We start from the raw sequence: 54,851 nt of genomic DNA, 5'->3' as shown, positions 1-54,851 counted from the left end.
CGTGTCCTTGTGGTCGTCGGGATCGACCGTGTGATGGATTTCCTTGGTCGCCTTCCAGACCAGGAACAGGCCACCGGCGATGAGGATCAGGTCGCGCCAGGAAAAGCCGTGGCCGAGGGCCGTGAAGACCGGCGTCGTCAACTGAACGATGATCGAAATGGTGGCCAGCAGCACCAGCCGCATGACCAGCGCCGCCGAGATGCCGAGGCGGCGTGCGCGGGCCCTTTGGGCTACCGGCAACTTGTTGGTCAGGATCGAGATGAAGATCAGATTGTCGATGCCGAGGACGATCTCGAGCACCACCAGCGTCAGCAGCGCGACCCAGGCCGTTGGATCCGATACGAATTGAAAATGCGGCGCCAGGAATTCGATGAGCTGCATGGAGGTCGTCCCCTCTACTAACGATCTAGAGCAGTGTCGCCGGCAGTTAGGTACTATGCGCGGCTATATCAATGTCACGACCAGAAGGATGGCGCGGTTTCCTCCAGCCGCGGGCCGCGGCGAAACGGCGCGATTTTCTCCGTCAGCCCGGTGCGGTCGGAAATGTCGACCCCGACGCCGCACAACGTCGCTGGTCCGGTGGCGGCCTCGAACCGCCCTTTCGGCACTTTCGACAGGAACCGGTTGAGCGGTTCCTCCTTGTCCATGCCGAGCGAGGAATCATAGTCGCCGCACATGCCGGCGTCGGACATGTAGCCGGTGCCGCCATTGAGGATCTGGTGATCGCCGGTCGGCTGATGCGTGTGGGTGCCGATGACGAGGCTGGCGCGGCCATCGACGAAATGCGCGAAACACATCTTTTCCGAGGTCGCCTCGGCGTGGAAGTCGATGACCGCCGCATCCGCCTGCTCGCCGAGCGGACAGGCGGCAAGCTCGCGTTCGCCGGCCTGGAACGGGTCGTCGAGTTCGGGATGCATGAACACCCGGCCCATGATGTTGGCGACCAGCACGCGCGCGCCGCTCCTGGCGATGTAGATGCCGGAGCCGCGTCCGGGCGTGCCCTTGGGAAAGTTGGAGGGGCGCAGGAAGCGCTCTTCGCGCGGCGCGAAGGCCAGCGCGTCACGCTGGTCCCAGACATGGTTGCCCGTGGTGACGACATCGGCGCCGGCTGCGATCGTCTCGCGAAAGATGTCTTCGGTGATGCCGAAGCCGCCGGCGGCATTCTCGCCGTTGACGATTACGAAATCGAGTTTGAAGTCGGAGATCAGCCCGGGCAGTTGTTCCCACACCGCGGTGCGTCCCGTTTTTCCAACCATGTCACCGAGGAAGAGAAGTCTCATATGATCCCGCACCGAAGGTCAGCGAAGCAAAAGCTGCATGACGCCAGTGAAAGATCATGCGTCCATTTATCTACAATTTTGGCACGAAGCGGCGCAACCCGCTCTCGGTGAGTATTTCCGCGATGATGACGTCATGGTCCTCATCCGGCACCTGCGCCACCTCCTGGCAATCGAAGGCGATGCCGATCAGTCGCGGCGGCTGTCCCTTGTCGATCAGCCTGGCGATGGCGCGGTCGTAATAGCCGGCGCCGTAGCCGATGCGATGGCCGCGCGCATCGAAGGCGGCGAGCGGCACCAGCATCACCGAGGGATCGAGCACCTCGGCCTCCTCATGCGGACCGACCGTGCCGAAACCCATCTCGACCATCGGCGCGCCGCGCACCAGCTCGCGAAAGACGATCGTGGTCTTGTCGAGAATGGCCGGCAGACAGAGCCGTGCGCCCTTCTCGCGCAACGCAAACATCAGCGGCCTGACGTCGACCTCCGAGCGCATCGGCCAGAAGCCGGAAACGATCTGGCCCGCTTCGATGTGGAGGTGATCGCGCGCCGTCTCGGCCATTTCCAGCGCGATCTCCACCCGCCAGAATTCATCGAGCGCGTCGCGGCGCCCGAGTGCCTCGCGGCGAAGCTGCTTTTTCAGGTCTCTAGACAATGTCATGCGCCAACGCTGGAGAAGGCCAGATTTGAATGGAGAAGAGCGGCGTTTCCACCGTATCATTCACCGAATGCGTGGAGACGCCTTGGAGAAGCGACGGTCCACACAACCGGTGGAGAGAGCGATCCCGGGAACCTACAAAGTAGGTGGGCGCCGTGTGAGAAAACCCACGGGTCTTCCCAGGGACAGCTCCCTAAGGATCGTTAAGGCCCCGGGGAAAATGTTCTCCTGCCGGGAAGCACAGACCGTCACCCGCAATATAGGCGGCTCATCGGGCAAGCGCCAGAGAGACAGCGTGGCCGGCGACTTTATTCTCTGCAAATCCGTTGCTCCTGTTCAGCTCCATGCCGCCATGCCTTGCACTGGCAAGTCCGTCTCCCTACGGTTGTCGTGGCAACCAAGGAGCTAGAATGCGTTTCGAAGGCACGGCGGCCTATGTCGCCGACAAGGATCTGATGGTGGCCGTCAACGCGGCGATCGCGCTGGAGCGGCCCTTGCTGGTCAAGGGCGAGCCTGGCACCGGCAAGACGGAGTTGGCGCGCCAGGTGGCGGCGGCACTCGGCCTCGACCTGATCGAATGGCACGTCAAGTCGACCACCAGAGCGCAGCAGGGCCTTTACGAGTACGACGCCGTCTCGCGGCTGCGCGATAGCCAGCTCGGCGATATCAGGTTCAACGACATCAAGAATTACATCAAACGCGGCAAACTTTGGGAGGCGTTCGCGGCCGGCAAAAAGGTCGTGCTTTTGATCGACGAGATCGACAAGGCCGACATCGAATTCCCCAACGACCTGCTGCAGGAACTCGATCGGATGGAGTTCTTCGTCTACGAGACCGGCGAAACGATCCGTGCCGCGGTCAGGCCGATCGTCATCATCACCTCCAACAATGAGAAGGAGCTACCGGACGCCTTCCTGCGTCGCTGCTTCTTTCACTATATCCGCTTTCCCGACGTCGACACGCTGCACAGAATTGTCGATGTCCACTATCCCGGCATCAAGCAGAACCTGGTGCGGGCGGCGCTGACCCAGTTCTACGAGATCCGCGAGGTGCCGGGACTGAAGAAGAAGCCGTCGACCTCCGAAGCGCTCGACTGGATAAGGCTGCTGGTCGCCGACGACATTGCGCCGGAAGATTTGCGCGCCGACCCGAAGAATGCCCTGCCCAAACTGCATGGCGCCCTCTTGAAGAACGAGCAGGACGTGCACCTATTCGAGCGGCTGGCCTTCATGGCCAGAAGGCAGCAGTAGCGCTTTCCCTTCTGTGGACCGTTGCTGCCGGCCGAACTGGAAGGCAGTTTCGGCCAGAACCTTCGGAGGAAATGCAATGTCTGAGATCATCGTCCGCCCGCTCGCGCAGTCCGACCACGCCGACTGGCGGCGGCTGTGGACCGACTACCTGACCTTCTACGAGACGAAGCTTCCCGAAGAGGTCTATGCCGTCACTTGGCAACGACTGTTCACGCCGGGTGAGTTCGAACCCAAGGGTTTCATTGCGACCCTCGACAGCAAGGTCGTCGGCCTCACCCACTATCTCTACCATCGCTCCGGCTGGTCGGAAAAAAACAATTGCTATCTGCAGGACCTGTTCGCCGACCCGGATGTGCGCGGCAAGGGCATTGGCGCGGCGCTGATCGAGGCGGTGAAACAGGAAGCTGCGAAAATCGGCGTCAAGAACGTCTACTGGATGACACACGAAACCAACACCACCGCGCGCAAGCTCTACGACCATGTGGCGCGCCGGACCGGCTTTATCGAGTACGATCTATTGTGAAGAAAGTGGGAGCTTGAAATGGCCGCCATTGCGCAATATATTGCGCAATAGGTGTGTAATGCCGTTGATCGAGACCAATACGCGCAAAATTATCATCAGGCTTTTGCGCGATGGCTGGGTAAGTGTCGGCGGCGGCAAGCACGACAATTATGAGCATCCGGAACGGCCAGAGGTGATGATCATCGTGCCTAGGCATCGTGAACAATCTCCTGGTGTCGCCCGGTCGATCGCCCGGCTGGCTGCATGGATTTGAGGACAGACCGCATGACGCATTATGTTGGAATTCTCGATGGGGCAGGGAACATCTGGGGGGTGCGCGTCCCTGATCTTCCCGGCTGCCATGGCGGCGGCGCAAGCCCCGAAGAAGCCATTGCCGATGCGACTTCCGCCGTGCGCGAATGGGTCGAAGCACGTGCGACGAAACATCTGCAGTTACCGGTCTCGCGTACGGTGGCGCAATTGCTCCTGCAAGACGAGCTCGATACTGCCGCCGGCGAATCCGCCGTGATGATCCCGGTGCTGATCGACTCGGGCCGGCCCGTCCGAGCCAATCTGTCGCTCGACGCCGGTCTTCTGGCGGCGATCGACGAAGAAGCAGGCCGGCGTGGCCTGACGCGTTCCGCATTCATTGCAAGCGCCGCACGAGAGAAGATCGAAGGCCACAGATAACCGACCATGTTCATCCCGTTCTTCCTCGAACTGAAGGCAGCCCGCGTTCCCGTTTCGCTGCGGGAATATCTGTCGCTGCTGGAGGGGCTGGAAGCCGGGCTGGTCGACTATGATGTCGAAGGTTTTTATTACCTCGCCCGCACCGCATTGGTGAAGGACGAGCGCCATATCGACCGCTTCGACCAGGTGTTTTCGCATGTCTTCAAGGGGATCGAAGCGCTGGGCGGACCGGATGCGGTCGATGTCGCGAACATTCCCGAGGACTGGTTGCGTCGCCTCGCCGAAAAGCACCTGACCGAGGAAGAGAAAAAGCTGGTCGAGGCACTCGGCGGCTTCGAAAAGCTGATGGAGACCTTGAAGCAGCGGCTGGAGGAGCAGAAAGGCCGCCACCAGGGTGGCTCGAAATGGATCGGCACCGGCGGCACCTCGCCCTTCGGCGCCTATGGCTACAACCCCGAAGGCGTGCGTATCGGTCAGCATGAAAGCCGCAACCGCCGCGCGGTGAAGGTGTGGGACAAGCGCGAGTTCAGGAATTTCGACGATGCCGTCGAGCTCGGCACCCGCAACATCAAGATCGCGCTGAAGCGTCTGCGCCGCTGGGTGCGCGAGGGTGCCGAGGAGGAGTTCGACCTGCCTGGAACAATCCACGCCACCGCCGAGCACGGCTATCTCGACGTGCGGACGCGGCCGGAACGCCGCAACGCCGTGAAGCTCCTGATGTTCTTCGATGTCGGCGGCTCGATGGACGATCACATCAAAAGCGTCGAGGAGCTGTTCTCGGCCGCCCGCGCCGAATTCCGCCAGCTCGAATATTTCTATTTCCACAACTGCCTCTACGAGGGCGTGTGGAGGGACAATCGCCGCAGGCATGCCGAGGTGATTCCGACCTTCGACCTCCTCCACAAATACGGGCCGGACTACAAGGTGATCGTCGTCGGCGACGCTTCGATGAGCCCCTACGAGATCGCGCATCCCGGCGGTTCGGTCGAACACTGGAATCCGGAGGCCGGAGCCGTCTGGCTGAGCCGCTTGCTGCAACAATGGCCGAACGCGGTGTGGCTCAATCCAGAGGCCGAAAAGAACTGGGGTTACACCCATTCGATCGCGATGATCCGCGACATTTTCGGCGGCCGCATGTTTCCGTTGACACTGGCCGGGCTCGAAGGCGCGACGAAGCAGCTTTCAAGAAAGCACTGAACCTTGCGCGCCTTCTCGGAACTGGGCAGACGCGTAACAAATGCCTATCTTGGTGCGAATACGAGGCTGCAACCAATAACGAGCCGGCAAGGCTGAGGAGATCGAATGGACACCCATACCTACCCCGTAACCCGCACCGACGCAGAATGGCGCGCCCGGCTGACGCCGGAGCAATATGCCGTCATGCGCGGCCACGGCACCGAGCGGCCAGGAAGCTGCGCCTTGCTTTACGAGAAGCGCGCCGGCACCTTTTCCTGCGTCGGCTGCGATCAGCCTTTGTTTGAATCCAAACTGAAGTTCGAGAGCGGAACCGGCTGGCCGAGCTTCAACGACCCGGTACCGGGCTCGGTCGAGAACACGGTCGACCGCAGCTACGGCATGGTCCGCACCGAATGCCACTGCGCCCGCTGCGGCAGCCATCTCGGCCATGTCTTCGAGGACGGCCCGCCGCCGACCGGCCTGCGTTATTGTATCAACGGCGTGGCGCTGAAATTCGAGCCGGCGGCTTGAGCCAAACGATCGATCGCAGGATAGATGGGAAGGGCGGCTGCGGCCGCCCTTTTCGTCTGCGATCCGTGAAATTGGCTGGTGCGGTCGATGCTCGCTCAGACCACGACCGTCAGGATCAGCCACAGTGTAGCCCCGAGCGTCATCAACGACACCTTGATGCCACTGGCCCTTTCCGTGGTTCGCCAGACGGCAAAGGTCAGGAAGATATTGTAGGGCACCAGCGCGAAATGCACCGCCAGGACCAGCACAAGCGGCAGCTTCAGAGCAAGCAGGATAATCGCTGCTACTGCGGACGCGACGTTGAGCGCCGTACCGACAAGGGCAAGGTCGCGCCAGAACAGCCGGTCGAGCGGCACCCAGCCTTGCCAGCGTGAGCGGAAGAAGTATCCGACGCCGTCTGGCAACACCTGATGTCTACCCCTGCCCCAGGACTTCTGTGACCGCACGTTCGATACGCGAACATTCGGTCACCAGCCAGTCGGTCATCGCCGGCCAATTGTCCTCGGCATAACAGTTCACCCGCCACATCGAATTGATGCCGAGGCCTTCGCAACTCTGTTCCGGCCTGAGTTTCAGCCTGCCTTCGATCGCCGCCTGGAACGGCTTGAGCCGCGACCAGGCTTGCGTGGCGCCGAACTTCTCGTTGCGGCCGAAGAAGACGCCGACATGGTTCTGTGCCGGCGCGACATACATGGAAAGGACCAATGCGAAGTCGGGCAGCCCGCGCTGCCAGAACCACGGTCCGCGCCTCGCCATCAGGGCTTTTTCTTCCGGGTGCCGTTCGGCAAACAGCGTCCAGAAGCCGCGCTGGCGAAATTCAGAGGCGCGTCGGGCACCGAAGTCGAATTCGCTCATGGCTCAAAACCGTATCTCCGGCGTCGGCGCCGGGGCTGGCTGGCCCTAGACCATTCCCAGTGCGGCCTTGTACAGGTCGAGGATGGTTTCCTCCTCCTGGCGTTCGGCCTGGTCCTTCTTGCGCAGCCGGATGATCGTGCGCATCGCCTTGGTGTCGAACCCGGTGCCCTTGGCCTCGGCAAACACTTCCTTGATGTCGTCGGAAATGGTCTTCTTCTCTTCTTCGAGCCGCTCTATGCGCTCGATGAAGGCACGCAGCTGGCCGGCGGCAACTGTCTGGCTGGTATCGGTGATATCGTCGGCCATTTTTTCTCCACATCGTTTTTCGCGCCGCCACTCGGTGACGACGGCGCCAAATTTGAGCCGGTTCGATGCCCGACCGGCGGCGGCGGGTCAAGCCGTTATCGATGCTGCATGAAAGGCTGCCGCCATGATGCGGACAGCCATCCCCAGGAAGGTAGCATTAGCCGAAGGCGATCAGCAGATCCTTGGCATCGATCTGGTCGCCGGCCTTAACCAGCACCTCGGCGACGGTGCCGTCGCGCTCGGCATGCAGCGCCGTTTCCATCTTCATCGCCTCGATGGAAAGCAGCACATCGCCCGCCTTCACAGCCTGGCCGGCGGCAACCGAAAGTGCGGAGACGACACCCGGCATCGGCGCACCGACATGGGCTTCGTTGCCGGGCTCGGCCTTGCGGCGGGCCTTGGCGGCGGACGCGCCATGCGCCCTGTCGGGCACCTTCACACGACGCGGCTGGCCATTGAGCTCGAAGAACACGGTGACCATGCCCTTTTCGTCGACATCGCCGATGGCAAGGCAGCGCACCACCAGCGTCTTGCCCTTCTCGATATCGACGAAGATCTCGTCTTCGGATTTCATGCCGTAGAAATAGGTCGGCGTCGGCAGCACGCTGACGGGACCGTAGGTCTCCTGCGCGCCGGCGAAATCCGTAAACACCTTCGGGTACATCAGCCACGAGGCGAATTCGAATTCTGAGAGTTTGCGCTCGAGCTTCGCTTCGATCTCCTTGCGGTTGGCCTTGAGGTCCGCCGGCTTGAGCAGCGAGCCGGGCCGCACCTTGATCGGCTTGTCGCCCTTCAGCACCTTCTTCTGCAGCTTCTCAGGCCAGCCGCCGGGCGACTGGCCGAGATCGCCGCGCAGCATCGACACCACGGAGTCCGGGAAGGCGATGTCCCTGCTGGGGTTCTCGACATCGGCGACGGTCAGATCCTGGCTGACCATCATCAGCGCCATGTCGCCGACGACCTTGGACGACGGCGTCACCTTGACGATGTCGCCGAACATCAGATTGACGTCGTGATAGGTCTGCGCCACTTCGTGCCAGCGTGTCTCCAGCCCGAGCGAACGCGCCTGCTCCTTGAGATTGGTGAACTGTCCGCCCGGCATTTCGTGCAGGTAGACTTCCGAGGCCGGCCCCTTGAGGTCGCTTTCGAAGGCCGCATACTGGTTGCGTACCGCTTCCCAGTAGAACGAGATCTTCCTGATCCATTGCGGATCGAGGCCCGGGTCGCGTTCGGTGCCCTTCAGCGCCTCGACGATGGAGCCGAGACATGGCTGCGACGTGTTGCCCGAGAGCGAATCCATCGCCGCGTCGATAGCATCGACGCCGCTGTCGACGGCCGCCAGCACAGTGGCTGCCGATAGGCCTGACGTGTCGTGGGTGTGGAAATGGATCGGCAGGTCGGTCGCTTCGCGCAGCGCCTTGAACAGCACCCGCGCGGCGGATGGCTTCAGCAGTCCGGCCATGTCCTTGACGGCGATGATGTGGGCGCCGGCCGCCTGCAATTCCCCGGTCAGGCCGACATAATATTTGAGGTCGTATTTTGCCCGCGCCGGATCGAGGATGTCGCCGGTATAGCAGATCGCCGCTTCGATCAGCTTGCCCTCTGTGCCGACCGCATCCATGGCGACGCGCATGTTCTCGACCCAGTTCAGGCAGTCGAAGACGCGGAACAGGTCGATGCCGCCGGCGGCCGCCTGTTTGACGAAATGCTGCACGACATTGTCGGGATAGTTGGTGTAGCCGACGCCGTTGGCGCCGCGCAGCAGCATCTGCAGCAACAGATTGGGCGCTGCCTCGCGCACCAGCGTCAGCCGCTCCCACGGATCCTCGGTGAGGAAGCGCATGGCGACGTCGAATGTGGCGCCGCCCCAGCATTCGAGCGACAGAAGCTGCGGCAAGGCACGCGCATAGGTGCCGGCGATGCCGGCGATGTCATGCGTGCGCATGCGCGTCGCGAGCAGCGACTGGTGGCCGTCACGCATCGTCGTGTCGGTGACCAGCACCTCCTTCTGGTTGCGCATCCAGGCAGCGAATTTCTGCGGTCCGAGCACGTCGAGCTTCTGCTTGCTGCCATCAGGCACATTGCCGTTGAGATAGGGCACCAATGGTGCGGCCGCATCGGCCTTCGGCTGCGGCCGGCCGCGTGTCTCGGGGTGACCGTTGACCGAAACGTCGGCAAGATAGTTGAGCAGCTTGGTGGCACGGTCCTGGCGCTTGACCTGCTGGAACAGCTCCGGCGTCGTATCGATGAATTTGGTGGTGTAGGAATTATCGGCGAAGCTCGGGTGGTTGATGATCGCTTCGAGGAAGGTCAAATTGGTGGCAACGCCGCGGATGCGGAACTCGCGCAGCGCCCGGTTCATGCGGGCGATGGTCTCGGCCGGCGTCGGCGCCCACGCCGTCACCTTCTCCAGCAGCGGATCATAGAAGCGGGTGATGACCGCGCCGGAATAGGCAGTGCCGCCATCGAGGCGGATGCCGAAACCTGTCGCGCCGCGATAGGCGGTGATGCGGCCGTAGTCCGGGATGAAATTCTGCTCGGGATCTTCGGTGGTGATGCGGCACTGCAAGGCATGGCCGTTTAGCCTTATGTCCTTCTGCACCGGCACGCCCGATTCCGGCGTGCCGATGGCAAACCCGTCGAGGATATGGATCTGCGCCTTGACGATGTCGATGCCGGTCACTTGTTCGGTGACGGTGTGCTCGACTTGGATGCGCGGGTTGACCTCGATGAAGTAGAACTTGCCGGTGTCGGCGTCCTGCAGGAACTCGACCGTGCCGGCGCCGATATAGCTGGTCTCGCGGGCGATCTTCAGCGCATGGCCGCAAAGCGCCTCGCGCTGCGACATTTCGAGATAGGGCGCCGGCGCCCGCTCCACGACCTTCTGGTTGCGGCGCTGGATCGAGCAGTCGCGCTCGAACAGATGCACGGCGTTGCCATGCGTGTCGCCCAGAACCTGCACCTCGACATGGCGGGCACGCTCGATCAGCTTTTCGAGATAGACCTCATCCTTGCCGAAGGCGGCTTTCGCCTCGCGCTTGCCTTCCGTGACTTCGCGGGCAAGGTCGGCTTCGGCGCGGATGGCACGCATGCCGCGGCCGCCGCCGCCCCATGATGCCTTCAGCATCACCGGATAGCCGATTTCCTTGGCCAGTTTCTTGACCGCATCCATGTCGTCCGGCAACGGATCGGTGGCGGGGATCACCGGCACGCCGACCTCGATGGCGAGATTGCGCGCCGCGACCTTGTTGCCGAGCCGGCGCATCGTGTCCGGCTTCGGCCCGATGAAAATGATTCCGGCCTGGGCACAGGCATCGGCAAATTCGGGGCTTTCCGACAACAGGCCGTAGCCGGGATGAATGGCATCGGCGCCCGAAAGCCTGGCGACGCGGATCACCTCCTCGATCGACAGATAGCTTTCGATCGGTCCCATGTCCCTGGCCAGATGCGGCCCGCGTCCGACCTGGTAGCTCTCGTCGGCCTTGAAGCGATGCAGGGAGTATTTGTCCTCCTCGGCCCAGATCGCCACGGTTTTGAGACCGAGTTCGTTGGCCGCGCGAAAGACGCGAATGGCGATTTCGGACCGGTTGGCGACGAGAATCTTCGTGATGGCCAAGGACTGAGGCTCCAGCAACGGAAGGGAACAGAAATCGGCGCAATGATTAGCGTGAAAATGCTGCAGTGCAAACGAAATTGACGAGCACTTAAACCGATTGAAATGGAATCTTTGCGCCGAACGCTGTCGCATTCATTCGAACATGCAGCGAAGCGCTGGGCATCGCCGGTCAACGCGCGATCGTTTCCGGGCTAAAGGCCCGGGCTGCCTTGGTCTGCCGGCCTCGATGGAGAGGCAACGGGCTCAAAAGAAAGATGCCCGGCGCGAAGCGCCGGGCATCTGTAAAGCTTGGAGACTGACGAGCTTACATCTTCTGGATGTAGGTGTACTTGCCGTCGTCGCCCTTCTTCCATTCGTACATGACGTAGCCGGGCAGCGTCGGGTCGCCCTTGGCGTCATAGGACAGGTCGCCGAGCACGGTCTTGAACGGGCCGTTTTCATGCATCGCCTTGGCAACTGCCTGCGGGTCGTTCGACTTGGCAGCGGTCGCTGCTTCGGCGAGCGCCTGTACGGCGGCGTAGGAGTAGAGCGTGTAGGCTTCCGGCTCGAAGCCCTGCGCGCGGAACTTCTCGACGAGTTCCTTGTTGGCGGGGATCAGGCGCGGATCCGGGCCGAACGTGTTGAGCGTACCCGCAACCGCGTCACCCGCGATCGAAGCCAGCTCGTTCGACACGATGCCGTCGCCGGAAACCAACGTCGCCTTGAGACCCTGATCGGCCGCCTGGCGGATGATCAGGCCGGCTTCGGTGTGGAGGCCACCCCAGTAGATGATGGTTACGCCGGCTTCCTTCATCTTGGCGATCAGTGCCGAGAAGTCCTTGTCGCCGACGTTGATGCCTTCATACATGACTTCCGTCAGGCCCTTGGCATTCATCGCCTTCTTGGTTTCGTCGGCAAGGCCCTGACCGTAGGTGGTCTTGTCGTGCACGACGGCGATCTTGGCGTCCTTGAAGTTCGCGGCGAGATAAGCGCCGGCGATGCTACCCTGCTGGTCGTCGCGTCCGCAGGTGCGGAACACGTTCCACAAGCCGCGCTCGGTGAACTTCGGGTTGGTGGCAGCCGGGGTAATCTCGACGATGCCGTTTTCCGCATAGACTTCCGATGCCGGGATCGAGACGCCCGAGTTGAAGTGCCCGACCACGAACTTGACGCCGTCGCCGACGAACTTGTTGGCAACCGAGATGCCCTGCTTCGGATCGGAGACGTCGTCGCCGACTTCGAGCTTGATCTGCTCGCCATTGATGCCGCCCTTGGCATTGATGTCGGCGACAGCGGCTTCCGCACCCTTCTGAAGCTGCGCGCCGAAGGCGGCATTCGGACCGGTGATCGGACCGGCTACGCCGATCAAGACGTCAGCCCACGCGCTGCCGCCGAACGCGACCAGCGCGGTCAGGGCGACGGCGGACAAAAGTGACTTTTTCATTTAAACGCTCCCATTTACGGAGTGGGCGTGGATGAAGCTTTCATGCGATGCCCACCCTTATCGCAGAAAGCATAGTTTGCCGATTTTCAGGCACTTGTCACGCCGATTCAATTTCGATGCGGCGCTAATGATGAACGTCAACCTTTTGGTTTCCAGCTCAAGATTGAAGCTCTCTCGTAGAGCCAATTATATTGCGTCACCATCTGGTTGGTGCGCGTGTATTGAAAGCCGACAAAACCGAGTATCATCAGCACGATTGTATCGACGACATAGTATTGAAGCGAGAACATTGTGCCGCCGAACAGCGCGTGATGGATGAAGCGGATGCCGATGCCGAGGCCCAGCATATAGGCGAACAACTGGACGAAGCTGCGCCATGTCTGGGCACTGGCCTTGCCCGTCATCCACGCCGCCCAGCCGCCGAGCAGACAGGTGACGAAGAAGAACTGCCAGATCGAGGGTTCCTCATAGAGAATGCCCTGCATGATGAAGTCTCCTTAGCATGATCCCGAAAGGTTGCAGACTTTTCGGACAAGGATCATGCGACAAACAAACAATTTGGAGCGGAACACCGAACGCACCGCTTCAAATTCAGTGATGTCCGCCTTCGAGATAGGCGGCGCGCACTTCCGGATTGGCGAGCAGTTCCTTGCCGGTGCCGCTCATCGTCACGTTCCCGTTGACCATGACATAGCCCCGCGTGGCGAGTTTCAGCGCGCCGAAGGCATTCTGCTCGACCAGGAACACGGTAAGCCCCTGGGTGCGGTTCAGTTCGCGGATCGCGTCGAAGATCTGCTTGACGATCAGTGGCGCCAGACCCAGCGATGGTTCGTCGAGCAAAAGTAGCTTCGGCCGTGCCATCAGCGCGCGTCCGATCGACAGCATCTGCTGCTCGCCGCCCGACAGCGTGCCGCCGCGCTGGGCTATGCGCTCCTTCAGCCGCGGGAACAGCTTGAACACCTTTTCGACGTCCTCGTCATAGTGTTTGAGGTTGTCGAGGCTGGCGCCCATCTGCAGGTTTTCCATCACCGTCATGCGCGGAAAGATGCGCCGGCCTTCGGGCGACTGCGCAATGCGCATGCGCGCGATCTCATGCGTCGGCATCTGGGTGATGTCGGTGCCGGCAAAGGTGATGGTGCCGCCGCGAGCCCGCGGGGCGCCGAAAATGGTCATCATCAGCGTCGACTTGCCGGCGCCGTTGGCACCGATCAGCGCAACGATCTCACCTTCCTTCACGGTGACATCGACGCCGTTAAGCGCCCGGATATTGCCATAGTAGGTCTGCACGCCCTTGATATCGAGCAGCGTTGTCCCGGCCATCACTTGCTCCCCCCGCGCTTGCCCGCCACAGGCTTGGCAGCAGTTTTTCCGGAAGCATGGCTGGTCGCCACCTTGCCCGCATCGACGCGGCGCGAGAATTCCGTGTCTTTGCCCTGGCTGAGCAGCCTGGCCTGCTTGACCCATTCCTCACGTGCAATGCGTCCGTCAAAGGCGAGATAGGCTTCAGCAGCCTCGACGTCGGCCTTTTTCCAGGCGCCGATCTGGTCGAAGTGGAAGATACCGTGATCGTTGAGCTTCTTCTCGTTGACCGAACCGATGCCCTTGATACGGGTCAAATTGTCGGCCTTGCCACCGCGAGGCGCTGGCAGCCGGTTGGAGATTCCTCCTGCCGCCGCCGCAGGCGCCTTCGCGGAAGGGACCTTGGCTGCCCGCTTGGTCGGCGCAGTCGACTTCACCGCCGTTCCGGCTGCCGCCTTTGGTGCAGCTTTCGGAGCAGGCTTTGCCTTCGCCGCCGGAGCGCGAGGCGCGGCCGGCACCGCCGCCAGCGAGGCCGCCTTGTCTGCCGCGGCGAGCGATTTTGCGTCGACCTGACCGGCCTTTGACGCGCCTTTCGCCACCGTGACCCGCTCGCCTGAACTGTGGCCGACCGTGTCGGTCACCGGCCCGGCGAGATACGATGATGATGTTCCCGGGCCGTGTGCGGCATCCGGTCCGGTATCGAGCTGTTCGATGACGTCTTCGTCGCCGACTTCAGTCAGCACCGACTCGACGTCCTCGTCGTCGACGCCGAGATAGGCTGCGATGACGCGCGGGTCGGTACGCACCGACTGCGGACTGCCGTCGGAGATCTTGCGGCCATATTCCAGAACAACGACATGGTCCGAGATCTGCATGACCACCGACATGTCGTGCTCGATCAACAGGATCGAGGCGCCTGATGTGTCCTTGATGTCGATCAACAGCTCGTTGAGCGCCGCCGATTCCTTCGGATTGAGTCCGGCCGCCGGCTCGTCGAGGCACAGAAGCTCCGGCCCCGTGCACATGGCGCGGGCGATCTCGAGGCGGCGCTGCGCACCGTAGGGCAGATCGCCGGCCGGATCGTCGGCGCGGTCGACAAGATCGGCCTTCTCCAGCCAATGCTTGGCCAGATCCACCGATTCGGCCGAGGCCCTGCGGTAGCCGCTGAAGCCGAACAGGCCCAGGATCGTATAACCCGAGGCCTTCATCAGCTTGTTGTGCTGCGCGACCAGCAGGTTCTCCAGCAGCGTCATGCCCGAGAACAAGCGGATGTTCTGGAAGGTGCGCGCCACCTTGGCGCGTGCCGGGATCTCATGGTTGGGCAGGCGTTCGAGCAAATAGCTCGAGCCGTCGTTCCGGTTGAGCGTGATCATGCCTTCGGACGGCTTGTAGAAGCCGGTGATGCAGTTGAACACGGTGGTCTTGCCGGCGCCGTTGGGTCCGATCAGCGCGGTGATTTCACCGCGCTTGGCGACGAAGGACAAGTCGCCGATGGCGACCAGGCCGCCGAACTTCATCGACAGATGCTCGACCTGCAGGATGGCCTCGTTCATGGACGGATTCGCGTTCATCAGCCGTGGCCCTCCTTGGTGAAGGAACCTGAAACCGACCTTCGCTCCTTGAGAAAGGCGGTCGGCTCTCGACTGCCGACGAAGCCGCGCGGCTTCCACAGCATGACGATGACCATGGCCATGCCGAACAGAAGCATGCGGTAGAGTTCGGGTGTGAAGTCCGGCCCGAATATCTGCTTGAGGAAGTCGAGTTCGCGCAGCGCCTCGGTCCCGCCGATCATCACCATCGCGGCAACCGCAATTCCGACCAGCGAGCCCATGCCGCCGAGAACGACGATCGCCAGGATGATGGCCGATTCCAGGAAGACGAAGGATTCCGGGCTGACGAAACCTTGCCGCGCGGCGAAGAAAGAGCCGGCGAAGCCGCCGAACATGGCGCCGGTGGCAAAAGCGGTCAGCTTGGTGGTGGTGGTGTTGATGCCCAGAGACCGGCAGGCGATCTCATCCTCACGCAGCGCTTCCCATGCGCGGCCGACCGGCAGACGGCGCAGCCTGATGGTGACGAAGGCGGTGAGCAGGCACAGGCCCAGGATCAGATAATAGAGGAAGATCTTGTAGTACGCACCCGACTGGGTGATGCTCAACACTTTGGCGATGTAGTTCGAGTCCGACACGTTGAACGACATCAGTCCGAAGAAGCTGACCTTGGGAATGCCGGAAATGCCGGCCGAACCGTTGGTCACTTCGCGCCAGTTGATCAGCACCAGGCGGATGATCTCGCCGAAAGCCAGCGTCACGATAGCCAGATAGTCGCCTCGCAGGCGCAGCACCGGGAAGCCGAGCAGGACGCCCCAGAGGGCGGCCATGGCGCCGGCGGCCGGCAACAGGATCCAGAATGACAGGCCGAAATGCGTGGCGAGAAGCGCATAGGAATAGGCGCCAAGTGCATAAAAGGCGACGTAGCCGAGGTCGAGCAGGCCGGCGAGGCCGACAACGATGTTCAGGCCCCAGGCCAGCATCACATAGATCAGGATCTGGATGCCGAAATTATCGACCCATTTCAGCGAACCCTGCAGGCCTCCGGCAATCGACCAGGCGTTCAGCGACAGCACCGCCACCACGAGGATCGGATAGAGCACCAGCGCCGTGACGCCCAATTTGGTGAAATTGGCATGAATGAAGGCGCGGAAGTAATAGATCACGCAAGCCAGCAGATAGATGACCGCGAGCGCGCGCAGGAATTGCAGATAGCCGGCCGGTTCTGCTCCGACCCATCCAGCGAGAGAATTGTTGAAAACGAACAGCAGCACCGCGGCGATGACGGCCGCGATGAAGGCCGGCAACTGGAAGAAGCGTGATGCGACGCTGCTCGGCAACAGGCCGGTGGCAACATCGGCGATCTTCTGGTTGGCCAGGAAGGGCTGGCCATAGGCGACATAAAGAAACCGCCCGACAGCCGTGGCGATGACCACTGCCGCAAGCAGGCCCCAGCGCGCGGTCAGGACCAGTTCATTGGAAATGTTCTGACCGGTCTTCAGCCCGATGAACAGCACGAACAGGCCAAGCGCAATGGCGCCGGCATAGAAGGCTTCCTTGAGGGCGCGTTGGACAGGGGTGGCGACGACGTCGCGCTCCGGAGATACGGTGACGGCCATGGTCTCAGACCTTTTCGACTTCTGGCCGGCCCAGTATGCCGGAAGGCAGGAAGATCAGCACGATCGCCAGGATCGAGAACGCCGCGACGTCCTTGTAGTCGATCGAGAAATAGGCCGACCACATGCTCTCGATGAAGCCGATCATCAGCCCGCCGAGCACCGCGCCCGGCAGCGAACCGATGCCGCCCAGCACCGCTGCGGTAAAGGCTTTCACGCCGGGCGTGAAGCCGTCCGAGAAGGCGATGACACCGTAATACATCAGGAACAAGGTCCCGGCGACGGCGGCAAGCGCCGCACCCATGATGAAGGTGATCGAGATAGTGCGGTCGACATCGATGCCGAGCAGCGCCGCCATCTTGCGGTCCTGCTCGCAGGCGCGTTGCGCTCGGCCAAGCGAAGTCCTGTTGACCAGGTACCAGAACAGCACCAGCAGCAGCGCCGTGACGATGACGATGATGATCTGCTTCAGCGACACGCTGATGCCGCCGATGTTGTAGACTTGACTGACCATCGGCGGGATCGGCTTGTTGCGCGGCCCCTGTGTCACTTGGACGAAGTTCGACAGCGCGATCGACATGCCGATCGCGGTGATCAGCGGCGCCAGCCGGAACGAGCCGCGCAATGGCCGGTAGGCAACCTTCTCGATCGTCCAATTGTAAAGGCTGGTGAGCAGCATCGCCACGATCATCATGAGCAGCAGCGCCAGCACCACGGGCACCGAATAGAACAGCGCGCCTAGAGCGAGGAAGACGATCAGGGCCGTGAAGGCACCCACCATGAAAATGTCGCCATGAGCGAAGTTGATCATGCCGATGATGCCGTAGACCATCGTGTAGCCGATCGCGATCAGCCCATAGATCGATCCCAGCGTCAGCCCGTTGATAAGCTGCTGGACAAAGTACTGCATGTGTACGTGGCTCCCCTGGAATGTCGCCCATGCAGACGCATTCCTTTTCGTATTTCCCCTAGTCGTAAAGTTTCGAGCCCGGATTGCAACGTCATTTTTCAATCGTCGTGCGTGTTTTGCCGACACGCCGTCTGATTGCCCGTTTTTCCGTATCCGACCCCTGGACTATCGCGGACCCTACCATTGGCATAACGCAATGTCTTTGACGATTCGACCGCATCATGCGCCTCGTTTCGAAGAAATCGCCGTCAAAATTAGGTGATGAGAAGAATCGTTGCGTTACTGACATAGTCCGTTTTTCGTTCCGCTCCTTTCCGTTGGGTCACGTTCCCCTTCACTTGACCACAAAACCATGCGCGAACGGATCGCGATCGTCGATGAAAATGGTGTTCAATCCGGTCATTCGCGCCCAGCCACCGATCGAGGGAACAATGGCCGGTTTGCCCGCGACGGTGACGTCCTTTTCGACCTTGCCCTTGAACAGCGAACCGATGATCGATTCATGAACGAAGCTGTCGCCGGCCTTGAGTTTGCCCTTTGCATGAAGCTGCGCCATGCGCGCCGAGGTGCCGGTGCCGCAGGGTGAGCGGTCGATCGCCTTGTCGCCGTAGAACACGGCGTTGCGGGCGTCGGCCTCGGGGTTGGTCGGCGCGCCGGTCCACAGCATATGCGACAGCCGGTTGATGCCAGGGTTCTCGGGATGCACGAAGGAATATTTCTCATTGAGCCGCTGCCGCACCACCGGGCTCCAGGCGATGAAGTCGCCGGCCGAATGGTCGGCCATGTCGCGATAGTTCTTCTGCGGCTCGACGATGGCGTAGAAGTTGCCGCCATAGGCGACATCGACGGTGATTTCGCCGAGCTGCGGGCATTCGACCGTCAGCCCTTCCGCATAGAGGAAAGACGGCACATTGGTGATGCGCACCTCCTCGACATAGTCGCCGACCTGTTTGTATTCGGCGATGACCAGGCCGGCCGGCGTGTCGAGTCGAAGCACCCCCGGCGTCTTCGGCTTGATCAGCCCGTGCTCGATCGCCATCGTCACCGTGCCGATGGTGCCGTGGCCGCACATCGGCAGGCAGCCGGAGGTCTCGATGAACAGGATTGCGATGTCGCAATCCTCGCGCGTCGGCGGATAGAGGATCGAGCCGGACATCACGTCATGGCCACGCGGCTCGAACATCAGCCCGGTGCGGATCCAGTCATACTCGGCCAGAAAATGCGCTCGCCGTTCCATCATCGTCGAGCCCTGCAGCAGCGGGCCGCCACCGGCGACCAGCCTCACCGGATTGCCGCAGGTGTGGCCGTCTATGCAGAAGAAGGATTTCTTGGCCATCACGCTCCTCGAAAAATCAAAACCCACGAAAATCAAAACCGATGTGGACTGAAGGGGGCCAGATCGATCGGCGGAGTCTGCCCCAGGACGAGTTCCCGGATCAACCGTCCGGTGGCTGCTGCCTGGGTCAAGCCGAGATGGCCGTGGCCGAAAGCATAAACCACCGACCGGTTTCCCGATGCATGACCGATGACGGGCACTGAATCCGGCAGCGAGGGGCGGAATCCCATCCATTCGCACCCGCCTGAGGGATCGAGCCCCGGCAGGAATTTCTGCGCCTTCTGCAGCAACGCCTTCGACCTGTTGTAATTGGGCGGTCGCTCGATGCCGCCGAGTTCGACGGCGCCGCCGACGCGCAGCCCCGTTTCGAGCGGCGTGATGACGAAGCCATGTCCGGAGAAGATCAGCATCCGCTTCACGTCGAAGGCGCTCGTCGGCAGCGTCGTGTTGTAGCCGCGCTCGGTTTCAAGCGGAATGCGATCGCCGAGTTGCCTCGCCAGCAGATGCGACCAGGCGCCGGCGGCGATGACAAGATGCCTGGCTTGCCTGGTCGTGCCGTCGGCCAATGTCAGCGCGGCACCTTCCGGATTGGTCGCAACGCGCTCGATCCGAGCGATCTCAAAGCGAGCGCCCTCGGTTTGTGCATGGGCCCACACCGCTTTTCCGAGCAGTTTCGGGTCGGCGACCGTCTTCCATCCCGGCACGAAAGTGCCCTTGACGAAGCGCGGTGAAAGCCCCGGTTGCAAGGCGGCGAGTTCCTCCCGCCCGACATGGCTAAAGCCGATGCCGAAGCGCTCGCGCGTCGCCCAGCCGGGCAACCCTGCCTGAAACTCGGCCTCGCTTTCGTAGAGTTCGAGCGAACCATCCTCGCGCAGCATCCCTCGCGTGCCGGAGCGATCGAGCAGGCCCATCCATTCCGCTTCGGCGAGCTTCATCATGCCTGCCTGAGCGGCAAGGCTCGCCTCGTATTTCCCCGGCGCACCGGCACGCCAGAAGCGGATCAGCCAAGGCAGAAGTTTCGGCAGATAGGCGGGCGGAATGCTGAGCGGGCCGAGCGGATCGGCCAGCCATTTCGGCAGCTGCCGCATCATGCCCTTATGCGCCAGCGGCAGTACGTCGGAGAAGGCGAAGGCAGCGGCGTTGCCGGAGCTCGTCTCCTCGCAAATGCCGGTCCGATCGAAGATCGTGACCTTGCGTCCCGCCTCGGCCAGAGCCGCGGCGGCGCAGACACCGATGATGCCGCCACCGACGATGGCGACGTCTTCCGCTTCTCCCTGTTCAAAGGGCGAAGGTGCCCGAAGGGCGGATGAGGGTAGGCGCCCCGTTTCCGGCGACTTGGAATTTCCTTGCACGTAGGTGCTGCCCTTCATCTGGCTGCCGCCATCTTTGCCCCGTGGACGGCAGGGCTGTTCGGGAGAAGAAAGCCTCAGAACTGCGGCAGTGTCGGCCGAACCGCCAGTGCGTCCTTGACGATCTTCTCGACTGCCTTGCGGCGCTCGCCCGACAGCGGCTGTCGCGGCATGCGCACGCGATCATTGCTGTTGATCGCGAACACTTCGGCAAGCTTGATGTTCTGCACCAGATAGGTCGATACGTCGAGATCGAGCAGCGGCCGGAACCAGCGGTAGATGGCGAGTGCCTCTTCGCGGCGGCCCTGCTTCATCAATTGGTAGATGGCGACTGTCTCGCGGGGGAACGCGGTGACCAGTCCGGCCACCCAGCCGATGGCGCCGACCGACAACGCCTCGAAGGCCAGATTGTCGACCCCGGTAAACAGGTCGTAGCGAGTGCCCAGGCGATTGATGATCTCGGTAGAGCGGCGGATATCGTCGGAGGACTCCTTGATGGCGACGAAGCGCTTGTCCGACGCCAGCTCCTCCATTTGGTCGACAGTGACATCGACCCGATAGGCAAGCCGGTTGGAGTAGATCATGACCGGCAGGTCGCCGGCCTCGGCTACGGCACGAAGTGCGGCGACGGTCTCTTCTGCATTCGTGTGGTAGATCGGGCTCGGCACCACCATAAGCCCGTTGGCGCCTTCTTTCGCGGCACGCCTGGCGATGCTGGCGGCCTCGCGGGTTCCGGCCTCGTTGACGGTCAGCAACACCGGCTTCTTGCCCGCAACTTTCTGGGCGGTCTTCAGCACCTCGATCTTCTCGTCAGGTGACAGCATCGGCCCCTCGCCGAGCGATCCGCAGACGATGATGCCGTCGCAGCCGGCCTCCATCTGCAGGTTGAAGCAGCGCTCCATCTCGGCATGATCGAGACGATCATCCGTGGTGAATTTGGTCGTGACGGCGGGGAAAACTCCGGTCCACATGATTATGCCTCCATTTGATATATCAGCCATATATCTGTCAGGAAACCGCCTGTCAATACGGATTTCGCTATGATATATTCTAGATATATCAGGAGGCGGCCTATCCATGGAAGCGAGCACCACAACCGAGCCGGCGGCTGCCAAGGCCTATCATACACTCGAGCATATGATCGTCACGCTCGAGTTGGCCCCTGCAAGCTTCGTCACCGAGGGCACCCTGATCGAAAGACTCGGGCTCGGCCGCACGCCGGTACGTGAGGCGATCCAGCGGCTGGCCTGGGAAGGGTTGCTCGACGTGCGCCCGCGCGCCGGCATCGCGATCGCTCCGCTACATCCCGGCGACTGGCTGCGCGTGCTCGATGCGCGCCGCGGCGTCGAGGTGGTCTTGGCCCGCTCGGCCGCCCGTTTTGTCCGTCGCGAAGCCGCCGATCTGTTTCACGAAGCAGCCCTTGCCATGCAAAAGGCAGTGATCGCGGGCAACGTGCTTGCCTTCATCCAGGCCGACAAGGCGCTCGACGAAGCGCTGGCGCTGGCCGCCGACAACCCGTTCGCTGCCCGCCTGGCCGCACCCTTGCAGACCCACAGCCGCCGTTTCTGGTTCCGCTACAAGGCCGACACCGGTCTTGCTGAATCCGCTGAACATCATGTCGCATTGATCCGCTCGATCCTCGACGGTGACGAAGAGGCCGCGGCCAAGGATGCCAAACGGCTGATGGCGCTGCTGCGCGGTCATGCCGAGGCCGCGGCGACACGGTAAAACAATCGAACCGCCCGGTTGGCTTAGGTGCCCGGCAAATTGGCGGTGATCGTTGGGCTGTCCCAGCCTTCGCCTATGGACAGGATGCAGCTCTGGCCCTTTGTATCGGACGCCAGAACTGTCCAGCTGCCTTGCTCGGAAACAAAAATCTCGAGAACCACACTAGGATTGATGAGGCCGCGTCCTGCTTCGACTTCGTGGAACTTCTCGCCGAGCGCCTTGATCAGATCAACTCGCGATGCGCATTGTCCAGCAGCACTAGCGTGCGGGGCAACGGCTGGTATCGCAAGCGACGCCAAGATCATCGTCGCCACAAGACTTCGTGTCATCTGACACCTCCTCGCGCCAGACGGGGACCCCGGCTGCCACCGGCGCTGTTGATTGGCCTGCAACCTACGCAGGAATATAAGCTAAGGCGGATGGCGCCCGCTTGGTTCCATCACATTAGCGATTTTGCGGACAAGGCCGCGGCCAGAATGCAGAAAGACCCGGCCGCCTCGGCCGGGCCTTCGATGCCGGCTATGCCGCGCCCCGGCGGCTTAGGCGAGGGCGCACAAGCGGAAGATCGTCCGGCTAGTTCATGGTCGGGATGACGAATTCGGCACCATCCTTGATGCCTGACGGCCAGCGCGAGGTCACTGTCTTGGTCTTGGTGTAGAAGCGGAACGCGTCCGGCCCGTGCTGGTTGAGGTCGCCGAAGGAAGATGCCTTCCAGCCGCCGAACGTGTAGTAGGCGATCGGCACCGGGATCGGCACGTTAATGCCGACCATGCCGACCTGGACCCGCGAGGCAAAATCGCGCGCCGCGTCACCGTCGCGGGTGAAGATGGCGACGCCATTGCCCATCTCGTGGTCATTGGCGAGCTTGATAGCGCTCTCATAGGTCGGCGCGCGCACCACCGACAGCACCGGCCCAAAGATCTCTTCCTTGTAGATGCGCATGTCCGATGTGACGTTGTCGAAAAGGCAGCCGCCCATATAGTAGCCGTCTTCATAGCCCTGCATGGAGAAGCCGCGGCCGTCGACGACCAGCTTGGCGCCTTCCTTGACGCCGGTGTCGACATAGCCCTTGACGCGTTCCAGTGCCTGCGCCGTTACCAGCGGGCCGAAATCTGCGGAAGAGTCGGTCGAAGGACCGACTTTCAGGCTCTCTACGCGCGGAATGAGCCTTTCCATCAGCCGGTTGGCGGTGTCGTTGCCGACCGGTACGGCCACCGATATCGCCATGCAGCGTTCGCCGGCCGAGCCATAGCCGGCGCCGATCAGCGCATCCACGGTCTGGTCCATGTCGGCATCGGGCATGATGATCATGTGGTTCTTGGCGCCGCCGAAGCACTGCACGCGCTTGCCGGCGGCGGTGCCGCGCGAATAGATGTAATGAGCGATCGGCGTCGAGCCGACAAAGCCGATGGCCTTGATATCGGGATCGTCGAGGATGGCGTCGACGACATCCTTGTCGCCATTGACGACGTTGAGAATGCCCGCCGGCAGGCCGGCTTCGAGGAACAGCTCGGCAATACGCATCGGCACGCCCGGGTCCCGCTCCGACGGCTTCAGGATGAAAGCGTTGCCGCAGGCGATGGCCGGCGCGATCTTCCACAACGGGATCATTGCCGGGAAGTTGAACGGCGTGATGCCGGCGACGACGCCGAGCGGCTGGCGCATCGAATAGACGTCGATGCCGGGACCGGCACCGTCAGTGAATTCGCCCTTCATCATGTGCGGCGCGCCGATGCAGACCTCGACCACTTCGAGGCCGCGTTGGATGTCGCCCTTGGCGTCGGCGATCGTCTTGCCGTGCTCGCGCGCCAGGATGTCGGCCAGTTCGTCATAGTCGCGGGCAACGAGTTCGAGGAACTTCATCAGCACGCGCACGCGGCGCTGCGGGTTGGTCGCTGCCCATTTCGGCTGTGCAGCCTTGGCATTCTCGACAGCCGCGCGCAATTCCGCCTGCGAAGCCAATGCCACTGTGCCGCGCACGGAGCCGTCCATCGGCTGCATCACATCCTGCTTGCGGCCGCTGGTCCCGGCGACATGCTTGCCGCCGATGAAATGACCGTAGTCGATCATGATCTCTCTCCCTTTGTTTGTGATGGCCCATTGTCCGCCTTTGCGGCGGCGATGGCAACGCGAGGGAGTACGCAACCGTTGTGCGGGAAATAGATAGCGATTGACGGGCGAGCATCAATTCCCGCAAATGGCGGGATGCAATTGCTGCTGTACGGATTAAGAGATTGAGTTCTTTCGCCACAGAGCGCAGCGTCGGCAACTGTCATCTGGACCATCGCCATGAACTGGGATGACGTCCGCATCTTCCTGGCCGTGGCGCGCGCCGGCCAGATCCTTGGCGCGGCCAAACGGCTGGAGCTCAATCACGCCACAGTCTCGCGCCGCATCGCCGCGCTCGAGGATGCATTGCGGACAAAGCTATTTCGCCGCTTGACCACCGGCAGCGAGTTGACGCCGGCCGGCGAGCGCTTTCTCGACATTGCCGAGCGTATGGAAGGCGACATGATCGCCGCGCGCTCAACGGTTGCCGGCGAAGGCGATGACGTTTCCGGTACGGTGCGCATCGGCGCGCCGGACGGGTTTGGCGTTGCCTTCCTGGCCAAGCGCCTCGGCGCGCTGACCGCCCTGCACCGCGAACTGACGATCCAGCTTGTGCCGGTGCCGCGTTCCTTCTCGCTGTCGCGCCGCGAAGCCGACATCGCGATCACCGTCGAGCGGCCGACCGAAGGAAGGCTGGTGGCGGGGAAGCTGGTCGACTATTCGCTCGGGCTGTTTACCTCGCGTGACTATGTGCAAGTGCATGGTTTGCCCAAAACCGCCGCCGAACTCGGCCAACACACCCTCATCGGCTATGTGCCGGACCTCATCGTCAGCCCCTCGCTCGACTACGCGGCCGAGTTCAGCGCCGACTGGCGCACCAGCTTCGCCATCTCCTCCGCACTTGGCCAGGCCGAGGCGGTGCGGTCGGGCGCCGGCATCGGCATCCTGCACACCTTCGTCGCCCGCTCGATGCCGGAATTGGTGCCGGTCGATGCGGTCGCACCCATCCGTCGCGCCTACTGGCTGGTCTATCACGAATCGGTCAGGCCGCTGCGCCGCGTCCAGATCGTTGCCAGCTTCATCACCAAGGCAGTGGAGCGGGAGAGAAGCCTGTTCACCTGATTTCGCAAAACCGACAAAGCAAATCCGCCATCTAGGGCGGGTCGAGCATGAACGAATTCACCACACGCCCAACCTTGTCTGCGAATTGCGTCCATTTGGCGAAGACTGGGTCCGGAGTCGTTGATCTTCTATCGCAGATAACGCTCCTGCGCGAGGTCGCGGACATCGATGTCCGGCACCCGACTCGAGATGATGTCGGCCAGCACCTTGCCCGAGCCGCAGGCCATGGTCCAGCCGAGCGTGCCGTGGCCGGTGTTGAGATAGAGATTGGACAACTCGGTGCGGCCGATCAACGGCGGACCGTCCGGCGTCATCGGCCGCAGCCCGCACCAGAAGGTCGCGTCCCGCATCGCGCCGGCGCCCGGAAAGAGATCGCCGACCGAGTGCTCCAGAGTGCGGCGCCGCGATTCATGTAGCCTGAGGTCGAAGCCGGAGATCTCCGCCGTACCGCCAACCCTAATGCGGTTCCCGAGGCGGGTGATCGCCACCTTGTAGGTCTCGTCCATCACCGTCGACACCGGTGCCGCGGCGGCATCCTTGATCGGCACGGTGATGGAATAGCCCTTGACGGGATAGACCGGGATCGGCCGTTTCACCCGGCGCATGAACCCTGCCGAATAACTGCCCAGCGCCATCACATAGGCGTCGGCGGATTTCCAGCCCTTGCTGGTGCTGAGATTGGCGATGCGATTTCGGCTGCGGATGACACGCCAGATCGTCACGTCGTATTCGAACTTGACGCCGCGCGCCACGCAAAGCTCGGCCAGCCTGTCGGTGAACATCTTGCAGTCGCCGGTCTCGTCATGCGGTAGCCTGAGACCGCCGACGAACTTTTCGCGCACCCCGACCAAGCTAGGCTCGGCGGCGATGCAGCCGTCCTGGTCGAGGATCTCGTAAGGCACGCCATACTTCTTCAGCACCTCGACATCGCCGCCGGTGCCGTCGAGCTGTTTTTGCGTGCGAAACAGCTGCAGCGTGCCCTGGGTCCGCTCGTCATAGGCGATGCCGGTCGCTTCGCGCAGCGCCTTCAGCGTGTCGCGGCTGTATTCGGCCAGCGGCACCATGCGCGCCTTGTTGATCGCGTATCGCTCGGCGGTGCAGTTGCGCAGCATCTTGATCAGCCAGGTCCACATATGCGGATCGAAGGCCGGCCGCACCACCAGCGGGCCATGCTTCATCAGCAGCCATTTGATCGCTTTCAGCGGAACGCCGGGTCCGGCCCAAGGCGAGGCGTAGCCGGGCGATATCTCACCGGCATTTGCAAAGCTGGTTTCCAGCGCCGGGCCTTTCTGGCGGTCGAGCACCGTCACCTCGTGGCCGGCTTCGGCGAGAAAATACGCCGTGGTCACCCCGATGACGCCACCGCCCAGCACCATGATCTTCATCGTACAACACTCCACGGCGACGCCCAAACCGGTGCCATCTTCTGTCTGCCGGATTCTGTGGCGCCCGCCAAGAGGCTACACGCCAAGCGTTAGCTATTGAGATATCGCCGATGAAAGCGCGGGCCGAGGCTGGTCAATATCTCGTAGCCGATGGTGCCGGCATGGCCGGCAGCGTCGTCGACGCTTTGCGAGGGACCGAGCAGTTCGACGAGATCACCCTCGCGTAGCTTGCCGGACGGCAGAGCGGAGATGTCGAGAACGATCGAATCCATCGATACCCGCCCGAGGAAGGGCAGGCGCGCGCCATCGAACCAGGCCGCGGAGGCCGCGCGCCGGTGCCAGCCATCGGCATAGCCCAGCGAGATCGTCGCGGCAGCAAGCGGAGCCGTCGTTTGGAACATGTGGCCGTAGCCGATACCGACGCCGGCCTCCAGCATGCGTGTCTGGACGACCTTGGCCTCCAGCCGCACCACAGGCAGCATCGGGTTCGGCCTGGCCGGTGTCGGATTGATGCCGTAGAGCGCGGCACCAGGGCGTGCGAGATCGTAGTGGAAGCGTTGTCCCAGGAAGATGCCGGACGAATTGGCGAGCGAGGCCGGCGCCTTCGGCAACAGTGCGCGCAGCCGCTCGAATGCCAGCCGCTGTCGCTCATTGGCCGGCTGATCCGGCTCGTCGGCGCAGGCCAGATGGCTCATCACGAAACGGATGTCTATGCCGTCGAAGGCATGCGGATCGGCGGCAACGTGCTCCACATCCCCGGGCGCCATGCCTAGCCGCGACATGCCGCTGTCAACCTGGATCGCGGCCGGGAGTTTTCGGCCGGCGCGGCGAGCCGCCGCACGCAAGGCCGCCAATTGCCCCACGCTGTTGACGACGGCGCTAAGCTCTGCCGCCACTGCATCGGCCTCGGCTCCGGGCGGAATGCCGTTCAGCACGAAAATGGCAGGGCCCGGCCCAATTGAGCGGCGCAAGGCGACGCCTTCCCCCAGAAGCGCGACGAAGAAGGTGTCGCAGCCTTCGCGCAGCAGCGCCGCCGCGACCTGGCTCGCGCCTACGCCGTAGCCGTCAGCCTTGAGCACACCGGCACAGCCAACATCGCCCAAACGCGCTTTCAGCCGCCGGTAGTTTTCACGGATTGCGACGAGATCGATGGTGAGGACAGCCCCGGCCGCCGCTTCACTTATGGCGGTGACATCTTCGGGCAGCGACCTTTGGGGGGCGTCGTTCATGGCATTCAACCCAGCTCCCTACTCCCTACTCTGCACCAGATGCCGGAACGCCGCCACCACGTCCTCATAGACATGGCGCTTGAACGGCACGATCAGGTCGGGCAGGTCCCGCATCGGCCGCCATGCCCATTTGTCGAATTCGGCGGTATGGCCACCCGGTGGTGGGTTTATCTGGATCTCGCTGATATCGCCGTGGAAGCGGAAGGCGAACCATTTCTGCGTCTGCCCGCGATATCGGCCCTTGAAGGCGATGCCGACGAGATGGGTCGGCAAATCATAGTTGATCCAGTCCGGCGCCTCGGCCAGCAGCGAAACGCTGCGCATGCCGGTCTCTTCATAGAGCTCGCGCTCGGCCGCCTGCAACGGCTCCTCGCCCTTGTCGATGCCGCCTTGCGGCATCTGCCAAAGCTGCGTCGTGCCGGCAAATTCGCTATCCGGTTCCGCAATGCGGTGCCCGACCCAGACCAGGCCTTCGGCATTGAGGATCATCAGCCCGACGCAGGGACGATACGGCAGCGTTTCGCGGTCGATTCTTTCTGTCTTTGCCATCAATCAGTCTTTCGGTCGTCGTCCACGCAGGACGTCGCTAGCCTTTTTGCGGGTCAATCGCCACCGCTGAAATCGGCACGATCTCGATGCCGCGCTTCTTGGCCTCGATGACCCAGGACGACACCGTGTCGACCGTCATGTCGAAGGCCGAACCGATGCCGACGGCAGTGCCTTTGGCCCGCGCGGTCGCTTCGAGACTGTCCAGTTTCTTCAGGATTTCGCCGCGATCCTGCACCGCATCGATCGCCATGTCGCCGGAGACGAAGGGTACGCCGTCCTTCAACGCCAGGTCGGGTGCCAGGCTGCGCACCGACGAACCGTCATCGATATAGGCGAGGCCGCGTTTGCCGAGCTCGGCCATGAACGGCTCCATCGCCGCCGCATCGGCGGAGAAGCGCGCGCCCATGTAGTTCATGACGCCGGTGTAGTTGGTCGTCCGCGACAGCGCCCAGTGCAGGTTCTTCAAATTCTCGTCCGCGCTTGCCGCCACCGTCAGCGTGTCGCGGCCGGGATTGATGTTGGGATAGTCGAACGGTTCGAGCGGCACCTGCATGACGATCTCGTGGCCGCTTTGCCGGGCCGCCTGCATCCAGCGGCCGATGCTGTTGCCTTGCGGCGCGAAGGCCAGCGTGACTTCCGCCGGGAGCTTGGCGATGGCCGCCTGGGTGCCTGTCTGCGACACCGCGAGCCCGCCGATGACGATCGCCACCCGCGCGCCGCGTCCGCCCGACCAGGGCCGCGCATAGACGTCGAACGGGCGTCGGCCATCGGTGGCGCGCATAGGCAAAGGCCCGGTTTCGCTGGCTTCGATCAGCGCCTTGTCGGGAATATGTGCGATCTTCAGGTTCTGGCCGATGGTCGACGGGTCGTGAATGACGATCGCCGCCTTGGGCGGGCCATCACCCTCTTCCGTCTGCACATGGATGATCTGCGGCCCGCCTGTCTTTGCCGGCGTGTCCGGCTTTGGCGTCGCCACCGGGGCCAGTGCGGCCGGCACGGCAGCGGGCTCGGCCGCCGCTGCTACTTTCGGCGTCGAAACGGCAACCTCTTGCGGCCTTCGAAACGGCTTTTCCCTGAGCGCGATCGCGCCGGAGAGGCCGACCACAGCCAGCGCGGCCAAGGCCGCCAAGATCGTGCCGCCGCTGACCTTGCCGGCGGCGCGCGGCGACCGGGCAGCCTGTCCAAGCGGGCGTTCGATGTCCTTGCCTATGTCAGCCAAGCCTAATCCCCGGGCGCATGGCTTCGAAGACGAAACCGTTTTGAAAAGACATGCGCGAATTCATATCCTGGCGCACCCCTGTCGCCGTGTTGGGGCTTTGCCTTGCCCCCGAATCAAACTGCCGGAACCTTTCGGTCCCGGCAGCATCGCATTGCTTCCATCGGGCAGCCAGACCTGTTGTCGGCAGCACCGCTTACTGGTTGAGAACGGCCTTCTGCGGATTGGGCGGGAAGGACGGATCGGTCTTCTGGCCGCGCAGCAGCTGCTCGGCATAGATGAGCTGCAGATCGTCCTTCGGATCCGGCGGCACATAGGCCGCCGAGCCCGAACCGGTCTTGCTCTCGTCGGCGCCCTTAATATGGCCCTTGAGATCGGATTCGCCGCGCGTCAGGTCCCTGCCCTGCAGTTCCGGCGGCAACGGCTGATCGACCTTGATGTCGGGCGTAATGCCCTTGCCTTGGATCGATTTGCCGGACGGCGTGTAATAGAGCGCCGTCGTCAGCCTGAGTGCGCCATTCTCGCCGAGCGGAATGATCGTCTGCACCGAACCCTTGCCGAAGGACTGCGTGCCGACCACCGTGACACGGCGCAGGTCCTGCAACGCACCAGCGACGATTTCCGACGCGCTTGCCGAACCGCCATTGACCAGGACGATCATCGGCTTGCCGTTGATGTCGTCGACCTGCTTGGGCTTGGCGTCGAAGCGAGTGACGTCCTTGGGATCACGACCGCGCGTCGAGACGATCTCGCCACGGTTGAGGAAAGCATCGGACACGCTCACCGCCTGGTCGAGCAGACCACCCGGATTGAGGCGGAGATCGAGAACGTAACCCTTGAGCTTGTTGTCCGGCACCTGCTTCTTGATCGTGTCGATGGCGTTCTCGAGGTCGTCATACGTCTTTTCGGTGAAGGAGGTGATCTTCATGTAGCCGATGTCGTTTTCGACCCGGAACTTGACCGCCTTGACCTTGATGATGTCGCGCACGACCGTCAGTTCGATCGGCTTGTCGGCGCCCTGGCGCAGGATGGTGAGCTTGATCGGCGTGTTGACCAGGCCGCGCATCTTGTCGACTGCGTCGTTGAGGGTCAGACCGCGAACCTCTTCGCCGTCGATCTTGGCAATGTAGTCGCCGGCCAGCACGCCTGCCTTGGCGGCCGGTGTGTCGTCGATCGGCGTGATCACCTTGACCAGATCGTTCTCCATGGTGACCTCGATGCCGAGGCCGCCGAACTCGCCCTTGGTCTGGACGCGCATATCCTGCGCCTGCTCGGCGTTCATGTAGGAGGAGTGCGGGTCAAGCGAGGCGAGCATGCCGTTGATGGCGTTCTCGACCAGCGACTTATCGTCGGGCGGCGTCACATACTGTGCCCGCACCCGCTCGAAGATGTCGCCGAAGATCGCCAATTGCTTGTAGGTCTCCGACCCTGCAGCGTTCGCCGCCGAGCCGGGCGTACCATAAACAAGGCTCATCGCGGACGCGCCCATCAGCGCACCGGCAAACAGAAGCGACAGTTTCCGCATTATTCACGTCCTTCCAGATAAACGGTCCGCCCACCATGGGGCCGGATCGACGGGTTTTCCATCCTTGCGAAACTCAACATAGAGCTCCGGCGTGGCATTTCCATTCTTCGAAACCGAGGTGCTCGCCACCCTGGCTTCTCCCATCGCGCCGATCGGCTCTCCTGCGAGCACTGATTGACCGGTCGCGACGCTGATTCTGCTCATCCCCGCCAAAACGACATGATAGCCGTCGCCTGCGTTAAGGATCAAGAGTTGACCATAAGAGCGAAACGGCCCCGCATAAAGCACATTTCCATCCGCCGGCGCGGTAACGATGGCTCCCGATTGTGTCGCAACCATGTCGCCAAGCATCATCGCGCCGTTACCGTCATCGGTGCCGAATCGCCTTTGGATACGGCCGGTCACCGGCAGCGCGATCTGTCCCTGCAACGCTGAAAAAGGCGCCGCGGCGGCAAGCCGGTTGCCTTCCGGGACCGGCAGCGACGCCGGTTCCGCCGGCGTTGACGTCTTGTCGGCGTCCGCCGTCTTCTGCTCGGCGGCCTTTGCCGCATCGGCAGCCTTGCGGGTCTTGTCGGCCTGCGCTTCGAGCGACGCGATCAATTCCTTCAAGCTGCCGGCCTTGGCCGCCAGCGCCTCGGATCGCTGCTTTTCAGCCGCCATTTGCGTTTGCGTGTCGGCTTCGAGCTTCTGCTTGGCTTCCAGCAGCATGCCAAGTCGCTTCTTTTCCGCCACCTGGTCGCCGACAGCCGCCGTCAGCCGCGCTCGCTCCGCCTCGATCGACGCCGTGACCTTGGTCTGCTCCTTGAGATCGGCCAACAGGCCATCGGTCTGCTGACGCAGTTCCGGCACCACGGCGCCAAGCAGGATGGCGCTTCGCACCGACGACAGCGCGTCCTCCGGCTTGACCAGGATCGCCGGCGGTGGGTTCAACCCCATGCGCTGCAGCGCGCCCAGCACTTCGGCCAGCACGTCACGCCGAGACGCAAGCGAGACGCGGATCTTCTGCTCCTGACCCTTCAGCCCTTCCAGCCTTGCGCCTATGTCCTCTATGTCCTGGCCAAGCTTCTGCTCGGTCATCGCCGACTGGATCAGGGCTGCAGTAATCGAAGCGTGATCCTTCTTGATGGTCGCGATGTTGGCGGAGAGCTTGGCCAATCGTTCCGACGACAGCGTGATCTCCTTCGATACCCGTTCGTATTCGGCGCGGCTCTGGTCCGGATCGGGAGCCATGTTGAGCGTGTTCTCGGCCCGTCCCGCATGCAGCGACAGGACAAGCGCCGCCGCCGCGATGCCGCAACGCGCGCGCCATGAGCCCGTTCTCGATTTCCAGCCTTCAGACATTCGGTGTCGACTCTATCTGCGGCTTCGTTAACGAACCATCAACCATGTTTGAAAGGGTCCGTTTCCGAATGCACGCCGCCCAAAGTGGTCAGATCTCGGAATGCGAAATGCATAATACCAAAAGCCAGTCTTGCACGGCATTGGGGCGGAAATCCGGGTGAGTCGCGCCAATTCACCGGTTTACGAGCGATGATACGGATGTCCCGAAAGGATGGTCGCCACCCGATATAGCTGCTCTCCCAGCATCACCCGCACCAATTGATGCGGCCAGGTCAGCAATCCGAACGACATCACCAATTCGGCCTGATCGCGCAGCGACTGGTCGTGGCCGTCGGCGCCGCCGATGGCGATGATCAGCGCCTTGCGGCCACCATCACGCAGCAGGCCGATACGGCCGGCGAAATCTTCCGAGGAAAAGCTCTTGCCGCGTTCGTCGAGCAGGATCAGTGCGGTGCCGGGCTGCAACTGCGTCTGCAGCTTCTGGCCTTCCTCGCGCCGCCGCTCGTTGGCGGTCTGACCGCGACCTTCGGCGATCTCGACAATGCCGGCGAATTCAAGTCCCACCGCCGGGCCGCTCTTGGCGAAGCGCTCGAAATAGCGGTCGGCGAGCAGCTTCTCGGGGCCGGCTTTCATCCGGCCCACGGCATGAACTGATATCTTCATCCTTGCCCCTATAAGCCGCTGATGCATGCGATGACATGCATCAAAACAAAGACGGCTTAGTGGAGGGTCTCTTCCTCGAGATCCGGCGCCTGCCACATCTTTTCAAGATTGTAGAATTCGCGGACCTCGGGGCGGAAGACATGAACGATGATGTCGCCCGAATCGATCAGGACCCAGTCGGCACCTGCCAAACCCTCGACGCGCGCCATGCCGAGCCCGGCATCCTTGAGCGCTTTGAGAAGATGATCGGCGACAGCCGAGACATGACGGTGCGATCGGCCCGAAGCGACGACCATGTAGTCGCCCAGACTCGATTTTCCCTGGATGTCGATGGAGACAATGTTTTCGGCCTTGGAGTCTTCCAGACTGGCAAGGACTGTCTTGATGGCACGGGACACGGCGTCGTCTACGCTGATCCTGGCCGGCGAAGGCATGATATCGGCCTTCTTCCGCAGTGCTGTTCTCAGTGTATTTCCTTTCGCAGCAAGAACAACCAAATCACCCTTAAAAGCAGGTGACGCCACTTAGATAGGCAGAGTTCCCTTACAGTTTCAAGACGCGACCTGCCTGGCACGAACGTATTCTCGGTCCTGTGGTTCCGCCGCACGCCGGAAAAGATCGGAACCCTCGCTTCCCGCACGGGTTATCGGCTGACCGACCAACCGGATTCTCAACATGCCGATCGACCCGCAAAACACACTTGCCGCCGTCCAGACCGGCCTCGCGCAACTGAGCACGCTGATCGTTTCATACTCATTCTCGGCCATCGGCGCCGTCATCCTTTTGGTTGTCGGCTACATCATCGCTGGGCTTGCCGAACGTTCGATCTTCGCCGGCCTCGGCCATATCCATGGATTCGACCAAACGCTGCGGCATTTCTTCTCCAAGATCGTCCGCTATGCCATCCTGATCCTCGTCACCATCATGGTGCTTGGCCAATTCGGCGTGCAGACGGCGTCGATCATCGCCGCCATCGGCGCCATCGGCCTGGCCATCGGCCTGGCGTTGCAAGGCACGCTGCAGAACATCGCCGCCGGCATCATGCTTCTGGCGCTGCGGCCGTTCCGCATCGGCGAATCCGTCGAGGTCGGTTCGATTGCCGGCACGATCGAGGAGATCGGCCTGTTCGCGACCAAGCTCAGGACCGCCGAAGGCGTCTATATCCTGGCGCCCAATTCGACGCTGTGGAACCAGCCAGTGCGCAACTTCACCCGCAATGGTGTGCGTCGCAGCGACATCACACTCTCCATCGGCTCCTGGAACGACATCGACCGCGCCCAGAAGACCTTGCTCGCCATTGCCGGCTCCGACCGGCGGGTGAAGCGTGACCCGGCGCCGATCGCTTTCGTCGCGACATTGGGCGACAGCACCGTGTCGATTGCCTTGCGCTACTGGACATCTTCGGCGGACTTCTTCGCCACCCAAACCGACCTCACCAAGCGTGCCAAGCAGCAATTCGATTCGGAAGGCATATCGATTCCGCGGCCGCCACCGGAAGCGCCGGCGCCGGAGGCCCGCCGGCAATGATCGGCTGCCTGCTCAGGATTGCCCATGAAACGGGCAAAGGGAGCGATAAGAGCGACATGACAGGGTGTGCGACTCATCCCTTCGCCAGCTTGCGGATCGCGCTCGACGATAGCGACGAACGCGGGCCGTGAATGAAGGTCCAGGCCGGCGCCTTCATGCGGGCAAGCCTCGGCGCATCCCCTTCGTCGACGCGGGCGTAGTCGAAGGTCTTGGCGACGACAGACGACAGGAATGACAGCGTCGCGCCCGGGCGGTCGATGACGGCGATCGGGAAGGTCATGACGATCTCGCGCCAGCGCTGCCAGCGATGGAAATCGCGCAAACTGTCCGCACCCATGATCCAGACGAAGTCGACGCCGGGATTGCGCGCCTTGACCAGCGCCAGCGCGTCGGCGGTGTAGCGCACATGATGCGCCGCCTCGAAAGCGGTGACCTTGATCTTGGGGTTCTTGGCGATCTGCTCCGACAGTTGCAGCCGTTCGCTGAGCGGCGCCAGCTCGCCCATGCTCTTCAGTGGGTTGCCGGGCGTCACCATCCACCAGAGTTGGTCGAGCGCCAGGCGCCGGAGCGCAATCTCGGCAACCAGCGCATGGCCTGCATGCGGCGGATTGAACGAGCCGCCGAACAGGCCGACGGCCAGCCCTTTCTCGGCATGAGGCATTTTGAGATAGTGGGAGGGGATTGCGGGTGGGGAAGGAGATAGCATTGCGCTAGGCGCCCCCCTCTGTCCTGCCGGACATCTCCCCCTCAAGGGGGGAGATTGGTAGCTTCATTGGCAGTGCGAATTCTGCATCGATAGTGATTGGCGAAACCGGAAAGGGCAGTCGATCTCCCCCCTTGCGGGGGAGATGTCCGGCAGGACAGAGGGGGGTGGCTGGGCGCAAGCTTCAGGCCCTTCGGGCGAAAGACGTCACGGCCTCACCTGTCCGGATCCGCGCACGCGGTATTTGAACGAGGTCAGCTGCTCGACGCCGACCGGTCCGCGCGCGTGCATCTTGCCGGTGGCGATACCGATCTCGGCGCCCATGCCGAACTCGCCGCCGTCGGCGAACTGCGTCGAGGCGTTGTGCAGCAGGATCGCCGAATCGATCTCGTTGAAGAACCGCTCGACCGCTTGCGCATCCTCGGCGACGATCGCCTCGGTATGATGTGAGGAGAACGTCTCGATGTGTTCGACCGCACCACCGACACCATCGACCAGCTTCACCGCGATGATGGCGTCGAGATATTCGGTCACCCAGTCGAGGTCAGTGGCAGGCTTGGCATCGGAGAATATCTTCAGCACTTCGGCATCGGCATGGATTTCGCAGCCGGCGGCGCGAAGTGCGTCGAGGACCGGTACCAGATGCGTGGAGGCAACCGCGCGGTCGATCAGCAGCGTTTCGGCGGCGCCGCAAACGCCGGTGCGCCGCATCTTCGCGTTGACGGCGATCCGCACCGCCATATCGAGCTTGGCCGAGCGGTCGATGTAGAGATGGCAGATGCCTTCGAGATGGGCAAAGACCGGCACCCGGGCCTCGCTCTGCACCCGCCCTACAAGGCTTTTGCCGCCGCGCGGAATGATGACGTCGAGCGTACCGTCCAGCCCCTTCAGCATCTCGCCGACAGCAGCGCGGTCAGTGGTCGGCACCAGTTGGATGGCGTCTTCCGGCAAGCCGGCTTTCCTCAGCCCTTCGACCAGGCAGGCATGGATGGCGGCCGAAGAATTGAGCGAATCCGAGCCGCCGCGCAGAATCACCGGATTGCCGGCCTTGAGACACAGCGCACCGGCATCCGCCGTGACGTTCGGCCGGCTCTCATAGATGACGCCGATGACGCCGAGCGGCGTGCGCACGCGCTCGATATGCAGGCCGTTCGGCCGGTCCCATTGCGCGACCACGTCGCCGACCGGATCGCGCAGAGCAGCGATCTCCCTCATGCCTTCTGCCATGGCTAGAATGCGCGCCGGATCGAGCTTCAAGCGGTCCATGAAGGATCCGGAAAGCCCGGATTCCCGACCATTCGAGACGTCGATGGCGTTGGCGTCGAGGATGTCCTGCTGACGCGCGACGATCGCCTCGACCATGGCGAGGAGTGCGGCGTTCTTGGCGGCGGTCGTGGCAATGGCCAGCGGTCGGGCGGCAGCGCGGGCGCGGCGGCCGATATTGGCCATCAGCGCGACTGTGTCATCCCCGGATTTTTCATGCAGCTTCAGCATGCTCATCCTCCGCTTACATCGCCACCGGCCAGCACTTGGTTACTGGCTCCTACTTGGTCGCTTGAATGGCTCACCACAAGGTCGTCTCGATGGATCATCGCGGACCGCGCTTCGTAGCCGAGCACGGTCTCGATCTCGGCCGTCTTCAGGCCTGCGATCCTTACGGCATCGGCGGCATCATAGGCAACCAGCCCGCGCGCGATCTCGCGGCCTTCGGGCGAAAGGATCGCCACCGTGTCGCCGCGCGAGAAATTGCCGCTGACCAGCTTGACGCCGGCCGGCAGCAGCGACTTGCCCGACAGAAGCGCGCCAATGGCGCCGGCATCGACCGTCAGCCGGCCGGCCGGTTCGAGCTGGCCGGCGATCCAGGTCTTGTAGCCCTTGACCGGGTTGCTGCTCGGCCGGAAGAAGGTGGCGCGCTCGCCCCGCTCGATCGCCATCAGCGGCGACAGCCGCGTGCCAGACGTGATGATCATCGCCGTGCCGGCGGCGGTGGCGATCTTGCCGGCATCGAGCTTCGTCCGCATGCCGCCGCGCGACAGCTCTGAAGCAGCAGCCCCCGCCATCGCTTCGATGTCCGATGTGATCCGATCGACCACCGGAATGAACTTTGCGTGGGGATCGCGCGCCGGAGGCGCCGTATAGAGCCCGTCAATGTCGGAAAGCAGCACCAAAAGATCGGCGCCCATCATGGTGGCGACGCGAGCCGCCAGCCGGTCATTGTCGCCATAGCGGATTTCGGAGGTGGCCACCGTGTCGTTCTCGTTGATGACCGGCACCGCCTTCATCTTGAGCAGCGTCGAGATCGTCGCCCGCGCGTTGAGATAGCGGCGGCGTTCCTCGGTGTCGCCGAGCGTCAGCAGGATCTGGCCCGATTTCAGATTGCCCTTGCCAAGCGCATCCGACCAGGCGCCGGCCAGAGCGATCTGCCCCACCGCTGCCGCGGCCTGGCTTTCCTCGAGCTTCAGGGCACGTTTGCCGAGGCCAAGGATGGTGCGGCCAAGTGCGATGGCGCCGGAGGAAACGACGAGGATTTCTGCGCCGCCTTGGGCCAGCAAGGCAATATCGTCGGCGAGCGAGGCCAGCCAGTCGCGCTTCAGGCCCATCGTACGGTCGACGAGCAGCGCCGAGCCGATCTTGACGGTGATGCGCCGATATTTTTTCAGCGACTGCATGACCTATTTTTCCCAGCGCGTCTCGATTGGCGCGGCGATCCGCTCACGCGCCTCGGCCACCACCGACATCAGCGCCCGCAGCACCGCCTCGACCCCTTCGCCGGTAACCGCCGACAACAGGATCGGCGCGCGGCCGGCGGCGCGCTTCAGCGAGGCCAGCTTCTTCTTGCGTGCCTCGGCGTCGAGCGTGTCGACCTGGGAAAGCGCGACGATCTCAATCTTGTCTGCCAGGCCATGGCCATAGGCCTCGAGTTCGGCGCGCACGGTCTTGTAGGCCTTGCCGGGATCTTCCTCCTGGGCCGAGACCAGATGCAGCAGCACGCGCGTGCGCTCGACATGGCCGAGGAAGCGGTCGCCGATGCCGACGCCCTCATGCGCCCCTTCGATGAGGCCTGGAATGTCGGCGATGACGAACTCGCGCGCATCGATGCGGGCAACGCCAAGACCGGGATGCAGCGTCGTGAACGGATAGTCGGCGATCTTCGGCTTGGCCGCGGTGACGGCGGCGAGGAATGTCGACTTGCCGGCATTCGGCAGCCCTACCAGCCCGGCATCGGCGATCAGCTTCAGCCGCAGCCAGATGTTGAGCTCTTCGCCCGGCAGGCCGGGATTGGCGCGGCGCGGTGCCTGGTTGGTCGAGGTCTTGAAATGCTGGTTGCCGAAACCGCCATTGCCGCCCTTGGCAAGCAGAAAGCGCTGGCCGACCACGGTCAGGTCGCAGATCAGCGTCTCGTTATCTTCCTCGAACACCTGCGTTCCGGCCGGCACTTTCAGCGTGACGTCGGCACCCTTGGCGCCGGTCATGTTGCGGCCCATGCCATGGACGCCGGTCTTGGCCTTGAAATGCTGCTGGTAGCGATAGTCGATCAGCGTGTTCAGCCCGTCGACCGCCTCCACCCAGACATCGCCGCCACGGCCGCCGTCGCCGCCGTCCGGCCCGCCGAACTCGATGAATTTTTCGCGCCGGAACGACACCGAACCGGCGCCGCCGTCACCGGAGCGTATGTAGACTTTGGCTTGATCGAGAAATTTCATGGGATTTCGCAGTTTCTAATAGTGGCTTTGCGGCATTGCTCTAAACCTTGGGCCTTGCTCTAAACGAAGGCGGGGCGAAGGGCGAGGCCGTTTTATATGACAATGGCCGGCGGCCGGAGAGATGTTGGAATGAAGCTTGTAACGTACAACATCCAGTACGGCATCGGTCTCGACGGGCAGTACGAACTCGGCCGCATCGCTGACGCCGTGCGCGGCGCCGATGTGATCGCGCTGCAGGAGGTGACCCGCAACAACCCCAGGAACGGCGGCCGCGACATGGTCGTCGAGATCGGCGAGGCGCTGCCCGATTACTTCGCCGTCTATGGCAGCAATTTCGAGGCCAATATCGGGTCGCGCGTCGAGAACGGCCGCGCCATCACCAAGACCTTCCAGCTCGGCAATATGATGCTGTCGAAGACGCCAATTCATCTGTCGCGCAACCTGCTTTTGCCGCGCAGCCGCAGCTTCGAGATGATGAACTTCCAGCGTGGGGCGCTGGAAGCGCTGATCGAGACACCACTGGGTTTCATCCGCTTCTATTCCATCCATCTCGATCACCGCAGCCCGATCGAACGCGCCAGGCAGATCCAGTTCCTGCGCCGTCGCCTGCTGAACTATGCACTCGAAGGCGGCGCGCTGTCCGGCGTCGCCGAGATCGGCCTGCCGGAATTGCCGCATCCCGAAGCCTTTGTCGGCATGGGCGATTTCAACATGCTGGCCGGCTCGGCCGAATATGTCGAACTCGCCGGCCGGCCGGACCACGAATTCGGCATGCCGCTGACCGCCGACTTCGCCGTCGATGCCGCCTTGCGCCTGAACGCCGCCGCCGACGATCTCGTCAGCTGGGTCGACCCCAAACAACCCACTGACCCCAACCGCCACAAGCGCATCGACTACATCTTCACCAGCGCTTCGCTTGCCAAATCCCTGCGGCGCCTGTGGGTCGACCGAAAGGCCGTCGGTTCGGACCACCTGCCGGTGTGGGTCGAACTGGGCTGACGGCCATTCAGCCAGCGGCGTTTTCGCGTTCGACGATCGCCATCATGATCGTATCGCGGTATTCCCCCTCGATATAGACTGCGTCGCGCTGCACGCCCTCCCTGGCAAACCCGACCTTGTCGTAAAGGGAGATGGCGCGCGCATTGTCGGAATGCACGGAAAGCTCGACACGGACAAAGCCGGCTTTGCGCGCCTGCGCCAAGGTCGCATTGATCAGCCGCAGTCCGAGGCCACGCCCCCGATAGGAAGAAATGATCCCCATTCCGAGGGTGCCGCGATGGGCATGTATAAGCCGGTCATGGCGTGAGATGTCACACCAGCCGACGACCTCGCCCCGGACAACAGCAACGAAACCGGGATCGCCTCTGACGATACGGTCCATCGCGAAGCTTCGCGTTTGATCCAGCGATGGCGCCTCGAGGAAGGACAGGTACTTTCGCTCACGCGCAACGACATCCAGCGCCCGGTGAAAGCTTTCAACGTCCCCGGACGTCATCGGCGCGATCGCGACCGCTTCAATATCGCTGCTGTCGACATTGGCTTGACCGGTGTCATCCATCAGAAATGCACCCAGTTTCTCAGGCTGGTCCAGGTCTTCCTGTCGAGCCGGTAGCGCTCGACCGGCACCTGGCCGGCGACAATCGAGTTCAGCATGCCCTGGCCGGCATACTGGAACCCGCACTTGTGGATGACGCGGCGCGATGCCGGATTGATCACCCGCGTCGAGGCATGCAGCACCTGGACCGACGTCCTCTGGAAGGCGAGGTCGACAAGCGCATGCGCTGCTTCGGTCGCATAGCCCTTCTTCCAGTAGGGCTCGCCGATCCAGTAGCCGAGTTCCAGTCCGCGATCGGTGGTGTTGAGACCCGCGCAACCGACGAACGTGTCGGTGCCGGCCAGCGTCAACGCATAGGCGATGCCGGCCCGGCGCGACTTGGTCATGGCGAGGAAGGCGCGCGCCTCGGCCTCGCCATAGGGGTGCGGCATGCGGGCCAGCATTTCGGCGACATGACGGTTGTCGGCAAGCTCGACCAACTGCGCGATGTCGCCTTCGTGCGGCGCCCGCATCACCAGTCGCTCGGTGACCAGCACCGGGCAGTCTATCGCGTAACTTTCGTCTTCTGAGTCTTCCGCTTCGGCAACCATTTGAAAGTCCTCCAGGCACAAGAAAAAAGGGAGATGGAAACCCATCTCCCCTGATCCTTTTCCTGGCTTTGCCAGACACCGGTCCCGAGATGGGCGCCGGTGTTCTAGTGCGGAACCGGCTACTCCGCGGCTTTGGTAATCGGGTTGACCGATACGTAGGTTCGGCCGTTGGCTTTTTTGTTGAACGTCACGGCGCCGGTCTCGAGCGCGAAAAGCGTGTGGTCCGTACCCATGCCGACATTGACGCCGGGATGCCACGTGGTGCCGCGTTGACGAATGATGATGTTGCCCGGGATGACGGCTTCGCCGCCGAACTTCTTCACGCCCAGACGCTTGGAATGCGAGTCGCGACCGTTGCGCGACGAGCCGCCAGCTTTCTTGTGTGCCATCTAACTAACTCCGTTGCGCCGCAAGGCGCCTAAAAGGCGTTATGAACGCGTTCGCGTTCCGTTTCAAGTCCGATCCGGCGACCTGATCGCCAGAAAATTACTTCGCCGCCAATTCCTTGGCCTGCTCGCGCCAGTCCTTGATCTGGTCGGCGCTGAAGGGCATGTGCTCGTCGATCTTGGCGACATCCTTGTCGGTCAGCTTGGCGAGCTGGGCGAAGGTGATGATGCCCTGCTCGGCGAGATCCTTGGCTGCGACCGGGCCGATGCCCTTGATCACGGTCAGATCGTCCGGCTCGCCCTTCGGCGCCTTGAACAGCGGTGCCGCCGCGGTCTCGTTTGTCTCGGCTGCCTTGGCCTTGGGCTCCTTCTTCGACGCGGCTTCCGCCTTCGCTTCCGTGGCTGCCTCTGCCTTGGCTTCCTTCTTCGGCGCCTTGACCGCTGCCGTCTTGGTCGGCTTGGCGCCACCCAGCAGGATCTCGGAGATCCGCACGGTGGTCAGAAGCTGACGATGGCCGATCTTGCGGCGCGAATTCTGCCGGCGGCGCTTCTTGAAGGCGATGACGGTACGGTTCTTGCCCTGCTCGACGACTTCGGCGGTGACCACCGCGCCATCGACGAACGGCGCGCCGAACGTGACATTTTCGCCCTCGCCATGCGCGAGAACATGGCCGATCTCGACCATATCGCCGACAGCGGCTTCGACTTTTTCGATCTTCAGGAGATCGTTGGCGGCAACGCGATACTGCTTGCCACCCGTTTTAATGACTGCGAACATTTTTTGCCTTTCGCTGTTCGGTCGGCCTTGATGAACCGCCTCTGGCGATTCAGCCGTCTTTTTGTCAGTCTGCGGGTTCAAAAAACAAGCGGCGCGGAAGAACCCTCCACGCCGATTGCGCGCTGTCCCTAACCGAAGGTTGAGTGCGAGTCAAGGCAGACGTCGCCTCGTTTGCCGAGACTGTCATTGGCGGGCACGGACCGGCCGTGCCCGAAGGACCGCGCACGTTACCATCGCCTGCAGGCGAGGATGCCGGGAACCCGTGCGCTCGCCCACCAACGCCGGTGTTAATCCGCCGCTTGTCCGGCAAGCCAAATAACTCACGGATTTGGCCTTGTAACCTGCCCGTTCAGCCGTTATCTAGTGCGCCGCGCCGGCAACGGCCGACCATGACCGCGGAGAGGTGGCAGAGTGGTCGAATGCACCGCACTCGAAATGCGGCATGGGTGCAAGCCCATCGGGGGTTCGAATCCCTCCCTCTCCGCCAGGGTCACAGACTCGAACAGTCCTATGTCCATCTCCTGACGCATTGGCCGGCCAAACAGAAGGACAGGCCGAAGAACAACACGGCGCGCGAGATCGATCCTGGCCGCCAATGCCGATCTTACGGCCGAACCCCTGAAACGATCGGCGTTGGAGGATGGCTTTGTCACCATCGTCAAGACGATCATCCGGCGCGCCTGTTCTCCCGGAGCGGGAGGAACCCGATTGCCGACGTCCCGCGAGGTTGTGCATATGAGAGAAGGATAACTCATGCGATGCTAAGGTAGAGCGGCATGTTGAAGCCGGTTCTGCCACCTGTCACGCCTTGAAACGGAGTGCCTCGACAAGTAGAGCGAAGGCCGCCGTGTGCTGGCGTCGGCTGGGGTAATAGAGGTGATAGCCTGAGAAGGGTTGGCACCAGTCTTCCAGTACCCGGATAAGGCGTCCGTCTGCGATGAACGGGGCAACCTGGCTTTCAAACGTGTATGCTAAACCGAGCCCGTCAAGAGCCGCATCCTCGAGCATTTCACCGTCGTTGATGACGAGTGGGCCATTCATCCTGACTTCAAGTTCCTCACCGCCTTTTTCGAACTCCCAGGCAAAGAGCCCGCCGCCGGTCTTCTGACGGTAGCTGATGCCTCTGTGTTCCCCAAGTTCGCGCGGTGTCTTTGGAACGGTTCGGTTTGCAAAATACGACGGTGATCCGACCACCGCCATGCGCAGGTCCGGGCCGATCCTTATTGCCACCATATCCTTCTGGACCTGCTCGCCGATCCGGATACCGGCGTCGAATTTGTTTGCAACGATGTCGACCAGCCCCTCGTCCAGGCTCAATTCCACTTCGATATCCGGATACTCCAGGAGGAGTTTGGCGAGGACGGGCCACAGTACCGATTTGGCAGCATACCGGAATGTCGTCAGGCGAATTAGGCCAGCGGGCTTGTCGCGCAGGGCGCTGACGGCGGCGATCTCGCTTTCGATGTGATCGAAGGCCGGTCGCAGGCTTCGCAGCAAGCGCTCTCCAGCTACGGTCACGGACAGGCTGCGTGTGGTGCGTGAGATCAGCCGGACTCCCAGGCGCTGTTCCAGCGTCCTGACAGCGTAACTGAGCGCCGACTGCGATAGGCCGAGCTTTGCTGCGGCGCGTGTGAAGCTGCCTGCCTCCGCTACGGCTATGAAGACGGCCAGCTCGCTGAAATCTCCGCGCCTCATTTATCAATCCCATTTCTAACTTCATGCAGATTATAGCGGCTAATCGTATCGAGTCCTATTCGCTATTTCACCCCGGAGACAACGCGAGTCGAAAGGAAACGCTGTGGACACCTCACAACAGATCTTCCAGCCCTTCCAATTTCCGAACGGGTTAAACCTCGACAACCGGATTGTCATGGCGCCGATGACCACGTGGTCGGCCAACGACGACGGAACGGTCTCTGATGCGGAGATCACCTACTACCGGCGTCGGGCGACTGGCGTCGGACTTGTGCTCACCGGCTGCACCCACGTGTTGCCCGACGGCATCGGCTTTGCGGGCGAATTCGCCTCCTACGACGACCGTTTCACCCCAAGCCTCTCCAGCCTGGCGTCAGCGGCCAAAAGCGGCGGGGCCCTGGCCGTCCTGCAAATCTTCCACGCCGGGAATAAGGCCGTGCCGGCACTTATACCCGGCGGCGAGGTCGTCAGCGCCAGTGCGCTTGAAGTCCCGCCCGGTCCCTTCAATCCGGGCGGTGTGAAGACACGTGCACTGACGAATGACGAAATCCTCGCGATCATTACCGCCTTTGGCGAGGCGACACGACGGGCCATCAAGGCAGGCTTCGATGGCATCGAACTGCATGGTGCTCACGGATTTCTCATCCAGAACTTCTTCTCGCCTCTCTACAATCAGCGTGGCGATGAATGGGGCGGCACGCTCGAAAATCGAATGCGTTTCCCAATCGCCGTGGTGCGTGAAGCAAAGCGAGTGGTCGCCGCACACGCGAACCGCCCCTTCCTCGTGGGCTACCGGGTGTCACCCGAGGAACCCGAGGCAGGTGGCTTGCGTATTGCCGACACGTACGAGCTGATTGAACGTCTTATCGATGAAGGTGTTGACTACCTCCATGCATCTCTGACGAGCGTTCTCGAGGCAAAGCCTATAGAGGCGCCCGAGGGCGACACCATCGCTGGCCTGATCACTCACCGAGCCAGCGGTCGGGTCCCGGTCGTTGCCGCGGGCCAGGTCAGGACGCCTGTTCAGGCCGAACTCGCCCTGGCGAGAGGCCTCGCGCTCGTCGCGGTTGGGCAAGGACTGGTGATGAACCCGGAGTGGGTCCAGCTGGCAAAGAGCGGTCGCGAGGATCTGATCGAGACCGAAATCCGGCCGTCGAGCGTTCTGGGCATCGATATTCCAGCGAAACTATGGGGTGTGATTCAGTCCGCCACCGGGTGGTTCAACATCACCGCTGAGACGGACGTGCCAAAAGCCAACGCTGCATAAACTGAAAAGATACTGGCCAGGAAGGATACGGCTGTGAATAGAGTATGGATGATTACCGGCGCTGGACGAGGCATGGGCCTCGACTTTGCCAAGGCGGTGTTAGCCATCGGCGATAAGGTCGTTGCGACCGGTCGTAACCCCGATCGGGTCGCCAAGGCGATCGGCCAGTCGGACAATCTTTTGGTCGCGACGTTGGACGTGACCAAGCCGGCCGACGCCGACGCTGCGGTGAAGGCAACCCTCGACCGCTTTGGTCGGCTCGACGTGCTCGTCAACAATGCCGCGGGCTTCTATGCGGGCTATTTCGAGGACCTGACTCCGGCCCATATCGAACTTCAGCTCGCGTCCACCCTGACCGGCGCGATGAATGTCACCCGTGCAGTCCTGCCGGTGATGCGCGCGCAGGGTTCTGGCAAGGTCATTGCAATCTCATCGACGGCAGGCCTGGTCGGCTTCGAGTTCTGTTCTGCATACGCTGCGGCGAAATTCGGCGTGGACGGCTGGATCGAGTCACTGCAAGCCGAGGTAGCGCCGTTCGGCATTGAAACGATGATCGTGAACCCCGGGTTTTTCCGCACGGAGCTGCTGACGGACGAATCCACTCAATATGCTCCGTCATCCGTTAGCGACTACAGCGAACGCCGCGCCCAGCAGATAACGGGCTGGAAAGCCGCGAACGGCCAGCAAGTCGGCGACCCGGCAAAACTCGCGCAGGCGCTGATAACTCTGGTCGACAAGCCGGAGCTGCCCCGTCGGTTTATCGCCGGCGCCGATGCTCTTGGCATGGTCAGGCAGAAACTCGCTCTGCTGCAGCAACAGGTCGACGCCCATGAGGAGCTATCCAGCTCACTGGCCTTCGACAGCTGACCGTCGCGTCCAGCACTGCCATTGTCGCAGATCTATTTATGAGCGCAATCGATCGCCTCCTGCCATTTACCAATGTCAGCTTCATGATCCACAGGCACAGTCTTTGGGGTCAGATGCGATGGCGGAGCGCCTCAACGATCACCGACATCGCAGGCGAGAGTTGTCGCCTGCTCGGGTAGTAAAGGTGATAGCCCGCAAATGGCGGACACCAGTCGTCAAGCACGAGCCTAAGGCATCCCTTGGCGATGTGGTGGCTGACGAGGTTTTCCGGGACATAGGCGATCCCGAAACCGCTTATCGCAGCCTCGATCATGGGAAGGGACGAATTGAAGGTGAGTTGGCCTTCCACCCGTACACGAAGGTCGCGGCCATCCCTGGCGAATTCCCAGGCATATAATCCGCCGAACGTCGCCTGCCGCATATTGATGCAGTCATGATCGACCAGATCCTGGGGTGCGGTCGGAACCGGATGGCGGGAAAAGTACTCCGGCGAAGCCACGGCCACGAGCCGCCAATCCGGCCCGATCCGCACTGCGATCATATCCCTGTCGATGCTCTCACCAAGCCGTACGCCTGCGTCGAAGCGCTCCTCCACAATGTTCTTCATGCCGTTGTCGCTGTAGAGTTCGACGCGCACGTCAGGATAGTCGCCGAGCAAGGGCTGCAGCTTCGGCCAGACGGTCGTCTGGAGCGCATGGTCGGACAGCGTGATACGGACCATTCCGGAGGGCTTGTCGCGAAAGGCCACCAGGCTTGCAAGGTCGGCTTCGATTTCCTCGAAGCGGGGAACAAGCGATTGGAAAAGTCGCTCGCCGGCCTCGGTCGGAGCGACGCTCCGCGTCGTACGCGTCAGCAGGCGGACGCCGAGACGAGCTTCAAGCTCCTTGATTGTCGAACTCAGGGTCGACTGCGAGGTTCCGAGCTTGGCCGCCGCCTTGGTGAAGCTGCGCTCCCGCGCGACCGCCACGAACCAGAGCAGATCCTTCATGCCATCGCGCTGCATAGGGCACCTCCCGACTGACATTTATATCACAAGCAGATAAGTCCATGCGAATTACTCAGTCTAATAGAATGGGTCCCTCTGCAATATCTTCCGGCATGGCGATGGGGATGGGCGGCTGATCCGCCCCAGTCGCCTTGCGAGGATGCCAATTATGGAAACGACCTACGATACAAGGCTTGTCGAAGACCGCGTCGCATGGGGCGCCGTGTTGTCGATGGCGCTGTGTGTTTTCGTGCTCATCGCGTCGGAATTCATGCCGGTCAGCCTGCTGTCGCCGCTCGCGGCCGATCTCGGCATAACCGAGGGCCGCACGGGACAGGCGATCTCGATTTCGGGCGCTTTCGCCGTCGTGACCAGCCTGTTGGTCGCCGGCCTCACGCGCCGGATCGACCGCCGGCTGGTCGTGACCGGCTTCACCCTTCTCCTCATCGTGTCCGGGTTGGCTGTCACCTTCGCGCCGAACTACGCGTTTCTCATGGTCGGCCGGGCGCTGCTCGGCATCGCGATCGGCGGGTTCTGGTCGATGTCGACCGCGATCGTCATGGGCCTCGTGCCGCAAGACATGGTTCCGAAGGGTCTCGCCATGCTAAACGCCGGCAATGCCATTGCGGCCACCATCGCCGCGCCGCTGGGCAGTTTTCTTGGCGCCTATGTCGGCTGGCGCGGCGCTTTTTTCCTCGTCGTGCCATTTGGGCTCCTGGCGTTGGCCTGGCAGTGGACAAGCCTGCCGGCGCTGCCCCCGCGCCAGAGGCAGCGTCCAGGCAATCCGCTGGCGCTACTCGGCCGTCTTCCTATCGCCATCGGCATGGCGTCAATCATGATGCTGTTCATGGGCCAGTTCGCGCTCTTTACCTATCTGCGGCCCTTCCTCGAGAGCGTCACCCGGCTCGACATCGCCGCGCTTTCGGCGATCCTGCTGGCGATGGGGCTGGCCGGGGTGCTCGGCACATGGTGCGTCGGCCGGCTTTTGCGCACGCGCCTGTTCAGCGTCCTCATCGTCATCCCGCTGGTCATGGCCGCGCTGGCCGCTGCGCTCATCGCCCTCGGTGCCTTCCCGGTTCCCACGGCGCTGCTGCTCGTTGCCTGGGGTTTCTTCGGCACGGCCGCGCCCGTTGGCTGGGGCACGTGGCTCAGCCGCACGTTGCCGGACGACGCGGAGGCCGGCGGCGGGCTGCAGGTGGCAGTCATCCAGCTCGCCATTACAGGCGGCGCCGCCATCGGCGGCACGCTCTTCGATACGGTCGGCTGGTGGGGTGCATTCACTTTCGCCGCGGTGCTGCTCTGTGGATCGGCGCTCGCCGCCCTTGCCGCATCGCATATGGCCCGGAGGTCTTTGCCATGACCATCGAGCGTGCGCCGCTCAGCCGCAGGACATTGCTCGGCGCCGCGCTCGCGGTGGCGGCCCTGCCTCGCGCAGCCGCCAGCCAAGAAGGCGAAGCCCCAGTCAGCCAGGAGCCAACTGACATGAAGATCAGGATGATTTTCAACGGCCGTACCATGACCGCCACGCTCTACGACAATCTGTCGGCGCGGGATTTCTTTTCCATGCTGCCGCTCGATCTCAAGATCGAGGACTACGCGCATAACGAGAAGATCGCCTATCTGCCGCGCAAGCTGACGGAGAAGGGAAGTGGTCCGTTCGCCAACGAGCAGCCCTACGACCTCTGCTATTTCATGCCGTGGGGCAACCTGGCCATGTTCTACGCCGACTATCGCCATCCCGGGCTGATCAGGCTCGGCCGCTTCGATGAGGGCGAGCAGGCCCTGCACATTCGCGGCGAGTTCCCGCTTCGCATCGAACGCATTTGAGGACACAAGGACATCACCATGGACATTCTTCGCGCAGGCACAAGGCCTTCCGGCAAGGGGCCGACCGGCTGGTTCACTGGCACGGTGCGGATCGATCCGCTCTTCAATCCCTTCGATGCCGGGCGGGTCCAAGGCGCGCAGGTGACCTTCGAGCCCGGCGCCCGCACCGCCTGGCACACCCATCCGCTCGGCCAGACGCTGATCGTCGTCTCCGGCCCTGGCCGCGTGCAACGCGAGGGTGGCCCGGTCGAGGAAATCCGTCCAGGCGACGTCGTCTGGTTCGCGCCCGCCGAAAAGCACTGGCACGGCGCGTCGCCTCAGACCGCCATGAGCCACATTGCCGTCCAGGAGGTCAAGGACGGCAAGGTCGTGGATTGGCTGGAACACGTCAGCGACGCCGACTACGGCGCCTGACCTTCTCCACTCGAAAGGAAACAAAATGCTCGCAACCATTCTTCACAAACCGGGCGACATCCGCTGCGAGGAAATCGCCGATCCCAAAATCATGCGGCCGACGGACGCAATCATCAAGCTGTCGGCAAGCTGCATCTGCGGCTCGGACCTGTGGCCCTATCGCGGGCTGCAGCCGGTCGACGGCCCAATGCATATGGGCCACGAATATTGTGGCATCGTCGTCGAGGTCGGCGCAGAGGTGCGCACGGTCCGTCCCGGCCAGTTCGTCGTCGGCTCGTTCTGCCTCTCCGACAATACTTGCCCGCATTGCCGCTTCGGCTTCCAGTCGTCCTGTGTGCAGCGCGAGTTCATGTCGGGCGCGCAGGCGCCTTACGCCCGCGTGCCCTTGGCAGATGGCACACTGGTCGCCACCGCCGAGGTGCCGCCGGCCGAACTCATTCCTGACCTGCTGGCTGTGTCCGATGTGCTCGGCACCGGCTGGTATGCAGCCGATGCAGCCGAGGTCCAAGAAGGATCGACGGTGGTGGTGGTCGGCGACGGTGCGGTCGGCCTGATGGGCGTGCTTGCGGCCAAGGAGATGGGCGCCGAGCGCATCATCGCCATGAGCCGGCACGCCAGCCGTCAAAAGCTCGCCCGCGAATTCGGCGCCACTGATATCGTGGCCGAGCGTGGCGAGGAAGGCGTCGCCCGCATAAAGGAACTCACCAAGGGCGTTGGCGCGGACTCGGTGCTGGAATGCGTCGGCACGGCGGAATCCTTCGACCAGGCGCTGGCCTGCTCTCGCCCCGGCGGCACTATCGGCTATGTCGGCGTGCCGCACGGCGTGAATTTCGACGGCCAAAAATTATTCTTCGGCCAGAAGCGTATGTTGGGCGGCCCGGCGCCGGTGCGCCGCTTCCTGCCCGACCTTATGGACCGTGTGCTCAAGGGCGTGATCAAGCCCGGCAAGGTCTTCGACCTCAAGCTGCCGTTGGCCGAGGTCGCTGAAGGCTACCGCGCCATGGACGAGCGGCGCGCCATCAAGGTCATGCTTTCCGTGTGAGCGAAGATTGGGCGGACGGCCTGTTCGCGCCCACAAATCAGAAAAGGAACAACGCATATGACGATGAGATTGAAGATAGCCGCCCTGGCGCTTGCGCTTTCGGTCGCCACGCCGGCTTTCTCCCAAGAGTCCCCGATCATCGGCGCATGGCGCATGAGGTCGCTCGAGGCCGGCGCCGATGGAAACCTCAAGCCCGTGCCATATTCCGGCCAGGTCATCTTCACCGAGTCCGGCACCCTCTCGGTGCAGGCCCAGAATCCCGACGCCGAGGCGCCGGACACGCCTTACACGGCGAATGGCTACGAAGCCTATTACGGGCCGGTCGCCATCAACGACCAGGACAAGACCTTCGTCATCACGATCGAGTCCTCCCTGGTCCGCAACCTTGACGGGAAGAGCATGAAACGCAAATTCGAAGTCTCGGACAACAAACTGGTCCTCACGCCGGACAATCCGGCCGAGGGCTGGCGCGTGACCTACGAACGTTACTGATCGGAACAGCCGGCTGTCAAAGTGTTATCGGTGGTCACAAATGGCGCCGACTTCAGATCGAAATGGCGCGATAGCGGAATGCCAATCATGGCGGCTGTTTTCGCCGGCTTCCTCCTGATCGGCTTGGCGCTACCCGTCCTGCCGCTGCATCTTCACCAGCAACTCGGCTTCGGCCCCTTCGCAGTCGGGCTGGTGACGGGCAGCCAGTTCGTCGCCTCGATGCTGTCGCGCATCGGAGCCGGAAATTATGCCGATGGGCGCGGCGGCAAGCGGGCCGTCATCGTCGGCCTCATTGCCGCTGCCCTGGCGGGGTTCATTTATCTCGGCTCGCTGGCATTGCTCGACCGACCGGTAGCGTCCGCATCGGCGCTCTTCGCCGGCCGGGCGGTACTAGGCGCGTCTGAGAGCTTCATCATCACCGGCGGTGTCGCCTGGGCCTTTCCCTTGCGGGCGGACAGAACTCCGGAAAGATCATAGCCAGGGTGGGCATGGCGATGTTCGCGGCGCTCGCGCTAGGCGCGCCGATCGGATCTGCGCTTTACGCGGCGAGCGGCTTCGCCGCGATCGCACTCGCGACGGTCGGCCTGCCGCTTGCGACGCTGCTTGCCATCCTGCCTATGCGTGGCACCAGTCTCGCAGCGAGCGCCGCGCAACAGTCATGGGCGAGCGTGGCGCAAGCGGTCTGGCTTCCCGGCGTCGGAGCTGCTTTCAGCAGCCTTGGCTATGGCGCGATCCTTTCCTTTGGCGCGCTGCTCTTTGCCGAACGCGGCTGGCAGCCGGTCTGGCTTCCCTTCACCGCTTATGCCGCGTCGCTGATCGCGGCAAGGCTTTGCTTCGGCCACCTGCCTGACAGGTTGGGGGGCGCGCGCGTCGCCGTGATCTTCGTGGCGGTCGAAGCGGCTGGGCTGATGCTGATCTGGCTTGCGCCCGGGCCTTTTCTTGCCGCCATCGGAGCGGGCCTGACTGGCCTTGGCTACTCGCTGGTCTATCCCGGTTTCGGTGGCGAGGCCGTAAGCCGTCTTCCGCAACGCAGCCGCGGCCTGGCCATGGGACTCTACACCGTCTTCCTCGACGTGGCGCTCGGCTTCGGCAGTCCGGCGCTCGGCTTGGTCGCCGCGTCGGCCGGGCTGCAATTCGTCTTCTTCGCCGTCGCGGCGGCGACGCTTCCGGCGTTGGGCATCGCTCTGCTGCTGGGTCGCCGTAGCGCTCCACTATAGCTAGTCTGTGCTCGAGATGTCGCGCAACCACGATCGCTCCCGCTTCGGGCGACGTCTGCTTCCGAGCAATGGCAAGACCGAAGTCTACGTAAGCCGACCGATGTGACGGGCCAGCGCCTCAAATTCCGGCCGGACTTGATCGATTTCCAATTTGGCGTCCGAAGGCGCGTGCAACGTCACGCTGGGAAATTCCGCAATCAGGGCAGGTCCAGTGCGGGCTCGGAGGGTCTCGGCTGCCTGTTTGAAAGTGGTGGCGTTATAGGCCAACTTGCCGTCGAACATCACGGTGATCGTCTTTGCCGCCGCAGCCATCTCTTTCATCGAGGCCTGGCGAGCCTCGATGAACACATCACGGCGGGTAGCGGCGACTACCGCAGAGGCGCAGGCAAGCGACAGGATTCCCTATGATGGCTGCTCGTTTCATTGTTGGCACATGGGTAGTGCGTCCCGATGTAGATTCTCGACCAGCAGACCAGGAATGCCATGATGAAGAGAGCGATCGTCCGGCGCGGGGGGGCCTTGCATCGCAAAGACCGCAACGATCGCTCCGGTGGCTGTTGCGTCAGCCGGCCTCTGTTGCTTTGCTTTCGAGGAATCGCTTGCGTCTCATTTCGACGAGATTTGCCAAACCGCCACGCCTGCAAGAATAAGACCAGCGACGCCTTCGATGGCCCGCGAAATGGCATCGAACAGGCGTGGCCGCCTATCGAAAAAATGCACCAGGCGCTCGCGAAACAGGATCGACAGCACCGCAACGCAAGACAACGTCAGCGCCACGCCGGCCATCATGGTGATTGCGAAAAGAATGCCGGCGACCGGAACGCCTCTGGATATCGCAAAGGTCATCGCGAAAAGCGTCAGCGGGCATGGGATCAAGCCGGCCATGACGCCGACGGCCTCGCCCTCATGCTTGTGGTGTTGGCCGTGGCTCCACGCGCGCCAGAGCATCCAAACGCCGATCAGGCCAAGCAGGCCCCGACTGACGTCTTCCAGTAGCGGGGCACGGCCAACACTGCCCAGGGCAATCGATACCAAAGGCAACGAGATCGCAGCGATCAGAACCGCGATCGTCACATGCGTGAAGGAAAGTGTCAGCGATACCAGAAGCCCACGCCGGACACTGGCATCCGATCCGGCGAGATACGTGGCCAGGACCGCCTTGCTGTGGCCAGGCGTCAGCGCATGTGCCGCGCCGAACAGAACGCCCATCGGCAGAAAGGCCGTGAAGGCCAGCCAACCGCCGCCGACCGAAAGCAGTTTGATCTGCTCGGCCAGTGCCAGGTAGATCGTGCGTTGGAACTCGACAAGGGTTTGGAACATCAGGCTGGAACCGGCCTCATTCTCAGGTCAATTCATGGCGCATGGCGAAGATTCACTTTCGGGTTCTTGTTCCAGCTGGCATTGCAAGCAGGCCGAATTGGGACATGCCCCCTGCCTATACGTGGCTCTTTCTTCAGAACAGGTCGCCATTCAGCCAGCCTTGGCATGATCACGGCGCGGCCGGCGACGCCAAGCCTGATTGGTCCTTGTTCGTCGTCGCGCGAATGTAATTCAGGTTCTTGGTTCCGACGGCGCCGATATCGCCGACCTGGAATCCGCTCTCGGTCAACAGCGAGGCGACCGAATGCATGTCCACATGACCATGCTTGTGGAGCCTGGGCAATCCAGACTTGCGCACCGGCCTGCCGAAATCGATGAGCAACAGCCGGCCTGCTGGCTTCAGGACGCGTGCCGCCTCGCGGATGAAGGCCGATCGAACGGGCTTCGACAGGTGATGCAGCATCAGCGTGCCGACGACGATGTCGAATTGCGCGTCCTTGAAGGGAAGCTCCTGCGCCGTCCCGTTGACGAAAGTCAGATCGAGACCTGACCGCTCGGCCTTGGCGCGCGCCCTATCGATCATTTCGGCCGATGCGTCGACGCCGGTGACGCTTCCGCCCGAACCGACCAGCCGCTTCGCGGCAATGGCAAGGGTTCCCGTGCCGCAGGCGACATCGAGCACCGCTTCGCCGGGCTGGAGTTTTGCCGGGCGAAGCATGAGCTCGCGAAACCGGCCCTCGCGGCCAAAGGTCAGAACGCGCGCAAGCAAGTCATAGGCCGCCGCCCGGTGCAGGACGATGCCGATGCCCCTGTCGCTCGCGCCGTGCGCACCCTTGCCGACCAGCCCCCCGTGTCGCAGGCTGCCCCACAGCGCCAATCCCGCGATCACGGCGAGGACGAGGCCGTGGAATGCCGCCGTCCAGGCACCGGCCTGAATATAGCCCATGCCCAATTTGGCGAGGACGAGGAAGCCGGCGACCAGCGACAGCTTGGCAAGCAGGGCCAACGCAATCACCCTCTTGCGCGAATGCGATCCGTTACCGGCGTGATGATCAGATGAGTGCATGTCTGGCGACCTTCTGCTTCATTGCGGCATGCCCAAATCCGATTTGAGCTCCTGGACTTGGCGTATCATAATGGACACAATGTCTGGAAATGCTGTTGTCGGACACCGGACCGCCGAATGTCCGAAACCGGCCACTGCAGAGGGCCATGACCATGAAAATCGAACGTGCGGGCGAGCGGAACACGATCGATCGACGCGTTGCGCGGACGCGCGGCCTGCTGCAGGACGCGCTCATCGCCCTGATCCCGGAGCAGGGATATGCCGCCAT

58 protein-coding genes, 1 tRNA gene and 1 other RNA gene (1 of these 60 running past the window's edge) are annotated in these 54,851 nt (G+C 62.6%); 20 read left to right on the top strand and 40 right to left on the bottom strand.

Translation table 11 applies throughout. The features are described from left to right. The 4 genes from NKJ89_RS21940 to ssrS form a co-directional block, all read right to left on the bottom strand. Positions 1-381, bottom strand: the 5' end (the start) of a protein-coding gene (locus NKJ89_RS21940) for a TerC family protein (protein ID WP_352605550.1). Its footprint begins 387 nt before the window's first position; only the first 381 of its 768 coding nucleotides appear in the window; it begins with the start codon at positions 379-381; its stop codon lies beyond the left edge, outside the window. A gap of 74 nt (positions 382-455) precedes the next feature. Beyond that, entirely contained in the window at positions 456-1,280 is an 825-nt protein-coding gene (locus tag NKJ89_RS21935; protein WP_352605548.1) for a TIGR00282 family metallophosphoesterase, read from the bottom strand. 70 nt (positions 1,281-1,350) lie between these two features. After that, on the bottom strand, positions 1,351-1,938 hold the full coding sequence (locus NKJ89_RS21930) for a 5-formyltetrahydrofolate cyclo-ligase (RefSeq protein WP_023758613.1): 588 nt from the start codon (positions 1,936-1,938) through the stop codon (positions 1,351-1,353). Positions 1,939-2,029: 91 nt separating this feature from the next. After that, a non-coding RNA gene (gene ssrS, locus NKJ89_RS21925) (6S RNA) lies at positions 2,030-2,185 on the bottom strand. Between the two features lie 160 nt (positions 2,186-2,345). On the opposite strand from ssrS, the gene NKJ89_RS21920 reads away from it, so the two are divergent. The 6 genes from NKJ89_RS21920 to msrB all read left to right on the top strand — a co-directional run bounded on the left by NKJ89_RS21920 (position 2,346) and on the right by msrB (position 6,084). Next, positions 2,346-3,185: an AAA family ATPase gene (locus tag NKJ89_RS21920; RefSeq protein WP_352605546.1), complete on the top strand. Its 840-nt coding sequence runs from the start codon at positions 2,346-2,348 to the stop codon at positions 3,183-3,185. Between the two features lie 76 nt (positions 3,186-3,261). After that, positions 3,262-3,708 (top strand): GNAT family N-acetyltransferase, encoded by a 447-nt coding sequence (locus NKJ89_RS21915; protein ID WP_352605544.1) that lies wholly within the window; start codon positions 3,262-3,264, stop codon positions 3,706-3,708. Positions 3,709-3,772: 64 nt separating this feature from the next. Beyond that, positions 3,773-3,961, top strand: coding sequence for a type II toxin-antitoxin system HicA family toxin (locus NKJ89_RS21910; RefSeq protein WP_352605542.1), 189 nt, complete (start codon positions 3,773-3,775; stop codon positions 3,959-3,961). 11 nt (positions 3,962-3,972) lie between these two features. Then, the gene (locus NKJ89_RS21905; RefSeq protein ID WP_352605540.1) at positions 3,973-4,377 is read left to right on the top strand and encodes a type II toxin-antitoxin system HicB family antitoxin; all 405 of its coding nucleotides are present in this window, start codon (positions 3,973-3,975) and stop codon (positions 4,375-4,377) included. A 6-nt stretch (positions 4,378-4,383) separates the two neighbouring features. Continuing rightward, positions 4,384-5,574 carry a vWA domain-containing protein gene (locus tag NKJ89_RS21900; RefSeq protein ID WP_352605538.1) on the top strand — a complete coding sequence of 397 codons (1,191 nt, stop codon included), beginning with the start codon at positions 4,384-4,386 and terminating at the stop codon, positions 5,572-5,574. A 105-nt stretch (positions 5,575-5,679) separates the two neighbouring features. Then, complete coding sequence (gene msrB / locus NKJ89_RS21895) at positions 5,680-6,084, top strand: peptide-methionine (R)-S-oxide reductase MsrB (RefSeq protein WP_013529102.1); 405 nt, start codon at positions 5,680-5,682, stop codon at positions 6,082-6,084. Between the two features lie 95 nt (positions 6,085-6,179). Here msrB and NKJ89_RS21890 read toward each other — a convergent pair whose 3' ends face one another. From NKJ89_RS21890 to NKJ89_RS21830, 13 genes are all read right to left on the bottom strand, one after another. Next, complete coding sequence (locus tag NKJ89_RS21890) at positions 6,180-6,491, bottom strand: hypothetical protein (RefSeq protein ID WP_352605536.1); 312 nt, start codon at positions 6,489-6,491, stop codon at positions 6,180-6,182. Between the two features lie 7 nt (positions 6,492-6,498). Further along, entirely contained in the window at positions 6,499-6,939 is a 441-nt protein-coding gene (locus NKJ89_RS21885; RefSeq protein WP_352605534.1) for a hypothetical protein, read from the bottom strand. A gap of 45 nt (positions 6,940-6,984) precedes the next feature. Then, positions 6,985-7,245, bottom strand: coding sequence for a DUF2312 domain-containing protein (locus tag NKJ89_RS21880; protein WP_013529099.1), 261 nt, complete (start codon positions 7,243-7,245; stop codon positions 6,985-6,987). A gap of 157 nt (positions 7,246-7,402) precedes the next feature. Then, entirely contained in the window at positions 7,403-10,861 is a 3,459-nt protein-coding gene (gene pyc / locus NKJ89_RS21875; protein WP_352605532.1) for a pyruvate carboxylase, read from the bottom strand. A gap of 304 nt (positions 10,862-11,165) precedes the next feature. Next, complete coding sequence (locus tag NKJ89_RS21870) at positions 11,166-12,284, bottom strand: branched-chain amino acid ABC transporter substrate-binding protein (protein WP_023758604.1); 1,119 nt, start codon at positions 12,282-12,284, stop codon at positions 11,166-11,168. 137 nt (positions 12,285-12,421) lie between these two features. After that, entirely contained in the window at positions 12,422-12,769 is a 348-nt protein-coding gene (locus NKJ89_RS21865) for a DUF6867 family protein (RefSeq protein WP_023758603.1), read from the bottom strand. A 106-nt stretch (positions 12,770-12,875) separates the two neighbouring features. Next, the gene (locus NKJ89_RS21860) at positions 12,876-13,604 is read right to left on the bottom strand and encodes an ABC transporter ATP-binding protein (protein WP_023758602.1); all 729 of its coding nucleotides are present in this window, start codon (positions 13,602-13,604) and stop codon (positions 12,876-12,878) included. Continuing rightward, positions 13,604-15,154 carry an ATP-binding cassette domain-containing protein gene (locus tag NKJ89_RS21855; protein WP_023758601.1) on the bottom strand — a complete coding sequence of 517 codons (1,551 nt, stop codon included), beginning with the start codon at positions 15,152-15,154 and terminating at the stop codon, positions 13,604-13,606. Before NKJ89_RS21855 ends, NKJ89_RS21860 begins: the two co-directional genes overlap by 1 nt. Next, positions 15,154-16,749, bottom strand: coding sequence for a high-affinity branched-chain amino acid ABC transporter permease LivM (livM, locus tag NKJ89_RS21850; protein ID WP_023758600.1), 1,596 nt, complete (start codon positions 16,747-16,749; stop codon positions 15,154-15,156). Before livM ends, NKJ89_RS21855 begins: the two co-directional genes overlap by 1 nt. 4 nt (positions 16,750-16,753) lie before the next feature. After that, the gene (locus NKJ89_RS21845; RefSeq protein ID WP_023758599.1) at positions 16,754-17,656 is read right to left on the bottom strand and encodes a branched-chain amino acid ABC transporter permease; all 903 of its coding nucleotides are present in this window, start codon (positions 17,654-17,656) and stop codon (positions 16,754-16,756) included. A gap of 334 nt (positions 17,657-17,990) precedes the next feature. After that, a complete protein-coding gene (locus NKJ89_RS21840) occupies positions 17,991-18,992 on the bottom strand; it encodes a 4-hydroxyproline epimerase (RefSeq protein WP_352605530.1) in 1,002 nt (333 codons plus the stop codon). 32 nt (positions 18,993-19,024) lie between these two features. Further along, a complete protein-coding gene (locus NKJ89_RS21835; RefSeq protein WP_352605528.1) occupies positions 19,025-20,362 on the bottom strand; it encodes an NAD(P)/FAD-dependent oxidoreductase in 1,338 nt (445 codons plus the stop codon). A 56-nt stretch (positions 20,363-20,418) separates the two neighbouring features. Then, positions 20,419-21,312, bottom strand: coding sequence for a dihydrodipicolinate synthase family protein (locus NKJ89_RS21830; RefSeq protein ID WP_023758596.1), 894 nt, complete (start codon positions 21,310-21,312; stop codon positions 20,419-20,421). Positions 21,313-21,418: 106 nt separating this feature from the next. On the opposite strand from NKJ89_RS21830, the gene NKJ89_RS21825 reads away from it, so the two are divergent. Beyond that, complete coding sequence (locus NKJ89_RS21825; RefSeq protein WP_352605526.1) at positions 21,419-22,069, top strand: GntR family transcriptional regulator; 651 nt, start codon at positions 21,419-21,421, stop codon at positions 22,067-22,069. 23 nt (positions 22,070-22,092) lie between these two features. Here NKJ89_RS21825 and NKJ89_RS21820 read toward each other — a convergent pair whose 3' ends face one another. Then, positions 22,093-22,398 (bottom strand): hypothetical protein, encoded by a 306-nt coding sequence (locus tag NKJ89_RS21820; RefSeq protein ID WP_023758594.1) that lies wholly within the window; start codon positions 22,396-22,398, stop codon positions 22,093-22,095. 244 nt (positions 22,399-22,642) lie between these two features. Then, positions 22,643-24,139 carry a CoA-acylating methylmalonate-semialdehyde dehydrogenase gene (locus tag NKJ89_RS21815; protein WP_352605524.1) on the bottom strand — a complete coding sequence of 499 codons (1,497 nt, stop codon included), beginning with the start codon at positions 24,137-24,139 and terminating at the stop codon, positions 22,643-22,645. Positions 24,140-24,358: 219 nt separating this feature from the next. Here NKJ89_RS21815 and NKJ89_RS21810 point away from each other — a divergent pair, with 219 nt between their 5' ends. Beyond that, a complete protein-coding gene (locus NKJ89_RS21810; RefSeq protein ID WP_352605522.1) occupies positions 24,359-25,240 on the top strand; it encodes a LysR family transcriptional regulator in 882 nt (293 codons plus the stop codon). Between the two features lie 128 nt (positions 25,241-25,368). Here the strand turns inward: NKJ89_RS21810 and NKJ89_RS21805 are convergent, their stop codons facing one another. The 8 genes from NKJ89_RS21805 to rsfS form a co-directional block, all read right to left on the bottom strand. After that, a complete protein-coding gene (locus NKJ89_RS21805; RefSeq protein ID WP_352605519.1) occupies positions 25,369-26,625 on the bottom strand; it encodes a D-amino acid dehydrogenase in 1,257 nt (418 codons plus the stop codon). A gap of 89 nt (positions 26,626-26,714) precedes the next feature. After that, on the bottom strand, positions 26,715-27,854 hold the full coding sequence (alr, locus tag NKJ89_RS21800) for an alanine racemase (protein WP_352605517.1): 1,140 nt from the start codon (positions 27,852-27,854) through the stop codon (positions 26,715-26,717). 18 nt (positions 27,855-27,872) lie between these two features. Continuing rightward, positions 27,873-28,403 carry an RNA pyrophosphohydrolase gene (locus NKJ89_RS21795; protein ID WP_352605515.1) on the bottom strand — a complete coding sequence of 177 codons (531 nt, stop codon included), beginning with the start codon at positions 28,401-28,403 and terminating at the stop codon, positions 27,873-27,875. Positions 28,404-28,440: 37 nt separating this feature from the next. After that, positions 28,441-29,622 carry a divergent polysaccharide deacetylase family protein gene (locus NKJ89_RS21790; protein WP_352605513.1) on the bottom strand — a complete coding sequence of 394 codons (1,182 nt, stop codon included), beginning with the start codon at positions 29,620-29,622 and terminating at the stop codon, positions 28,441-28,443. Between the two features lie 193 nt (positions 29,623-29,815). Beyond that, the gene (locus tag NKJ89_RS21785) at positions 29,816-31,147 is read right to left on the bottom strand and encodes a S41 family peptidase (RefSeq protein ID WP_023758587.1); all 1,332 of its coding nucleotides are present in this window, start codon (positions 31,145-31,147) and stop codon (positions 29,816-29,818) included. After that, positions 31,148-32,485 carry a murein hydrolase activator EnvC family protein gene (locus NKJ89_RS21780; protein ID WP_352605511.1) on the bottom strand — a complete coding sequence of 446 codons (1,338 nt, stop codon included), beginning with the start codon at positions 32,483-32,485 and terminating at the stop codon, positions 31,148-31,150. It lies immediately after the preceding gene. 180 nt (positions 32,486-32,665) lie between these two features. Beyond that, positions 32,666-33,148 carry a 23S rRNA (pseudouridine(1915)-N(3))-methyltransferase RlmH gene (gene rlmH / locus NKJ89_RS21775; protein WP_352605508.1) on the bottom strand — a complete coding sequence of 161 codons (483 nt, stop codon included), beginning with the start codon at positions 33,146-33,148 and terminating at the stop codon, positions 32,666-32,668. Between the two features lie 56 nt (positions 33,149-33,204). After that, positions 33,205-33,582 carry a ribosome silencing factor gene (gene rsfS, locus NKJ89_RS21770; RefSeq protein ID WP_023758584.1) on the bottom strand — a complete coding sequence of 126 codons (378 nt, stop codon included), beginning with the start codon at positions 33,580-33,582 and terminating at the stop codon, positions 33,205-33,207. A 241-nt stretch (positions 33,583-33,823) separates the two neighbouring features. On the opposite strand from rsfS, the gene NKJ89_RS21765 reads away from it, so the two are divergent. Beyond that, positions 33,824-34,675, top strand: coding sequence for a mechanosensitive ion channel family protein (locus NKJ89_RS21765; RefSeq protein ID WP_352605504.1), 852 nt, complete (start codon positions 33,824-33,826; stop codon positions 34,673-34,675). 73 nt (positions 34,676-34,748) lie between these two features. Here the strand turns inward: NKJ89_RS21765 and NKJ89_RS21760 are convergent, their stop codons facing one another. From NKJ89_RS21760 to obgE, 4 genes are all read right to left on the bottom strand, one after another. Next, the gene (locus NKJ89_RS21760) at positions 34,749-35,336 is read right to left on the bottom strand and encodes a nicotinate-nucleotide adenylyltransferase (RefSeq protein WP_352605608.1); all 588 of its coding nucleotides are present in this window, start codon (positions 35,334-35,336) and stop codon (positions 34,749-34,751) included. A gap of 249 nt (positions 35,337-35,585) precedes the next feature. After that, the gene (locus NKJ89_RS21755; RefSeq protein WP_352605502.1) at positions 35,586-36,872 is read right to left on the bottom strand and encodes a glutamate-5-semialdehyde dehydrogenase; all 1,287 of its coding nucleotides are present in this window, start codon (positions 36,870-36,872) and stop codon (positions 35,586-35,588) included. Positions 36,873-36,874: 2 nt separating this feature from the next. After that, complete coding sequence (gene proB, locus NKJ89_RS21750) at positions 36,875-38,047, bottom strand: glutamate 5-kinase (protein WP_352605500.1); 1,173 nt, start codon at positions 38,045-38,047, stop codon at positions 36,875-36,877. A 3-nt stretch (positions 38,048-38,050) separates the two neighbouring features. Continuing rightward, the gene (gene obgE, locus NKJ89_RS21745) at positions 38,051-39,082 is read right to left on the bottom strand and encodes a GTPase ObgE (protein WP_352605498.1); all 1,032 of its coding nucleotides are present in this window, start codon (positions 39,080-39,082) and stop codon (positions 38,051-38,053) included. A 129-nt stretch (positions 39,083-39,211) separates the two neighbouring features. Here obgE and NKJ89_RS21740 point away from each other — a divergent pair, with 129 nt between their 5' ends. Continuing rightward, positions 39,212-40,081 carry an endonuclease/exonuclease/phosphatase family protein gene (locus tag NKJ89_RS21740; RefSeq protein ID WP_352605496.1) on the top strand — a complete coding sequence of 290 codons (870 nt, stop codon included), beginning with the start codon at positions 39,212-39,214 and terminating at the stop codon, positions 40,079-40,081. 7 nt (positions 40,082-40,088) lie between these two features. Here the strand turns inward: NKJ89_RS21740 and NKJ89_RS21735 are convergent, their stop codons facing one another. The 4 genes from NKJ89_RS21735 to NKJ89_RS21720 all read right to left on the bottom strand — a co-directional run bounded on the left by NKJ89_RS21735 (position 40,089) and on the right by NKJ89_RS21720 (position 42,391). Further along, complete coding sequence (locus NKJ89_RS21735) at positions 40,089-40,640, bottom strand: GNAT family N-acetyltransferase (protein WP_352605494.1); 552 nt, start codon at positions 40,638-40,640, stop codon at positions 40,089-40,091. Continuing rightward, positions 40,640-41,227 carry a GNAT family N-acetyltransferase gene (locus NKJ89_RS21730; protein WP_352605491.1) on the bottom strand — a complete coding sequence of 196 codons (588 nt, stop codon included), beginning with the start codon at positions 41,225-41,227 and terminating at the stop codon, positions 40,640-40,642. The genes NKJ89_RS21735 and NKJ89_RS21730 overlap by 1 nt, the downstream gene beginning before the upstream one ends. Before the next feature lie 119 nt (positions 41,228-41,346). Further along, entirely contained in the window at positions 41,347-41,616 is a 270-nt protein-coding gene (gene rpmA, locus NKJ89_RS21725; RefSeq protein ID WP_015315190.1) for a 50S ribosomal protein L27, read from the bottom strand. A 97-nt stretch (positions 41,617-41,713) separates the two neighbouring features. Next, a complete protein-coding gene (locus NKJ89_RS21720) occupies positions 41,714-42,391 on the bottom strand; it encodes a 50S ribosomal protein L21 (RefSeq protein ID WP_352605488.1) in 678 nt (225 codons plus the stop codon). A gap of 397 nt (positions 42,392-42,788) precedes the next feature. Here NKJ89_RS21720 and NKJ89_RS21715 point away from each other — a divergent pair. Next, positions 42,789-42,878, top strand: a tRNA-Ser gene (locus NKJ89_RS21715). Positions 42,879-43,192: 314 nt separating this feature from the next. Here NKJ89_RS21715 and NKJ89_RS21710 read toward each other — a convergent pair. Next, positions 43,193-44,086, bottom strand: coding sequence for a LysR family transcriptional regulator (locus tag NKJ89_RS21710; protein ID WP_352605486.1), 894 nt, complete (start codon positions 44,084-44,086; stop codon positions 43,193-43,195). A gap of 103 nt (positions 44,087-44,189) precedes the next feature. On the opposite strand from NKJ89_RS21710, the gene NKJ89_RS21705 reads away from it, so the two are divergent. Then, positions 44,190-45,353, top strand: coding sequence for an NADH-dependent flavin oxidoreductase (locus NKJ89_RS21705; protein WP_352605484.1), 1,164 nt, complete (start codon positions 44,190-44,192; stop codon positions 45,351-45,353). Between the two features lie 33 nt (positions 45,354-45,386). After that, on the top strand, positions 45,387-46,220 hold the full coding sequence (locus NKJ89_RS21700; protein WP_352605482.1) for an SDR family oxidoreductase: 834 nt from the start codon (positions 45,387-45,389) through the stop codon (positions 46,218-46,220). 109 nt (positions 46,221-46,329) lie between these two features. On the opposite strand, the gene NKJ89_RS21695 is transcribed toward NKJ89_RS21700, so the two are convergent. Further along, on the bottom strand, positions 46,330-47,223 hold the full coding sequence (locus NKJ89_RS21695; protein WP_352605480.1) for a LysR family transcriptional regulator: 894 nt from the start codon (positions 47,221-47,223) through the stop codon (positions 46,330-46,332). A gap of 151 nt (positions 47,224-47,374) precedes the next feature. Here NKJ89_RS21695 and NKJ89_RS21690 point away from each other — a divergent pair, with 151 nt between their 5' ends. From NKJ89_RS21690 to NKJ89_RS21660, 7 genes are all read left to right on the top strand, one after another. Further along, entirely contained in the window at positions 47,375-48,565 is a 1,191-nt protein-coding gene (locus NKJ89_RS21690) for an MFS transporter (RefSeq protein ID WP_352487013.1), read from the top strand. Continuing rightward, positions 48,562-49,032, top strand: coding sequence for a cyclophilin-like fold protein (locus NKJ89_RS21685; protein WP_352605478.1), 471 nt, complete (start codon positions 48,562-48,564; stop codon positions 49,030-49,032). Before NKJ89_RS21690 ends, NKJ89_RS21685 begins: the two co-directional genes overlap by 4 nt. Before the next feature lie 18 nt (positions 49,033-49,050). Next, positions 49,051-49,446, top strand: a complete 396-nt coding sequence (locus tag NKJ89_RS21680; protein WP_352605476.1) for a (R)-mandelonitrile lyase — start codon at positions 49,051-49,053, stop codon at positions 49,444-49,446. Positions 49,447-49,471: 25 nt separating this feature from the next. Continuing rightward, the gene (locus NKJ89_RS21675; protein WP_352605474.1) at positions 49,472-50,488 is read left to right on the top strand and encodes a zinc-dependent alcohol dehydrogenase family protein; all 1,017 of its coding nucleotides are present in this window, start codon (positions 49,472-49,474) and stop codon (positions 50,486-50,488) included. Between the two features lie 57 nt (positions 50,489-50,545). Continuing rightward, the gene (locus tag NKJ89_RS21670) at positions 50,546-50,980 is read left to right on the top strand and encodes a lipocalin-like domain-containing protein (RefSeq protein WP_352605472.1); all 435 of its coding nucleotides are present in this window, start codon (positions 50,546-50,548) and stop codon (positions 50,978-50,980) included. 87 nt (positions 50,981-51,067) lie between these two features. Next, positions 51,068-51,457, top strand: a complete 390-nt coding sequence (locus tag NKJ89_RS21665) for an MFS transporter (protein WP_352605470.1) — start codon at positions 51,068-51,070, stop codon at positions 51,455-51,457. Positions 51,458-51,468: 11 nt separating this feature from the next. Continuing rightward, on the top strand, positions 51,469-52,197 hold the full coding sequence (locus tag NKJ89_RS21660) for an MFS transporter (RefSeq protein ID WP_352605468.1): 729 nt from the start codon (positions 51,469-51,471) through the stop codon (positions 52,195-52,197). 84 nt (positions 52,198-52,281) lie between these two features. Here the strand turns inward: NKJ89_RS21660 and NKJ89_RS21655 are convergent, their stop codons facing one another. The 3 genes from NKJ89_RS21655 to NKJ89_RS21645 form a co-directional block, all read right to left on the bottom strand. Continuing rightward, entirely contained in the window at positions 52,282-52,545 is a 264-nt protein-coding gene (locus NKJ89_RS21655; protein WP_352605466.1) for a cytochrome c, read from the bottom strand. Between the two features lie 258 nt (positions 52,546-52,803). Continuing rightward, positions 52,804-53,517: a nickel/cobalt transporter gene (locus NKJ89_RS21650; protein WP_352605464.1), complete on the bottom strand. Its 714-nt coding sequence runs from the start codon at positions 53,515-53,517 to the stop codon at positions 52,804-52,806. Positions 53,518-53,686: 169 nt separating this feature from the next. Further along, positions 53,687-54,583 carry a class I SAM-dependent methyltransferase gene (locus NKJ89_RS21645; RefSeq protein ID WP_352605462.1) on the bottom strand — a complete coding sequence of 299 codons (897 nt, stop codon included), beginning with the start codon at positions 54,581-54,583 and terminating at the stop codon, positions 53,687-53,689. Positions 54,584-54,851 lie beyond the last annotated feature (268 nt).

It is taken from the genome of Mesorhizobium sp. M0047 (assembly GCF_040323315.1).
In the GTDB taxonomy this organism is placed as follows: domain Bacteria; phylum Pseudomonadota; class Alphaproteobacteria; order Rhizobiales; family Rhizobiaceae; genus Mesorhizobium.
The sequence above is the reverse complement of the archived record's forward strand: the minus strand, read 5'-3'. Positions and strand labels throughout refer to the sequence as shown.

Bases quoted from the DNA above. Each gene is read 5' to 3' on its own strand.
- NKJ89_RS21935 (WP_352605548.1), bottom strand. From the start codon at position 1,280: ATGAGACTTCTCTTCCTCGGTGACATGGTTGGAAAAACGGGACGCACC.
- NKJ89_RS21930 (WP_023758613.1), bottom strand. From the start codon at position 1,938: ATGACATTGTCTAGAGACCTGAAAAAGCAGCTTCGCCGCGAGGCACTC.
- NKJ89_RS21920 (WP_352605546.1), top strand. From the start codon at position 2,346: ATGCGTTTCGAAGGCACGGCGGCCTATGTCGCCGACAAGGATCTGATG.
- NKJ89_RS21915 (WP_352605544.1), top strand. From the start codon at position 3,262: ATGTCTGAGATCATCGTCCGCCCGCTCGCGCAGTCCGACCACGCCGAC.
- NKJ89_RS21905 (WP_352605540.1), top strand. From the start codon at position 3,973: ATGACGCATTATGTTGGAATTCTCGATGGGGCAGGGAACATCTGGGGG.
- NKJ89_RS21900 (WP_352605538.1), top strand. From the start codon at position 4,384: ATGTTCATCCCGTTCTTCCTCGAACTGAAGGCAGCCCGCGTTCCCGTT.
- msrB (WP_013529102.1), top strand. From the start codon at position 5,680: ATGGACACCCATACCTACCCCGTAACCCGCACCGACGCAGAATGGCGC.
- NKJ89_RS21885 (WP_352605534.1), bottom strand. From the start codon at position 6,939: ATGAGCGAATTCGACTTCGGTGCCCGACGCGCCTCTGAATTTCGCCAG.
- NKJ89_RS21880 (WP_013529099.1), bottom strand. From the start codon at position 7,245: ATGGCCGACGATATCACCGATACCAGCCAGACAGTTGCCGCCGGCCAG.
- NKJ89_RS21870 (WP_023758604.1), bottom strand. From the start codon at position 12,284: ATGAAAAAGTCACTTTTGTCCGCCGTCGCCCTGACCGCGCTGGTCGCG.
- NKJ89_RS21865 (WP_023758603.1), bottom strand. From the start codon at position 12,769: ATGCAGGGCATTCTCTATGAGGAACCCTCGATCTGGCAGTTCTTCTTC.
- NKJ89_RS21860 (WP_023758602.1), bottom strand. From the start codon at position 13,604: ATGGCCGGGACAACGCTGCTCGATATCAAGGGCGTGCAGACCTACTAT.
- NKJ89_RS21855 (WP_023758601.1), bottom strand. From the start codon at position 15,154: ATGAACGCGAATCCGTCCATGAACGAGGCCATCCTGCAGGTCGAGCAT.
- livM (WP_023758600.1), bottom strand. From the start codon at position 16,749: ATGGCCGTCACCGTATCTCCGGAGCGCGACGTCGTCGCCACCCCTGTC.
- NKJ89_RS21845 (WP_023758599.1), bottom strand. From the start codon at position 17,656: ATGCAGTACTTTGTCCAGCAGCTTATCAACGGGCTGACGCTGGGATCG.
- NKJ89_RS21840 (WP_352605530.1), bottom strand. From the start codon at position 18,992: ATGGCCAAGAAATCCTTCTTCTGCATAGACGGCCACACCTGCGGCAAT.
- NKJ89_RS21835 (WP_352605528.1), bottom strand. From the start codon at position 20,362: ATGAAGGGCAGCACCTACGTGCAAGGAAATTCCAAGTCGCCGGAAACG.
- NKJ89_RS21830 (WP_023758596.1), bottom strand. From the start codon at position 21,312: ATGTGGACCGGAGTTTTCCCCGCCGTCACGACCAAATTCACCACGGAT.
- NKJ89_RS21825 (WP_352605526.1), top strand. From the start codon at position 21,419: ATGGAAGCGAGCACCACAACCGAGCCGGCGGCTGCCAAGGCCTATCAT.
- NKJ89_RS21820 (WP_023758594.1), bottom strand. From the start codon at position 22,398: ATGACACGAAGTCTTGTGGCGACGATGATCTTGGCGTCGCTTGCGATA.
- NKJ89_RS21815 (WP_352605524.1), bottom strand. From the start codon at position 24,139: ATGATCGACTACGGTCATTTCATCGGCGGCAAGCATGTCGCCGGGACC.
- NKJ89_RS21810 (WP_352605522.1), top strand. From the start codon at position 24,359: ATGAACTGGGATGACGTCCGCATCTTCCTGGCCGTGGCGCGCGCCGGC.
- NKJ89_RS21805 (WP_352605519.1), bottom strand. From the start codon at position 26,625: ATGAAGATCATGGTGCTGGGCGGTGGCGTCATCGGGGTGACCACGGCG.
- alr (WP_352605517.1), bottom strand. From the start codon at position 27,854: ATGAACGACGCCCCCCAAAGGTCGCTGCCCGAAGATGTCACCGCCATA.
- NKJ89_RS21795 (WP_352605515.1), bottom strand. From the start codon at position 28,403: ATGGCAAAGACAGAAAGAATCGACCGCGAAACGCTGCCGTATCGTCCC.
- NKJ89_RS21780 (WP_352605511.1), bottom strand. From the start codon at position 32,485: ATGTCTGAAGGCTGGAAATCGAGAACGGGCTCATGGCGCGCGCGTTGC.
- rlmH (WP_352605508.1), bottom strand. From the start codon at position 33,148: ATGAAGATATCAGTTCATGCCGTGGGCCGGATGAAAGCCGGCCCCGAG.
- rsfS (WP_023758584.1), bottom strand. From the start codon at position 33,582: ATGCCTTCGCCGGCCAGGATCAGCGTAGACGACGCCGTGTCCCGTGCC.
- NKJ89_RS21765 (WP_352605504.1), top strand. From the start codon at position 33,824: ATGCCGATCGACCCGCAAAACACACTTGCCGCCGTCCAGACCGGCCTC.
- NKJ89_RS21760 (WP_352605608.1), bottom strand. From the start codon at position 35,336: ATGCCTCATGCCGAGAAAGGGCTGGCCGTCGGCCTGTTCGGCGGCTCG.
- NKJ89_RS21755 (WP_352605502.1), bottom strand. From the start codon at position 36,872: ATGCTGAAGCTGCATGAAAAATCCGGGGATGACACAGTCGCGCTGATG.
- proB (WP_352605500.1), bottom strand. From the start codon at position 38,047: ATGCAGTCGCTGAAAAAATATCGGCGCATCACCGTCAAGATCGGCTCG.
- obgE (WP_352605498.1), bottom strand. From the start codon at position 39,082: ATGAAATTTCTCGATCAAGCCAAAGTCTACATACGCTCCGGTGACGGC.
- NKJ89_RS21740 (WP_352605496.1), top strand. From the start codon at position 39,212: ATGAAGCTTGTAACGTACAACATCCAGTACGGCATCGGTCTCGACGGG.
- NKJ89_RS21735 (WP_352605494.1), bottom strand. From the start codon at position 40,640: ATGGATGACACCGGTCAAGCCAATGTCGACAGCAGCGATATTGAAGCG.
- NKJ89_RS21730 (WP_352605491.1), bottom strand. From the start codon at position 41,227: ATGGTTGCCGAAGCGGAAGACTCAGAAGACGAAAGTTACGCGATAGAC.
- rpmA (WP_015315190.1), bottom strand. From the start codon at position 41,616: ATGGCACACAAGAAAGCTGGCGGCTCGTCGCGCAACGGTCGCGACTCG.
- NKJ89_RS21720 (WP_352605488.1), bottom strand. From the start codon at position 42,391: ATGTTCGCAGTCATTAAAACGGGTGGCAAGCAGTATCGCGTTGCCGCC.
- NKJ89_RS21710 (WP_352605486.1), bottom strand. From the start codon at position 44,086: ATGAGGCGCGGAGATTTCAGCGAGCTGGCCGTCTTCATAGCCGTAGCG.
- NKJ89_RS21695 (WP_352605480.1), bottom strand. From the start codon at position 47,223: ATGCAGCGCGATGGCATGAAGGATCTGCTCTGGTTCGTGGCGGTCGCG.
- NKJ89_RS21690 (WP_352487013.1), top strand. From the start codon at position 47,375: ATGGAAACGACCTACGATACAAGGCTTGTCGAAGACCGCGTCGCATGG.
- NKJ89_RS21685 (WP_352605478.1), top strand. From the start codon at position 48,562: ATGACCATCGAGCGTGCGCCGCTCAGCCGCAGGACATTGCTCGGCGCC.
- NKJ89_RS21680 (WP_352605476.1), top strand. From the start codon at position 49,051: ATGGACATTCTTCGCGCAGGCACAAGGCCTTCCGGCAAGGGGCCGACC.
- NKJ89_RS21675 (WP_352605474.1), top strand. From the start codon at position 49,472: ATGCTCGCAACCATTCTTCACAAACCGGGCGACATCCGCTGCGAGGAA.
- NKJ89_RS21670 (WP_352605472.1), top strand. From the start codon at position 50,546: ATGACGATGAGATTGAAGATAGCCGCCCTGGCGCTTGCGCTTTCGGTC.
- NKJ89_RS21665 (WP_352605470.1), top strand. From the start codon at position 51,068: ATGGCGGCTGTTTTCGCCGGCTTCCTCCTGATCGGCTTGGCGCTACCC.
- NKJ89_RS21660 (WP_352605468.1), top strand. From the start codon at position 51,469: ATGGCGATGTTCGCGGCGCTCGCGCTAGGCGCGCCGATCGGATCTGCG.
- NKJ89_RS21650 (WP_352605464.1), bottom strand. From the start codon at position 53,517: ATGTTCCAAACCCTTGTCGAGTTCCAACGCACGATCTACCTGGCACTG.
- NKJ89_RS21645 (WP_352605462.1), bottom strand. From the start codon at position 54,583: ATGCACTCATCTGATCATCACGCCGGTAACGGATCGCATTCGCGCAAG.